This is a genomic window from Stenotrophomonas sp. SORGH_AS_0321, assembly GCF_031453215.1.
Lineage (GTDB): Bacteria > Pseudomonadota > Gammaproteobacteria > Xanthomonadales > Xanthomonadaceae > Stenotrophomonas > Stenotrophomonas chelatiphaga.
This window is the reverse complement of record NZ_JAVIZG010000001.1, coordinates 3,464,834-3,522,504: the sequence shown is the minus strand read 5'-3', so window position 1 is coordinate 3,522,504 and position 57,671 is coordinate 3,464,834. Positions and strand designations below refer to the sequence as shown.

The 57,671-nt window shown below is 67.6% G+C and carries 41 protein-coding genes and 1 pseudogene (2 of these 42 running past the window's edge); 21 read left to right on the top strand and 21 right to left on the bottom strand.

Going from position 1 to position 57,671, the window contains the following annotated elements; translation table 11 throughout:
- Window positions 1–519 carry the 3' portion of a dTDP-4-dehydrorhamnose 3,5-epimerase gene (gene rfbC, locus QE373_RS15865; RefSeq protein ID WP_309688324.1) on the top strand. It extends 39 nt beyond the left edge of the window, so only the last 519 of its 558 coding nucleotides appear in the window; its start codon lies beyond the left edge, outside the window; it ends in the stop codon at window positions 517–519.
- Window positions 516–1,412 (top strand): dTDP-4-dehydrorhamnose reductase, encoded by an 897-nt coding sequence (gene rfbD, locus QE373_RS15860; protein ID WP_309688323.1) that lies wholly within the window; start codon window positions 516–518, stop codon window positions 1,410–1,412. The genes rfbC and rfbD overlap by 4 nt, the downstream gene beginning before the upstream one ends.
- 72 nt (window positions 1,413–1,484) lie before the next feature.
- On the opposite strand, the gene QE373_RS15855 is transcribed toward rfbD, so the two are convergent.
- The 3 genes from QE373_RS15855 to QE373_RS15845 form a co-directional block, all read right to left on the bottom strand.
- Window positions 1,485–2,888: a mannose-1-phosphate guanylyltransferase/mannose-6-phosphate isomerase gene (locus QE373_RS15855; RefSeq protein WP_309688321.1), complete on the bottom strand. Its 1,404-nt coding sequence runs from the start codon at window positions 2,886–2,888 to the stop codon at window positions 1,485–1,487.
- A 19-nt stretch (window positions 2,889–2,907) separates the two neighbouring features.
- Entirely contained in the window at window positions 2,908–4,254 is a 1,347-nt protein-coding gene (locus QE373_RS15850; RefSeq protein ID WP_309688317.1) for a phosphomannomutase, read from the bottom strand.
- A 108-nt stretch (window positions 4,255–4,362) separates the two neighbouring features.
- The gene (locus QE373_RS15845) at window positions 4,363–7,689 is read right to left on the bottom strand and encodes an SNF2-related protein (protein ID WP_309688314.1); all 3,327 of its coding nucleotides are present in this window, start codon (window positions 7,687–7,689) and stop codon (window positions 4,363–4,365) included.
- Window positions 7,690–7,859: 170 nt separating this feature from the next.
- Between QE373_RS15845 and QE373_RS15840 the strand changes: the two genes are divergently transcribed.
- From QE373_RS15840 to QE373_RS15830, 3 genes are read left to right on the top strand one after another with little or no spacing between them, the layout of a single operon-like run.
- Window positions 7,860–8,591 carry a CoA transferase subunit A gene (locus tag QE373_RS15840; RefSeq protein ID WP_309688311.1) on the top strand — a complete coding sequence of 244 codons (732 nt, stop codon included), beginning with the start codon at window positions 7,860–7,862 and terminating at the stop codon, window positions 8,589–8,591.
- Between the two features lies 1 nt (window position 8,592).
- Window positions 8,593–9,225: a CoA transferase subunit B gene (locus QE373_RS15835; protein ID WP_309688309.1), complete on the top strand. Its 633-nt coding sequence runs from the start codon at window positions 8,593–8,595 to the stop codon at window positions 9,223–9,225.
- Window positions 9,225–9,905 carry an alpha-ketoglutarate-dependent dioxygenase AlkB gene (locus QE373_RS15830; RefSeq protein WP_309688306.1) on the top strand — a complete coding sequence of 227 codons (681 nt, stop codon included), beginning with the start codon at window positions 9,225–9,227 and terminating at the stop codon, window positions 9,903–9,905. Before QE373_RS15835 ends, QE373_RS15830 begins: the two co-directional genes overlap by 1 nt.
- Here QE373_RS15830 and QE373_RS15825 read toward each other — a convergent pair.
- The 5 genes from QE373_RS15825 to QE373_RS15805 form a co-directional block, all read right to left on the bottom strand.
- Complete coding sequence (locus tag QE373_RS15825; protein WP_309688303.1) at window positions 9,842–10,804, bottom strand: glycosyltransferase family 2 protein; 963 nt, start codon at window positions 10,802–10,804, stop codon at window positions 9,842–9,844. The two genes, QE373_RS15830 and QE373_RS15825, sit on opposite strands and share 64 nt — an antisense overlap.
- Before the next feature lie 91 nt (window positions 10,805–10,895).
- Window positions 10,896–11,540, bottom strand: a complete 645-nt coding sequence (locus tag QE373_RS15820) for an ABC-type transport auxiliary lipoprotein family protein (protein WP_309688299.1) — start codon at window positions 11,538–11,540, stop codon at window positions 10,896–10,898.
- A gap of 5 nt (window positions 11,541–11,545) precedes the next feature.
- Window positions 11,546–12,472 carry an MlaD family protein gene (locus tag QE373_RS15815; protein WP_309688298.1) on the bottom strand — a complete coding sequence of 309 codons (927 nt, stop codon included), beginning with the start codon at window positions 12,470–12,472 and terminating at the stop codon, window positions 11,546–11,548.
- A gap of 3 nt (window positions 12,473–12,475) precedes the next feature.
- A complete protein-coding gene (locus tag QE373_RS15810) occupies window positions 12,476–13,306 on the bottom strand; it encodes an ABC transporter ATP-binding protein (protein WP_309688295.1) in 831 nt (276 codons plus the stop codon).
- The gene (locus QE373_RS15805) at window positions 13,306–14,418 is read right to left on the bottom strand and encodes an ABC transporter permease (RefSeq protein WP_309688291.1); all 1,113 of its coding nucleotides are present in this window, start codon (window positions 14,416–14,418) and stop codon (window positions 13,306–13,308) included. The genes QE373_RS15810 and QE373_RS15805 overlap by 1 nt, the downstream gene beginning before the upstream one ends.
- A gap of 103 nt (window positions 14,419–14,521) precedes the next feature.
- On the opposite strand from QE373_RS15805, the gene QE373_RS15800 reads away from it, so the two are divergent.
- Complete coding sequence (locus tag QE373_RS15800) at window positions 14,522–15,781, top strand: threonine/serine exporter family protein (protein ID WP_057508404.1); 1,260 nt, start codon at window positions 14,522–14,524, stop codon at window positions 15,779–15,781.
- Between the two features lie 346 nt (window positions 15,782–16,127).
- Here the strand turns inward: QE373_RS15800 and QE373_RS15795 are convergent.
- The 3 genes and pseudogenes from QE373_RS15795 to QE373_RS15785 form a co-directional block, all read right to left on the bottom strand.
- Window positions 16,128–16,496: pseudogene (locus QE373_RS15795) on the bottom strand (H-NS histone family protein); the annotation flags it as partial.
- Between the two features lie 147 nt (window positions 16,497–16,643).
- Window positions 16,644–18,335, bottom strand: coding sequence for a proline--tRNA ligase (locus QE373_RS15790; RefSeq protein WP_309688286.1), 1,692 nt, complete (start codon window positions 18,333–18,335; stop codon window positions 16,644–16,646).
- 71 nt (window positions 18,336–18,406) lie between these two features.
- A complete protein-coding gene (locus QE373_RS15785; RefSeq protein WP_309688283.1) occupies window positions 18,407–18,778 on the bottom strand; it encodes a DUF4124 domain-containing protein in 372 nt (123 codons plus the stop codon).
- A gap of 80 nt (window positions 18,779–18,858) precedes the next feature.
- Here QE373_RS15785 and pssA point away from each other — a divergent pair, with 80 nt between their 5' ends.
- The 3 genes from pssA to rimI are packed head-to-tail and all read left to right on the top strand — an operon-like array spanning window position 18,859 to window position 20,644.
- Window positions 18,859–19,638 carry a CDP-diacylglycerol--serine O-phosphatidyltransferase gene (pssA, locus tag QE373_RS15780; protein WP_057508407.1) on the top strand — a complete coding sequence of 260 codons (780 nt, stop codon included), beginning with the start codon at window positions 18,859–18,861 and terminating at the stop codon, window positions 19,636–19,638.
- Window positions 19,635–20,150: a hypothetical protein gene (locus tag QE373_RS15775; protein WP_309688280.1), complete on the top strand. Its 516-nt coding sequence runs from the start codon at window positions 19,635–19,637 to the stop codon at window positions 20,148–20,150. The genes pssA and QE373_RS15775 overlap by 4 nt, the downstream gene beginning before the upstream one ends.
- The gene (gene rimI, locus QE373_RS15770) at window positions 20,147–20,644 is read left to right on the top strand and encodes a ribosomal protein S18-alanine N-acetyltransferase (protein WP_057508409.1); all 498 of its coding nucleotides are present in this window, start codon (window positions 20,147–20,149) and stop codon (window positions 20,642–20,644) included. The genes QE373_RS15775 and rimI overlap by 4 nt, the downstream gene beginning before the upstream one ends.
- 261 nt (window positions 20,645–20,905) lie before the next feature.
- On the opposite strand, the gene QE373_RS15765 is transcribed toward rimI, so the two are convergent.
- From QE373_RS15765 to QE373_RS15755, 3 genes are all read right to left on the bottom strand, one after another.
- Window positions 20,906–23,746, bottom strand: coding sequence for a valine--tRNA ligase (locus tag QE373_RS15765; RefSeq protein ID WP_309688278.1), 2,841 nt, complete (start codon window positions 23,744–23,746; stop codon window positions 20,906–20,908).
- 80 nt (window positions 23,747–23,826) lie between these two features.
- The gene (locus tag QE373_RS15760; protein ID WP_309688276.1) at window positions 23,827–24,252 is read right to left on the bottom strand and encodes a DNA polymerase III subunit chi; all 426 of its coding nucleotides are present in this window, start codon (window positions 24,250–24,252) and stop codon (window positions 23,827–23,829) included.
- An 87-nt stretch (window positions 24,253–24,339) separates the two neighbouring features.
- Window positions 24,340–25,818 (bottom strand): leucyl aminopeptidase, encoded by a 1,479-nt coding sequence (locus QE373_RS15755; protein WP_309688273.1) that lies wholly within the window; start codon window positions 25,816–25,818, stop codon window positions 24,340–24,342.
- Between the two features lie 103 nt (window positions 25,819–25,921).
- Here QE373_RS15755 and lptF point away from each other — a divergent pair, with 103 nt between their 5' ends.
- Both lptF and lptG read left to right on the top strand, forming a co-directional pair.
- Window positions 25,922–27,004: an LPS export ABC transporter permease LptF gene (gene lptF / locus QE373_RS15750; protein WP_057508413.1), complete on the top strand. Its 1,083-nt coding sequence runs from the start codon at window positions 25,922–25,924 to the stop codon at window positions 27,002–27,004.
- A complete protein-coding gene (gene lptG, locus QE373_RS15745) occupies window positions 27,001–28,107 on the top strand; it encodes an LPS export ABC transporter permease LptG (RefSeq protein ID WP_309688270.1) in 1,107 nt (368 codons plus the stop codon). The genes lptF and lptG overlap by 4 nt, the downstream gene beginning before the upstream one ends.
- A gap of 717 nt (window positions 28,108–28,824) precedes the next feature.
- Here the strand turns inward: lptG and QE373_RS15740 are convergent.
- Both QE373_RS15740 and QE373_RS15735 read right to left on the bottom strand, forming a co-directional pair.
- The gene (locus QE373_RS15740; protein WP_309688268.1) at window positions 28,825–29,952 is read right to left on the bottom strand and encodes an alpha/beta fold hydrolase; all 1,128 of its coding nucleotides are present in this window, start codon (window positions 29,950–29,952) and stop codon (window positions 28,825–28,827) included.
- Between the two features lie 115 nt (window positions 29,953–30,067).
- The gene (locus QE373_RS15735) at window positions 30,068–30,556 is read right to left on the bottom strand and encodes an RDD family protein (protein WP_309688266.1); all 489 of its coding nucleotides are present in this window, start codon (window positions 30,554–30,556) and stop codon (window positions 30,068–30,070) included.
- 57 nt (window positions 30,557–30,613) lie between these two features.
- On the opposite strand from QE373_RS15735, the gene xerD reads away from it, so the two are divergent.
- A complete protein-coding gene (xerD, locus tag QE373_RS15730) occupies window positions 30,614–31,591 on the top strand; it encodes a site-specific tyrosine recombinase XerD (RefSeq protein WP_309688263.1) in 978 nt (325 codons plus the stop codon).
- A gap of 4 nt (window positions 31,592–31,595) precedes the next feature.
- Here the strand turns inward: xerD and QE373_RS15725 are convergent, their stop codons facing one another.
- Window positions 31,596–32,645: a hypothetical protein gene (locus QE373_RS15725; RefSeq protein WP_309688260.1), complete on the bottom strand. Its 1,050-nt coding sequence runs from the start codon at window positions 32,643–32,645 to the stop codon at window positions 31,596–31,598.
- Window positions 32,646–32,801: 156 nt separating this feature from the next.
- On the opposite strand from QE373_RS15725, the gene QE373_RS15720 reads away from it, so the two are divergent.
- Together QE373_RS15720 and QE373_RS15715 are read left to right on the top strand one after the other, a co-directional pair.
- Window positions 32,802–33,569 carry a thioredoxin fold domain-containing protein gene (locus QE373_RS15720; protein WP_309688257.1) on the top strand — a complete coding sequence of 256 codons (768 nt, stop codon included), beginning with the start codon at window positions 32,802–32,804 and terminating at the stop codon, window positions 33,567–33,569.
- A 216-nt stretch (window positions 33,570–33,785) separates the two neighbouring features.
- Entirely contained in the window at window positions 33,786–34,115 is a 330-nt protein-coding gene (locus tag QE373_RS15715) for a hypothetical protein (RefSeq protein ID WP_309688254.1), read from the top strand.
- Between the two features lie 57 nt (window positions 34,116–34,172).
- On the opposite strand, the gene QE373_RS15710 is transcribed toward QE373_RS15715, so the two are convergent.
- From QE373_RS15710 to QE373_RS15695, 4 genes are all read right to left on the bottom strand, one after another.
- Entirely contained in the window at window positions 34,173–36,266 is a 2,094-nt protein-coding gene (locus QE373_RS15710; protein ID WP_309688251.1) for a glycosyl hydrolase family 18 protein, read from the bottom strand.
- A 323-nt stretch (window positions 36,267–36,589) separates the two neighbouring features.
- Window positions 36,590–37,864: a hypothetical protein gene (locus tag QE373_RS15705; protein WP_309688248.1), complete on the bottom strand. Its 1,275-nt coding sequence runs from the start codon at window positions 37,862–37,864 to the stop codon at window positions 36,590–36,592.
- 25 nt (window positions 37,865–37,889) lie between these two features.
- Window positions 37,890–38,591: a hypothetical protein gene (locus tag QE373_RS15700; RefSeq protein WP_309688245.1), complete on the bottom strand. Its 702-nt coding sequence runs from the start codon at window positions 38,589–38,591 to the stop codon at window positions 37,890–37,892.
- 86 nt (window positions 38,592–38,677) lie between these two features.
- Window positions 38,678–39,637: a hypothetical protein gene (locus QE373_RS15695; protein WP_309688242.1), complete on the bottom strand. Its 960-nt coding sequence runs from the start codon at window positions 39,635–39,637 to the stop codon at window positions 38,678–38,680.
- Window positions 39,638–39,773: 136 nt separating this feature from the next.
- Here QE373_RS15695 and purL point away from each other — a divergent pair, with 136 nt between their 5' ends.
- From purL to QE373_RS15660, 7 genes are all read left to right on the top strand, one after another.
- Window positions 39,774–43,655, top strand: a complete 3,882-nt coding sequence (gene purL, locus QE373_RS15690; RefSeq protein ID WP_309688239.1) for a phosphoribosylformylglycinamidine synthase — start codon at window positions 39,774–39,776, stop codon at window positions 43,653–43,655.
- 440 nt (window positions 43,656–44,095) lie between these two features.
- Window positions 44,096–51,697, top strand: a complete 7,602-nt coding sequence (locus QE373_RS15685; RefSeq protein WP_309688237.1) for an ESPR-type extended signal peptide-containing protein — start codon at window positions 44,096–44,098, stop codon at window positions 51,695–51,697.
- Window positions 51,698–51,863: 166 nt separating this feature from the next.
- Window positions 51,864–53,762: a S8 family serine peptidase gene (locus tag QE373_RS15680; protein WP_309688234.1), complete on the top strand. Its 1,899-nt coding sequence runs from the start codon at window positions 51,864–51,866 to the stop codon at window positions 53,760–53,762.
- 138 nt (window positions 53,763–53,900) lie between these two features.
- Window positions 53,901–55,625 carry a type II secretion system ATPase GspE gene (gene gspE, locus QE373_RS15675; RefSeq protein ID WP_309688231.1) on the top strand — a complete coding sequence of 575 codons (1,725 nt, stop codon included), beginning with the start codon at window positions 53,901–53,903 and terminating at the stop codon, window positions 55,623–55,625.
- Window positions 55,626–55,627: 2 nt separating this feature from the next.
- Window positions 55,628–56,848: a type II secretion system F family protein gene (locus QE373_RS15670; protein ID WP_309688228.1), complete on the top strand. Its 1,221-nt coding sequence runs from the start codon at window positions 55,628–55,630 to the stop codon at window positions 56,846–56,848.
- 33 nt (window positions 56,849–56,881) lie between these two features.
- Window positions 56,882–57,316, top strand: a complete 435-nt coding sequence (gene gspG, locus QE373_RS15665; RefSeq protein ID WP_309688225.1) for a type II secretion system major pseudopilin GspG — start codon at window positions 56,882–56,884, stop codon at window positions 57,314–57,316.
- A 19-nt stretch (window positions 57,317–57,335) separates the two neighbouring features.
- Window positions 57,336–57,671, top strand: the 5' portion of a protein-coding gene (locus tag QE373_RS15660) for a GspH/FimT family pseudopilin (RefSeq protein ID WP_057508339.1). 159 nt of this gene lie beyond the right edge of the window; only the first 336 of its 495 coding nucleotides appear in the window; its start codon is at window positions 57,336–57,338; the stop codon falls past the right edge of the window.

Genomic DNA, 57,671 nt, shown 5'->3' with positions numbered 1-57,671 from the left:
CTGGAGCCTCGGGTTTTTGGAGACGCCCGCGGATTCTTTTTCGAGGGCTGGAACAAGGAGCGTTTTGAGGCCGAGGGATTGCAGATGGACTTTGTCCAGAGCAACGTCTCGTCGTCCTCACGCGGCGTGCTGCGTGGCCTTCATTACCAGTGGCCTCGGCCGCAGGGAAAGCTGGTCAGCGTTCTGGAGGGTGAGGTCTACGATGTAGCCGTGGATATCCGTCAAGGCTCTCCGACGTTCGGAAAACACGCGTCAGTGATTCTCAGCGCTGAAAATCGGCGGCAGCTCTGGATCCCGGAGGGCTTCGCTCACGGATTCGCGGTGTTGTCCGAGCGCGCTCTGTTCCACTACATGTGCACCGACGTTTACGTGGCGGAGGCGGATTCGGGACTTCGCTGGAACGACGCCGACGTGGCGGTGGACTGGCCGATTTCCAACCCGACGTTGTCGGCAAAGGATGAGGCTGCCCCGTTCCTGAAGGACATCGCCGAAGAGCGCCTGCCGGTGTTCGTCGCATGACGATGCTGGTATTCGGCGGCAACGGCCAGGTCGGGCAGGAGCTGTTGCGTGCGCTGGCCCCGCTGGGCGAGGTGGTGGCGACCACGCGCAACGGCCTGCTGCCGGATGGCCGCACCTGTGAGATTGCAGACTTCAACCAGCCCGATTCGCTGGTTGCGCTGCTGGATCGCGTCCAGCCCCGGACTGTCGTCAACGCTGCTGCCTATACGGCGGTGGACAAGGCGGAACAGGACGTGGAGGCAGCTTTCCGTGCCAATGCCGAATCGCCTGGGGTGATCGCACGCTGGTGCGCGGGTGCGGGCGTACCGTTCGTGCATTACTCCACCGACTATGTCTTCGACGGTGAAGGCACCGCGCCGTACCGTGAAGACCAGCCGACCGCGCCGCTGGGCGTGTACGGCACCAGCAAGCGCGACGGCGAAGATGCGGTGCGCGCAGCTGGCGGGCGCCACCTGATCTTCCGCACGGCGTGGGTGTACGCCTCGCACGGTGCGAATTTCCTGCGCACCATGCTGCGCGTGGGAGCCGAGCGTGATGCGCTGCGCGTGGTGGCCGACCAGGTCGGTACGCCGACCCCGGCGGCGCTGATCGCCGATGTCACCGCGCAGGCCCTGCAGCACGCTGGCGGGCTGTCCGGCACGTGGCACCTGACCGCTTCCGGGCAGACCAGTTGGCATGGGTTCGCCGAGGCGATCTTCGCCGAAGCGCTCGCGCGCGGCGTGCTGGCCAAGGTACCGAGCGTGGAAGCGATCGCCAGCTCGGAGTACCCGACGCCGGCCAAGCGGCCGTCCTGGTCGGTGCTGGACAACCGCCAGTTGACGCAGGATTTCGGCATCGCGCTGCCAGCCTGGCAGGACGGGTTGAAGCGGGTGATCGGCGAGATCGCAGGCTGAAGCCTGGCAAGGGGTCAGAGTCCTTCCGCCATGCGGAAGGACTCTGACCCCGTCGAGCTGACTTACGGTCGGCTACTGCCGACCGTAGGTATCTTCGAAGCGCACGATATCGTCTTCGCCCAGATAGCTGCCGGACTGTACTTCGATCAGCTCCAGCGGCAGGCGTCCTGGGTTACGCAGGCGGTGGGTGACGCCCAGCGGGATGTAGGTGCTCTGGTTTTCGCTGAGCAGCAGCACTTCCTCACCGCGGGTGACCTCGGCGGTCCCGCTCACCACGATCCAGTGTTCGGCGCGGTGGTGGTGCATCTGCAGGCTCAGTGTGCCACCGGGCTTGACCGTGATGCGCTTGACCTGGAAACGCGCACCGTTGTCGATCGAATCGTAGGCGCCCCATGGCCGGTACACCTTGCGGTGCCAGGTGGCTTCGCTGCGCCCTTCGGCCTTCAGCCGGGCCACCACGGCCTTGACCTCCTGCATGCGGTCGCCCTTGCCGACCAGTACCGCATCGTCGGTTTCCACAACGATCACGTCATCCAACCCGACCATCGCCACCAGGCGCTGGCCGTAGGCATACGTGTTGCGGCAGTCGATCGCGATGACATCGCCCTGGTGCGCGTTGCCGTCGCCATCCTGCTGCGATACGTCGCGTAGTGCGGTCCATGATCCGACGTCGTTCCAGCCGGCATCCAGCGGCACCACCACCGCATCGGCGGTCTTCTCCATCACCGCGTAGTCGATGGAATCGGACGGCACGGCGGTGAACGCGTCCTTGTCCAGGCGGGTGAAGTCGGCATCACGGCGGGCCTTGCTCCAGGCGTCGCGGCTGCCGGCCAACATCGCCGGCTGGAAGCGTTCCAGTTCCTGCAGGTAACGCGAGGCCTTGAACAGGAACATGCCGCTGTTCCAGTAGTACTGCCCGCTGGCCACGTAATCGGTGGCCGTGGCGAGGTTCGGCTTTTCGACGAACCGCTCCACCGCGCGGGCGCCTTCGCCTGCGGCCGCCTTGATGTACCCATAGCCGGTTTCCGGGCCGGCAGGCACGATGCCGAAGGTCACCAGCTTGCCGGCTTCGGCGGCACCTGCAGCCTGCTCGACCGCGCGCAGGAAAGCGGCGTTGTCACTGATCACGTGATCCGACGGAAGCACCAGCAGCAGCGCGTCAGCGCCATCGCGCGTGGCCTCCAGAGCCGCCACCGCAATGGCCGGCGCGGTGTTGCGGCCGACCGGTTCAAGGATGATCGCTGCGGGGGACGCACCCACCTGCTGCAACTGTTCGGCGGCGACGAAGCGATGCTCTTCGTTGGCGATGACCAACGGACCGCGCGCGGCGATGGCTTCGACGCGCTTCCACGTGGCCTGCAGCATCGTCAGCTCACTGGCCAGCGGCAGGAACTGCTTCGGATACGCCTCGCGCGACAAGGGCCACAGGCGCGTTCCGGAGCCACCGGACAGGATGACGGGCTGGATGCTGTTCATGGGTGCGGACATCCTGATGTTACTGCTGCAGCAGCGAAGAGATTTCGTCGGTACGCGACTGCAGCAGCGCCGCATCTCCGCGCGTTTCGACGTTCAACCGCAGCAGCGGTTCGGTGTTGGAGCTGCGCAGGTTGAAGCGCCAGTCGCCGAAATCGGCGCTGATGCCATCGGTGTGGTCCAGCGCCGGCGCATGCGAGGCGAAGTGTTCCATCACGCGTGCCACCGATACCTTGGCGTCGGCGACCTTGAAGTTGATTTCACCGCTGCACGGATAGGCCGCCATGCGGTCTTCGACCCAGTCAGCCAGAGACCGGCCGCTTTCGGAAACCAGTGCGGCAATCAGCAGCCAGGGAATCATCCCCGAGTCGGCGTAGGCAAACTCGCGGAAGTAATGGTGGGCGCTCATTTCGCCGCCGTACACCGCATCTTCGGCGCGCATCTTTTCCTTGATGAAAGCGTGGCCGCTCTTGCACAGCACCGGGATGCCGCCGGCCTGTTCGACCATTTCCACGGTATTCCACACCAGTCGCGGATCATGCACGACCTTGCCACCCGGGTGGCGCTTGAGCGCGGCCTGGGCCAGCAGGCCGACCAGGTAATAACCTTCGATGAAACGACCGGTGTGATCGAAGAAGAAGCAGCGGTCGAAGTCGCCATCCCACGCGATGCCGAAATCGGCGCCATGCTCACGCACCGCTTCGGCGGTGGCGGCGCGGTTTTCCGGCAGCAGCGGGTTGGGGATGCCGTTGGGGAAGTTGCCATCCGGCTCGTGGTTGACGCGGATGAACTGCAGCGGCAGGTGCGGGGCGAGCAGGTCGACGATCGCGCCGGCGCCGCCGTTGCCGGCATTGACCACGACCTTCAGCGGCTTCAGTGCGGCGGCGTCGACGTAGGACAGCAGGTGCGCGATGTACGCGCTCTTGTCGTGCTGCTCGCTCTGGCCTGCCTTGGGCGACAGGGCGGCTGCGGTATCGGCCGCCACCGCATCGGAGATCGCGAACAGGCCGGTATCCGAGCTGATCGGGCGCGCCTTTTCGCGCACCAGCTTCATGCCGTTGTAATCCATCGGGTTATGGCTGGCGGTCACCATCACGCCACCGGCCGCGCCCAGGTGATCGGTCTGGAAATAGACTTCCTCGGTACCGCACAGGCCGATGTCGATGACCTCGCGGCCCGCGCCGCGCAGCCCTACGACCAGCGCATCCTGCAGCGCCGCGCTGGTAAGGCGCACGTCGTGGCCGACGACCACGGTTCCCGGCTCCAGCTGATCCGAGAGTGCCACGCCGATACGCCGGGCGAGGTCTTCGTTCAGTTCGTCCGGCACGCGGCCGCGGATGTCATAGGCCTTGAAGGCGGGCAGGGGCATCGGTCACTCCATTGGGGGGTCCAGCTCCGTAGTTTATACGCCGGCGTGTATGGGAATCGTTGTCAGGGCCGCATGCGCCACCACCGCAGCGGGTCATTCATGACCGCGCTACCGCGTCCCCTTACCCTTCTTCGCCGACACGCCCGGAAGCGGCTCCAGCAACGCCTGCAGGTCATCCTCGCTGAAGCCACTCCCCGCCGCACCGCCGTTCTCCAGGATCGAATCAGCCAGCGCCGCCTTCCGCTGCTGAAGTTCGCTGATCCGCTCTTCGATGCTGCCGGCGGCGATCAGGCGATACACGAATACCGGTTTGTCCTGGCCGATCCGATGGGCGCGGTCGCTGGCCTGGTTCTCGGCGGCGGGGTTCCACCAGGGGTCGAAATGGATGACCGTATCGGCAGCTGTCAGATTCAGGCCGACACCGCCCGCCTTCAGGCTGATCAGGAATATCGGTGCCTCCCCCTGCATGAAGCGGCGCACCGGAGTGGCCCGGTCGCGGGTGTCGCCGGTAAGGGTGACGAAGGCCAGGCCGATCTTCTCCAACGCCTGTGCGATCAGCTCCAGCATGCGGGTGAACTGGGAGAACACCAGGATGCGGCGTCCTTCCTCCACCATCTCCGGCAGCAACGTCATAAGCAGGTCAAGCTTGGCCGACCCCCGCGCCCGGGTGGCAGCATCGCTGCCTGCAAGCAGGCGTGGATCGCAGCAGACCTGGCGCAACTTCAGCAGTGCATCGAGCACGACGATGTGGCTCTTGGCCATTCCTTTGCCGGCGACGGCCTCGCGCACCTTCTCCTGCATCGCCGATCGAACTGTTTCATACAGGTCGCGCTGGCCACCCTCCAATGACACGTGGCGAGTGATCACGGTCTTGGGCGGCAGCTCCGTCGCTACCTGGTCCTTGCGTCGGCGCAGGATGAATGGACGCACGCGCTGGGCCAGCAGCTGCGCGCGTTGGCCGTCACCGCTGCGCTCGATCGCATGGCGCCAATGCAGGTTGAAGGTTTTCTCGCTGCCAAGCAGGGCCGGCAGGACAAAGTCGATATGGGTCCACAGCTCGCCCAGGTGGTTTTCCAGTGGCGTGCCGGTCAGGCACAGCCGGTGCCGGCTCTGCAGCGTGCGCAGGGTGATCGCCGCGCGTGCCTTGGTGTTCTTTACCTGCTGGGCTTCGTCGAGGATCAGCAGATGATAGGCGTGCGCCTGCAGCGCGGCCTCATCCCGCCACACCAGCGGATAGGTGGTCAGCACCAGGTCGTGGGCGGGAATCTGTTCGAACAGCGCCTCTCGGGCAGGGCCATGCAGGACCAGCACGCGCAGACCGGGTGCGAAATGCGCGGCCTCCTCCTGCCAGTTGAACAGCAGGGATGTCGGCATGACCACCAGCGCGGGCCGGTCCAGCCGCCCCCCTTCCTTTTCCAGCAGCACGTGCGCCAGGGTCTGCAGCGTCTTGCCCAGTCCCATGTCATCGGCCAGGATACCGCCCAGCTCCTGTTGGCGCAGGTACTGCAGCCACGCCAGCCCGTCCTGTTGATAAGGCCGCAAGGCGGCAGCCAGCCCGATGGGTGCCGCAACCGGTTGTGGCATAGGCTCCTGCAACAGCCGCTGGACCATCGCGCCAGTATCGGTGGCGCCGCGCAGCTGCAGGCTTCGGGATTGTTGCAGGGCCTGCAGGCGTCCCTTGTCGCGTGCGGAAACACGCAGGGGCCCAGCGCCGTTGCCAAACAGGTCGCCGAGCAGGGTCACGACGGGCTTCAGCCGACCCGCCTGGAATGACAGCGCTCCTGCCGTGGGGGAGGCGATCAGGATGCGCTCCTCGTCGTCGATGGCATCCAGCGCGCCCCGCGTCCAGCGCGGATCGGTCTGCAGCAACTGCGCCAGCAGCGGTGCCAGCGGCACCGTCTGGCCATCGATTTCGATGTCCAGCGCTACGTCCAGCCAGCCAGTGCCTGTGTCATCGGGCTGCACATCCCAGAGCACGCTGTCCACCACGGTGATGCGGTGCCGGAAATCCTCCGGGACGGTGACCACCCACCCCAGTTCCTGCAGTCGGGACAGCTCGCGCAGCATGAAGCTGCCCCAGTCGTAGGAGCGCAGGTGAAAGTGGGGCCCGGCCCCGCTGAGCAGCGCTGGTGACTGCGGATGGCGGTGAAGTCCACTGCTGCGCAACTCGTTTTCCCGCCGGGCCTCTTCGGCCGTATCGCGTGGCAGCAGCTCGATCGTTCCGTCCGCACCCCGCACGAAGCGCGAGGGGTCATCGAGGTGCTTGAAATGGTCGCCGTAGGCGAAGGAGACCGTGGCGAATTCCAGCCGCTGCATCTCACCTCTTCGCGCGCCCCACGTCTGCTGTTGCTCTTCGGTATGCAGCATCAGGTGCGGGACCATGCCATCCACCTGGGCGATGGGCATCGCATCGGCGGTGGCCGGCGGCAGGGGCAGGGCAGGATCCAGCTGCTGGAGCATCTGCGCGGTAAGGGCATGCTCGTCGGGCAGCAACGGCGGCAGCCCAAGGAAGGCATCGGCGTCGGCGCTGGCCACCGCCAGTTGCAGCGGACCCGTCTCGCCGGTTCTCTCGTCCAGATAACAGGCGCACTGACCTTCCACCACCCCGTCGGCGTTCCCGTCCACTTGCAGCACCGGCCGGGAGCATGCGCCCAGCTGGCTGTCGGCCGCCTTCCACTCCAGGTGACCTGCGCGAGCGCGGCCCGCGCGCAGGGGCAGCAACTGCCTGGTGCCGGAGTGCTGTACCCAGCCATGGCCGGAGGCCAGAATCATGTCCAGCAACGGCTGCACGGCTACACGCCGGCCGCCCTTGCGCTGCTGGCGCAACCACAGCTGCCCCAGCACAGCAATATCCTGCTGCGAAACATATCCGGGGGGATCGATGATCAGCTCCGGGGTGATGTCGAGCCGCTTCTCGCGCTGCAGCGCGCCGTCGGCCGTCTTCCGCATCCTGTACGCGTGGATGGCCAAGCGGAACTGGAATACGGAAAGGACGAACGCGATGCTTTTCGGGTTCTGCTTTCCCTTGCTCGACCCCGTGCGTACAGCGTGCTGAGCATGCCATTCGGACAGACGGGTAAGCAGCTCTGCGCGAACCGGTTGTGCGTGCTGCGGTAACGTCGCCTCGATTTCCTCGTCTTCGTTATCCTCATCCGGCCCGTGCACGGCACACATCATGACCGCGGCCACATGCTTGCAGTTGTCACCTACCGGGCAGCTGCAGCGGCCGTGGAGGCGACTGTGGGGGCTGCGAAGGCTGGCCTTGACGTTGATCGTTACCCGATAAGGCTGGGTGGCAGCGCCCTCTACCTTGGCATGCAGGAGGTCCCGTTCCATGCGCAGGTCATACACCCTGTCCAGGTAGCCGGCCGCCTTGTGGATCGTGTGCTCGTCGAGCCAGCGATACAGATCATTTTCATCGAACAGGACGGACATCGGCGATCTTTCCAACAGGGCGGCATCTGGCCGCACATCGGGATGCAGGCGTGACCGGGACAGCCAGTCTACGAGCTGTGCCCACTGCGGCAAATGCTGCGCCGCACCCCAGCCGGGGGTCGGGGTGCCGTTAGAATGCCGTCATCATTACCGTGTGGGACAGCAACGCAATGGATAGTTCCGGTACCGGCAGCAAGCGCGATAAACGACATGCCAGCGCGGCGCTCGCCCTGCAGGGCGTGGTCGCCGATGGCCAGACCCTGGCGGTCGGCGGTTTTGGCCTGTGTGGCATCCCGGAGGCCCTGATCGCCGCGCTGCGCGACAGCGGGGTCGGCGGCCTGACGGTAATCTCCAACAATGCCGGCGTGGACGGCTTCGGCCTGGGCCAACTGCTGGCCACCCGACAGATCCGCAAGATGATTTCGTCCTACGTGGGTGAAAACAAGGAGTTCGAACGGCAGTTCCTGGCTGGCGAACTGGAACTCGAATTCAATCCGCAGGGCACCCTGGCCGAGCGGCTGCGCGCCGGCGGGGCCGGTATTCCGGCCTTCTTCACCGCCACCGGCTACGGCACCGTGGTGGCCGAGGGCAAGGAAACCCGCGAGTTCGATGGACGGCACTACGTGATGGAAACTGCGCTGCGCGCCGATGTGGCGCTGGTCAAGGCGTGGAAGGCCGACGAAGCGGGAAACCTGGTATTCCGCCGCACCGCGCGCAACTTCAACCCGGCCTGCGCGATGGCCGGAAAGGTCTGCATCGCCGAAGTGGAAGAGGTGGTCCCGGTAGGCAGCATCGACCCGGACCAGGTGCATCTGCCCGGTATCTACGTGCACCGGATCGTGCATAACCCGACGCCCGAAAAGCGCATCGAACAACGCACCGTGCGCCAGGAGGCGAACTGAGATGGCCTGGACCCGTGACGAGATGGCGGCCCGTGCCGCACGCGAACTGACCGATGGTGCCTACGTGAACCTGGGCATCGGCCTGCCGACCCTGGTGGCCAACCACATTCCCGACGGCGTGGATGTCTGGCTGCAGTCGGAGAACGGCCTGCTCGGCATCGGCCCGTTCCCCACCGAGGCGGAGATCGACGCGGACCTGATCAACGCGGGCAAACAGACCGTTACTGCGCGTGCTGGCGCCAGCTATTTCGGCAGCGATGACAGCTTCGCGATGATCCGCGGCGGCCACGTCAACCTGGCCATCCTCGGCGCCATGCAGGTCACCGACAGCGGCGACCTGGCCAACTGGATGGTGCCGGGCAAGATGGTCAAGGGCATGGGCGGAGCGATGGATCTGGTGGCAGGCGTGCAGCGGGTGGTGGTGCTGATGGAGCACACCGCCAAGAACGGCGAGCACAAGATACTGAAGGAATGCTCGCTGCCGCTGACCGGTGTCGGCGTGGTGGACCGCATCATCACCGACCTGGCGATGTTTGATGTGGCGGGAGACGGGCTGGTGCTGGTGGAAACCGCGCCGGGCGTCGATGAGGCTGAACTGGTGGAAAAGACCGGCGTAGCGTTCAAACGCAGCTGATGGGCACGCTGTTCCCGCAGGATCTGCCTGATGCTGATGTACGCCACCTTGCGGGGTGGCTGCCTCCGGTACAGGCGGATGCTCTGCACGCGACGTTGCTGGAGGCTATCCCGTGGGAAACCCACCGTATCCGCATGTTCGGACGGTGGGTGGATTCGCCGCGGCTGAGTTGCTGGATGGGCGATCCGGATGCACGTTACCGGTACTCCGGTGCAGACTTTCTGCCGCATCCGTGGGCGGATGTGCTGATGCCCGTTCGTGATCGACTGCAGGAGGAACTGGGTACGCGCTTCAACAGCGTGCTGCTCAACCGCTACCGCAGCGGTGCCGACAGCATGGGCTGGCACAGCGACGACGAGCCGGAGCTGGGGCCGCAGCCGGTGATCGCTTCGCTGAGCCTGGGCGCTGCACGCCGGTTCCTGCTGCGCAGGCGCGACCGGCCAGCGGTCAAGCGTGAATTTCTGCTCGCTGAGGGGGACCTGTTCGTGATGGCCGGTAGCACGCAGACCCATTACCAGCATGCGCTGCCAAGATCGCTGCGAGTTCATGCCGAGCGTATCAACCTCACCTTTCGCTGGATCCTGGCAGCGCGCTCGGCTTCTAACGATCAGCAGGGTCAGCGGGAGGATTTAACGAGGTCCACGGCGGCCGATAACACCCCACGTCCGAAACGCCGATAGTTGCCCGAGAACAGCTCGGCGAGTACTAAAGGAAGCCGCCGGACACGCGATCGGGGCAGACGCGAGCGGATTGCCATGTGACCCTGCTTGCACTGGATCACAGCCTGCAGTGACGCCGGTGCGCCCAGTTCCTGCAGCCTCACCAGCAGATCTCCTGACGAGTCCTGCTCAAGATGTATCTGGCGCCTGGCGGCAGGTGACACCGGATCATTTCCACCCAGGCCCAACTGGTTGCCATCATGCAGGCGATAGTCGATCAACATCTGCTCTATGCTGTCGACATCACCGTTGATCGCAGCCAATGTGGCCAGCCATGCGTCGTGAACCCACGTTTTGGCGGGTAGCGGAAGGGCGACAACCAGCAGACGCCTGCGCAGGGCCATGGTGGCGCCGGTTACGAAGTCGCGCTGCAATAGCAGGCGCAGTCCTTCACCGCCATGCATGAGCCGCAGCTGGCGCGCTCCAATGCCCACCGACCGGAACAAGCTTCGCGGCAGCACCTTGCCCTCCCCATCAATCAGCCGCGCATCGCTATGCAGCGCCAGCAGTCCGGGCCGTGCCTCGAACTCGGCACACATGCGTGACAGCTTGTCCGCATGCCAGACATCATCCTGATCGCAGAGGAAGATGACCTCGCCGGTGCACGCACGCAGCGCGCCATCGAAGTTGCGGCGGTAGCCGACATTGCGTTCATTGACCTGCAGGTCCACCACGATACCCAACGCTTCGGCCTTGGGCACGAAGGCTGCCAGGATTTCACCCGTCCCGTCGCTGGACACGTCATCGCGGATGACGATCTGGTCCGGCAGCGGGCGCTGCGTCAACAGGCTGTCCAGCTGCGCCTGCAGGAAGCGCTCGCCGTTGTAGGTGCACATGGCAATGGACGTGGTGAGCGGCATCGGCGGAGTCACGGGTCAGGCAGTTCCGGATTATGACATTGCCTGCCAAGGGCCGCCGGCCAGCCCCGGGCACTACCCAATCACCAGCCCATCAGCGCAGCGACGCGCCGTCCGCATCCTTCTGCCCACTGGTCAGCGCCCAGCCCACCACGTCGGCGGTCAGTGCATTGAGCCCCTTCTCGAAGGCCGCGGTCACCGCCGGCACCTCGGTCGATCCCACCGGCTGCTCCTGGCGGAAGGTGCGGTCGATCACCACCCGCTGGTCGACCACATGGATCAGCTTGGCGTTGATTTCGATGACCACCGTCGGCGTGCGCTGGCCGCGGTAATCCGATTCAAACCGGCGGATGTCGGTGGCCAGGCGGTAATCGGCGCGGATACCGGCCGCCGCGCGACCGACCCCGGCGATCCGGCCGGAGTCCTCGAAACCGCGCAGCAGGGCGTCTTCGATCATGTCGGTGGCCGGCTGCGCCCAGGTCGCGCCCGCGTAGATTTCCAGCTCCGAAGGACTCGGCCGCACGTTGATGCGCGGGCTGTCGACCATGCGCGTGGCGCTCGGCTTGGACAGCACCAGCTGCCAGGCGACGGTCGGCCAGGACGGATCGACCTTCACCTGGACGGCGGGCGAGTAGATGGTCACCGCCTTGCGGTCACCACTGGAGAGGATCGAACAACCGGTCAGGCTGGCCAACAAGGCAGCCGGCAGCAGCAGGCGCGTCACGGACAGGGAGGGCATGCGCTTCATTCGGGTTCGAACTCCTTCGGTGCGTCGCGGCCCAGCAGGTAGCGCGCGGGATTGTTCTCAAGCCGGTCGCTGACCCGGCGCAGGTCGCGGATCAGGCCGCGCAGTTCGGTCAGGGTCGGGCCGAGCTGGCCCAGGCCATCGCTGGCGAAGCTGTTGATGGCCGCGCGGTTCTCGCCGAGGATCGAATCGGCATTGCCGGCGGCCGAATCCATCTTGGTCATCGTGGCGTCGAGCTTCTCGATGATGCCCGGCAGCTGCTGCACCAGGTTCTGGTCCAGCCGCTGGATGGTGCCGTTGGTGGTCTTCAGGGTGTCGTCCAGGCTGCGTGCGGCATTGCGCGCGCTGAGCAGCAGCGCCTGGGTGCCCTGTTTCTGGTCGGCCAGGCCGCCGCTGATCGACTCGATGTTGGCCAGCGTGGCGTTGATGGCGGCCACGTTGCGGTCGCTGAGCACCTGGTCCATGCGTTCGACGATGCGGTTGGCCACGTCGGTGATGTTCTGCAATGCCGAGGGCGTGGTGGGGATGATCGGTGCCGGATCACGGTTGACCGAGGTCAGCGTCGGCGACTGCGGGGTGCCGCCACTGAGCTGGATGATCGAGGGGCCGGTCAGGCTGGTGATGGCCAGCTTGGCGCGGGTATCGGTCTTCACCGGCGTGGTGGAATTGAGGCGGATCTTGGCCACCACCTGGCGCGGGTCATCCGGCACCAGGTTGAGTTCGGTGATCGACCCCACCGCGATGCCGTTGTACTGCACCGGGCTGCCGACGGTCAGGCCGGTGACCGCCTCGCGGAACACCACGCGGTACTCCTGCCACGTGCGGTCGGAGGAATACTTGGCTGCCCACAGGCCGAAGGCCAGCAGGGCCAGGCCGGTGATCAGGGTGAACGCGCCTATCAGCACGTAGTTGGCTTTGGTTTCCATGACTCAGGCACTCTCGGTCTGTTCGCCGCGCGCAGCACGTGCGCGGGGTCCGTGGAAGTATTCCTGGATCCACGGATGGTCCAGTTTCTCGATGTCGGCCAACGGCGCAGTGGCGACGACCTTGCGGTCGGCCAGCACCGCCACCCGGTCACAAATGGCATACAGGGTGTCCAGATCATGTGTGATCAGGAAGACGGTCAGCCCCAACGCTTCCTGCAGGGTCTTGATCAGGCGGTCGAAGGCCGCCGCGCCGATCGGATCCAGGCCCGCGGTGGGTTCGTCCAGGAACAGCAGCGGCGGGTCCAGTGCCAGCGCACGGGCCAGGCCGGCACGCTTGCGCATGCCACCGGACAACTGCGAAGGCAGCTTGTTGATCGCGTCGGCGGGCAGGCCGGCCAGCTTCACCTTCAGCAGCGCCAACTCGTAATGCCAGCGCTCGGGCAGTTCGCGGTGGTGCTCCTTCAACGGGACCTGCACGTTCTCACCGACGGTCAGCGAAGAGAACAGCGCGCCATCCTGGAACAGCACGCCGGTGTTGCGCTGGATGTGCAGGCGGCTTTCGCTGTCGCCCCCACGCGCATCACGGCCAAGCACTTCGATCTGCCCTTCGTCCGGGCTGCGCAGGCCAAGGATGGAGCGCATCAGCACCGACTTGCCGGTGCCCGAACCGCCGACCACGCCGAGGATCTCGCCGCGCCGTACGTCCAGGTCCAGGCCTTCGTGCACGGTCTGGCTGCCGAAGCGGTTGACCAGCCCGCGCACGCGGATGGCCAGCTTCGCGTCGTCTTCGCCGGAGGCGTCGTGGATGTCGTCGGTGTGTTCGTCGTTCACCATCACCAGCCCACCTGCATGAACCACAGCGCCGCGAAGGCGTCGAGGATGATCACCAGCGAAATGGCCTGGACCACGCTGGAAGTGGTGCGCTCACCGACCGACTGCGCGGTGCCTTCCACCTTCAGGCCTTCCAGGCAGCCGATCAGGCCGATCACCAGTGCGAACACCGGGGCCTTGGACAGGCCGACCAGCATGTTGCGCACTTCCATCGTGTCGTACATGCGCGCGATGTACATCTGCGGGGGAATATCCAGGTCGAAGGCGCCGACCGTGATACCCCCTGCCAGGCCGGCGACCATCGCGATGAAGGTCAGCAGCGGCAGGGTGATCAGCAGGGCGACAATGCGCGGCAGCACCAGCAGGTCCATCGGATCCAGGCCCAGCGTCTTCATCGCGTCGATCTCCTCGCGTGCCTTCATCGCACCGATCTGCGCGGTGAACGCGCTGGCGGTGCGGCCGGCCAGCACGATGGCGGTCAGCAGCACCGCGAATTCGCGCAGGAAGGCGATGCTGACCAGCTCGACCACGTAGATCTCCGCGCCGAAGTCGCGCAGGATGGTCGAACCGAGGAAGGCGATCACCGCGCCGACCAGATAGGAAAGCAGGGCCACCAGCGGCACCGCATCCAGCCCGACCTGCTCCATCTGGTGCACGGTGGCGGTCAGCCGGAAACGGCGTGGCTCCTTCAGCAGCCGCGCGCCCTTGACCAGGCTTTCGCCGAGGAAGCTGGCCAGTGCCACGATGTTCTGGCCGGTCGCGTGCATGCTTCGGCCGAGCCGGTCCAGCGCGGCCAGCACGCCGAAATCACGCTTCGGCTTGGGCCGGTCGTCGGCCACCTCTTCGATCGTGCAGACCAGCGCCTGGTGGTCCTCGCGGAACTGCAGCGCGTCCTGGCCCAGGTCGGCGCGGTGGGCCACGCGCAGCAACTGCAGCACGCCGGCCGAATCCAGCTGGTCGATGCCGGTGGCATCGATGGCGGTCAGGGTTTCGGGAACCTCGCGCAGCACCTCGGCGGCCTGCAGGGCAGTGTGCAGCGTCCAGCGACCGGACAGGCGGATGCGGCCCGGTTCATTGGCATCGCGTTCGATCTTGGGGGTCTGGTCGGAGGTCATGGTCGGCATCAAGGATGCAGCATAGCGTGTGCATGTCGCATGCAGCGTAGGTCCAGTCCGAATGTCCTTCTGCACGGGCCGGGGCTGGGTAATACTACCGCGCATGCCTGTAGACGCCTCCCCGATTGCTTCGCCCCCCGCCACCTACGCGCAGCGCGTGGCGTTCGTCTGTGAGATCGCCGGGCGCCTGCACAGCTACGGCACCACCGCCCAGCGCCTGGAGGCCGCCGTGGTGGCCCTGGCCCAGCAGCTCGGGCTGGATTGCGAACCCTGGTCGAACCCGACCGGGATCATCCTCAGCTTCAGTGATCCGGCCAAGGCGATTGGTTCCAGCGACATCACCCGCGTGATCAGGCTGGCGCCCGGCGAAAACGACCTGCATAAACTCAGCGTCGCCGATCGCATTGCCGAAGATGTCGCAAACGGCCGGATGAGCCTGGCCCAAGGACACACTGCGCTGCGCCAGTTGGACGCTGATCCCGGGCTGCGCGGAAAGGTCAAGGAAGTGCTGTCCTACAGCCTGGGCGCGGCCGGCGTGGCCGGGCTCTGGAAACTGCCGTGGCTGGACATCGCCACCGCTGGCGCGATCGGGCTGCTGATCGGCCTGCTGGGGCGCTGGACCAGCAGACGCGCGGCGACCAAGGAGGCCAGTGAAGCGCTGGCGGCGCTGCTGGCGGGGCTGGTCGCCACGCTGGTGGCCACCTATGTCGGCGCGCTCAACCTCAATACCGTGGTGATCGCCTCGCTGGTGATCCTGCTGCCGGGTATGTCGCTGACCAATGCGGTGAACGAGCTGGCCAGCCAGCACTGGGTATCCGGCACGGCGCGGGTGGCCGGGGCGCTGACCACCATCATGAAGCTGACGGTGGGCGCGATGATCGCGGTGACGCTGGCCGATGTGATCGGGCTGGACCCGGTGGTGCGCGCTTCGCGGCCGCAGGGCGCGTGGGTGGAGTGGTCGGCGCTGCTGATCGCGGCGTTCGCCTTCGCGATGCTGTTCAAGGCCAGCCGTCGCGATTTTCCGTGGGTGCTGGCGGCCTGCGTGGCCGGCTATGCGATTTCCAAATTCGCTGGCCATGCGTGGGGGGCGCCGGCGGGGATCTTCCTTTCGGCGATGCTGCTGACGGCGGCGGGCAACCTGTTTGGCCGGCTGGTGCAGCGGCCGGGGGCGATCATCCGCTTGCCGGGCATCATCATGATGGTGCCAGGCAGTACCAGCCTGCGTGGGGTGCTGACGCTGGTGCAGCAGCAGGATGTCGGGGCGGGGCAGGGGGTGTTCCTGACCGTGTTGAACGTGGTGATGGCGCTGGTGGCCGGGTTGTTGTTCGGAAACCTGCTGATTCCGGCGCGGAAGACGCTGTAGGTTTGTGGTTGGCGAACGTGTGGAACCCCCTCGCGGCTGCCAGCCTTTTTTGTCTACGGATAGGGCGTCGGGCGGGTGGGGTCTGCAGGACACGCCGCAAGTACGTCCTTGTAGGCTGCATCGCCGCATCCATGCGGCTCAGCGTCCTGCAGACCCCACCCGCCCGGCGCCCTGACACATTCCGGCGCTGGCTGCCGCGGATGAAAAGAAAGAAGAGCGGTGGGCTGTGGTGGGTGAACGCCGGCGGTCGTGATGGGTGACGACCGTTGGTCGTCACGCTGTTGCGAGCACAAAAAAACGCCGGCTTCGCAGCCGGCGTTTTTCATGATCGCGAGGGGTTTCAGGCCTTCTTGATCAGGTAATCCTCAACCTTCTTGCCCTTGCTGGTCAGCTCGGCCAGCCAGCGCGGCTGCTTGCCGCGGCCGGTCCAGGTTTCCTTGGTGTTGGCCGGGTTGCGGTACTTCGGGGCAACCTTGCCCAGCTTGCGGCCGGCGGTCTTGGACGGTGCCTTGGTCGCGGCCTTGCGGGCGCGCGGTGCCGGTGCGCCGCCGAACAGTTCTTCGATGCTGTAACCCTCGACCTTGGCCAGCTTTTCCAGCTGGGCGCGGACCTTGGTGATCGGGCGACGCTTGGCGACGATGGTCTGCTGCTTCTTGGCGGTGCGGATCAGTGCACCCAGTTCACGGGCCGACAGACCGGTCAGATCAATACTCATGCAGTGCTCCAGACAATATGGAAAGGGTCTGCCAGTCCTTGGCTCGGGCCCAAGAGTAATGTGCATTTACTGCAAGCACAAACAGGAAATAGCACTTTTGGGGTGAACAGCAAAAGAAAAGCCGGGGTTAACCCGGCTTTTATTCTTTTACCCGAGCAGTTTGCGCATCAGGCTGTCGCGATCCAGGCTCTCGGCCTCGCTCGCGCTACGTGAGCGATATTCGAAAGTACCTGCGGCCAGGCCGCGTTCGGAAACCACCACGCGGTGCGGAATGCCGATCAATTCCATGTCGGCGAACATGGCACCGGGGCGCAGGCCGCGGTCGTCCAGTGCGGCATCCAGCCCGCCGGCACGCAGCGATTCCAGCAGCTCGGCAGCGGCGGCGGACACGGCGGCGTCCCCCTTGGGATTGATCACGCACACCACCGCCTGCCACGGCGCCATCGCCTCGGGCCAGACGATGCCGGCCTCGTCGTGGTTCTGTTCAATGGCGGCGGCGACGATGCGCGAGATACCGATGCCGTAGCAGCCCATGCTCAGCACCGCGGCCTTGCCATTTTCATCGAGCACGGTGGCGTTCAACGCCTTCGCATACTGGCGGCCCAGCTGGAAAACGTGGCCCACTTCGATGCCGCGGGCGATCTTCAGCTCGCCGCCGTCGCGGGCGCGGTCACCGGCCTGCACGTTGCGGATATCGGCGATCTCCGGCTCCGGCAGGTCGCGGCCCCAGTTGACGCCGGCGAGGTGGAAACCGACTTCGTTGGCGCCAACGACAAAATCGGCCAGTGCGGCCACTTCCGGGTCAGCGACGACACGGATCGCCTTGGCCGGACCCAGCGGGCCGAGGAATCCGGGCACGCAGCCGAGGTATTCGCTGATTTCCGCCTCGGTGGCAAACCGGTAGTCGGACAGGCCGGGCACCTTGGCCAGTTTGATTTCGTTGACCTCATGGTCACCGCGCACCAGCGCCAGCACGAAGGTTTCGCCGGCCATCAGCGCGACCGATTTGACCGTGCGCTGCAGTGCCAGCCCCAGCAATGCGGCCACGTCTTCGCAGGTCTTCTGGGTCGGGGTTTCAAGCTTGCGCATCGCCTCGCCCGCGGCGGCGCGGGCGGCGGGCTCGGCGGCCACGGCCGCTTCCATGTTCGCCGCATAATCCGAGCCGGTCGAAAACACCAGCGCGTCTTCGCCGGAATCGGCGATGACATGGAATTCCTGCGAAGCATCGCCGCCGATGGCGCCGGAATCGGCCTGCACCATGCGGAAATCGAGCCCCAGCCGGGTGAAGATACGGCTGTAGGCCGCCTTCATGTTTTCGTATTCGCGGACCAGGTCTTCGTCGTGCAGGTGGAAGGAATAGGCGTCCTTCATCAGGAACTCGCGCGCGCGCATCACCCCGAAGCGCGGGCGGATCTCATCGCGGAACTTGGTCTGGATCTGGAAGAAATTGACCGGCAGCTGCTTGTAGCTGGACAGTTCCTGCCGCGCGAAATCAGTCAGCGCTTCTTCGGCGGTGGGGCTGTAGCAGAACTCCTGATCCTTGCGGTCCTTGATCTTCAGCAGCTGCGGGCCGAATTTCTCCCAGCGCCCGGTGGCTTCCCACAGCTCGCGCGGCTGGATGGTCGGGATCTGCAGTTCGACCGCGCCGGCGTTTTCCATTTCCTCGCGGACGATGCGCTCGACCTTGCGCAGCACGCGCAGGCCCAGCGGCGACCAGATATACAGGCCGGAGGCGAGCTTGCGGATCATCCCCGCGCGCAGCATCAGCCGGTGGCTGGTCAGCTCGGCGTCGCTGGGGGTTTCCTTGGTGGTGTGCAGGTGGAACTGGGACAGGCGCATCGTCGGCATCATCTAACGGCGGAAGCCGTTATTCTGCCAGCCCGGCGCCTGTCGTGGGCAGCGGGCGGGATTCAGGCCTGCGGGCAGTAGGCCTTGGCGGCCGCTTCGGCGAGCGCGCGCTGGTTGGCGCGCTGGGTGTCGTCCAGCGCGGTTTCGGCCGTGCCGTCACCATTGGTGTCCTGCATGACCGGACCGCTGCCATCGAGCAGCGCCAGGTTGGCCCGCGCGGTGACGCACTGCGGGGCGAGCGGCGTGTCGGTCGCCGCCGCTGCCGGCAGATTGCCCGGGTCGCGGGTCTGCTGCCGGGTTTCAAAGGCCTTGCCGGCGGGCGGGCTCTCCGAATACTGGGTCACGCCATTGGCGTCCTTCCACTTGTAGACCGGACCGGCAAACGCCGATGCGCTGGCCAACAGCAGGAAACTCAAGCAGAACAGGGTACGCATGGAGACTCCAGGCCTGACCGGCGGGAAAGCGTGATTGCAGCACCGCAGCCGTCGGCTGGCAAGTCGATTAAACTCGGGGCATGGATCCCATCACACCGCCGCCGCCGCGTTCGCGCACCATTTACCTGCTCCCCAACCTGTTCACCACGGCGGGCCTGTTCGCCGGGTTCTACGCGATCATCGCCGCGGCCAACGGTGATTTCGTCTACGCCAGCATCGCGGTGTTCGTGGCCGCGGTCATGGACGGGCTGGATGGCCGGGTCGCCCGTCTGACCGGCACCAGCAGCGAATTCGGCGTGCAGTACGACTCGCTCGCCGACCTGGTCAGCTTCGGCATGGCGCCGGCGCTGGTGATGTACCACTGGGCCCTGTCTTCGCTGAAGTTCGACGGTGAACTGCTGGGCCGCGTCGGCTGGGCGGTCGCCTTCCTGTACGCGGCCTGCGCCGCGCTGCGCCTGGCCCGCTTCAATACCCAGGTGGCGGTGGTGGACAAGCGCTGGTTCGTCGGCTTGGCCAGCCCGGCCGCGGCCGGCCTGATGATGTCCTTCGTCTGGGCCTTCGCCGACGGCACCCTGGGCTGGACCGGTGAGCAGCTGCGCTACGTGGCGCTGGGGGTGACCCTGGTGTCGGCCCTGCTGATGGTCAGCCGGATCCGTTTCTGGAGCTTCAAGGGCGGCGGGGCGAAAGGCCCGCGTGCCGACCGCGTGCCGTTCCTGGTGTTGGCCCTGCTGCCGATCGGTATCGCCATCGCGGTGATCGACCTGCCGCGTGTGTTGCTGGCAGTGGGCGTGATCTACGCGCTGTCCGGGCTGGTGATGTGGGCCATGCAGCGCCTGCGAAAGCGCCCGGACGCGGCGTGAGTACCGACCTGCCCGTCCTGTGGACTCCGGCCCAGCAGGCCTGGCTGCAGGCGATGGGCTACAGCGTGCTGCATGAAGGCACGTTGGCGGCCGAGCTGGAAGCCGCTGCCGCTGCGGTGGCCATGACGCAGGCGATCGAGCCGCAGTCGGTTGAACTGAGCGTCGCCCCGGTGGCATCACGCCCTGCAGTGACCCGGCAGGCGCCGCCGGCACCGCGCACCGCGCCGGAACCGGTTGCCCCGCGCACGCCGGTCGCCCCGCGCCCTGCTGCCGGGGAACAGAGCGACACCGATGCCGCGCCGCGCGCCAACGCTGCACGGCGCCCGTCGGTACGCCTGCCGGATCGCCTGCAGATCGCTCTGCTGCGTGCGTCAGGCTGCAATCCCAATGATCCACAGACGCAGGCCTTGATGGACAGCTGGCCGCTGGACGCCCTGCGCGCCGATCCGGCCGCCAAGCGCGCGCTGTGGCCAACCCTGCGTGCGTTGCGCCGCAAGGGGCGCCAGGCATGAGTGCGGTGGCCCGTCCGGCGCAGGCCAGCGTGCGTGCGCTGCGCGAAAGTGACCTCAACGCAGTGATGGTGATCGAGGAGCGGGGGTACCCGTACCCCTGGACGCGCGGCATCTTCCTGGACTGCCTGCGGGCGGGCTATCCCGGTCTGGCAATGGAAGAGGACGGCCTGCTGGTGGGCTATGCGCTGTTGAGCATCGCCGCCGACGAAGCCCACCTGTTGAACATCTGCGTGGATCCGCTGAACCAGTCCCACGGACGCGGGCGCCAGTTGCTGCGCGCCATCGTCGGCCTGGCCCGTGACCGCGGCGTGCAGCGCGTGTTCCTGGAAGTGCGGCCGACCAATACGCCGGCGCTGTCGCTGTACCACAGCGAAGGATTCAACGAGATCGGTCGTCGTCCGCGTTACTACCCCGCCGCCGATGGCCGCGAGGATGCGCTGGTGATGGCCATCGAACTGGTGGCCGACGACATCGACAGGATGCCGCCGCTGTAAGCCAGGTAGCGCCGAGCCGTGCTCGGCGAGCGCAGCGGGCTGGCTGAAGCGTGTGACGGCCAGCGGCCGTCACTACCGTGGCAGGCGATCAGGTAGCGCCGAGCCGTGCCCGGCGAGCGCAGCGGGCTGGCTGAAGCGTGTGACGGCCAGCGGCCGTCACTACCGTGGCAGGCGATCAGGTAGCGCCGAGCCGTGCTCGGCGAGCGCAGCGGCCGCCCGAAGCGCGGGACGGCCAGCGGCCGTCACTACCGGTGCCGTGCGTTACAGCTTGGCGCGCTGTTCCTGCAGGCCGGCCAGCTGGGTGGTCCATTCGACGAGGCGCACGCGCTCCTGCTCGACCACCGCCGCCGGCACCTTGTCGGTGAACTTGGCCAGCTTGGCCTCGCTCTTTTCCTTTTCGCCCTGCACGCGGGCCAGTTCCTTGTCCAGGCGCGCGCGTTCGGCATCCAGGTCCACCAGCCCTTCCAGCGGCACCAGCAGCTTCAGCTCGCCGACGATCGCCGGGGCCGCCGGGGGGGCGGATTCGCCTTCGGCCAGCCACTGGATGGTGTCCAGTTTCAGCAGGAACGACAGCGAGGCTGCGAAGCGTTCGATGCGCACGCGGTCCTGTTCCAGCCCGGCCTGCAGGCGCAGCGGCACCAACCGGGACGGGGCCACGTTGAGCTCGCTGCGCACGCGGCGCACGGCGCTGATCACCGCCTTCAGCCATTCGACGTCCGCTTCGGCCTGGGCATAGTCACCGGCGAACTCTTCGGCGCTGGGGTAGGGACGCAGCGACAGCGAATCGCCGCCGATGCCCAGGCGCGGCGCCACCTGCTGCCATAGCTGTTCGGTGATGAACGGCGTCAGCGGATGCAGCAGGCGCAGCAGCGCTTCCAGTACGTACAGCACGGTGTGGCGGGTGCTGTCTGCATCGGCCGCGTCGGCGCCGTTCAGGGCCGGCTTGCTCAGCTCCAGGAACCAGTCGCAGAATTCATTCCAGGCGAACTCGTACAGGCACTGCGCCAGCAGGTCGAAACGGTAGGCGGCGAAGTGGCCCTGCGCTTCGGCAGTGGTGGCCGCCAGCCGCGCGAGGATCCAGCGCTCGGCATCGGTGCGAGGCTTGGGCGCGCCTTCGTATGCAGCGCCTTCGGTGTTCATCAGCGCGAAGCGGCTGGCGTTCCATAGCTTGTTGCAGAAGTTCTTGTAGCCCTCGGCGCGGTTCATGTCGAACTTGATGTCGCGGCCGTGGGTGGCCAGCGCGGCGATGGTGAAGCGCAGCGCATCGGCGCCGTGCGCGGCGATGCCGTCCGGGAACTCCTTGCGGGTCGCCTTTTCGATCTTTTCAGCGGCACGCGGCTGCATCAGTCCGCCGGTACGCTTGGCCACCAGGTCCTCGATGGAAATGCCATCGATGATGTCCAGCGGATCCAGCACGTTGCCCTTGGACTTGGACATCTTCTGGCCCTGCCCATCGCGGATCAGGCCGGTGAAGTAGACATCCTTGAACGGCACTTTGCCGGTCAGGTTGTCGGTGGCCATGATCATCCGGGCGACCCAGAAGAAGATGATGTCAAAGCCGGTGACCAGCACCGAGGACGGCAGGTAACGGTCGAAACCGCGCTCGGCCATCGCCTGTTCGTTCGGCCAGCCCAGCGTGGAGAACGGCCACAGCTGCGAGGAGAACCAGGTCTCGAGCACGTCGCTTTCCTGGGTCAGCGCGATCTCGGCGCCCAGCCCGTTGGCGGCGCGCACTTCGGCCTCGTCGCGGCCGACGTAGCAGGTGCCTGCTGCATCGAACCACGCCGGGATGCGGTGGCCCCACCACAGCTGGCGGCTGATGCACCAATCCTGGATGTTGGTCATCCAGTGGCGGTAGGTGTTGATCCAGTTCGGCGGCACGAAGCCGACCGCACCCGGCTTCCCATCGGTCCCTTCGACCAGCTCCAGGCCACGCCGTGCCAGCTCGTCCATCTTCACGAACCACTGGTCGGTCAGGTAGGGCTCGATCACCTGGCCGGTGCGGTCGCCGCGCGGCACCTGCAGCTTGTGCGGCTTGGTTTCCACCAGCACCGCCAGGTCTTCCAGTTCGGCCAGCACGGCCTTGCGCGCGTCGTAGCGGTCCAGCCCGCGGAAACGCTCCGGGGCGTTGTCATTGATCGCCGCCACCGGGGTGAACAGGTTGATCATCGGCAGGTTGTGGCGCAGGCCCACCTGGTAATCGTTGAAATCATGCGCCGGGGTGACCTTGACGACGCCGGTGCCGAAGGCACGGTCGACGTAGTCATCGGCGATGACCGGCACGCTGCGGCCGGTCAGCGGCAGGGTCACGCTGCGCCCGATCAGGTGCAGGTAACGTTCGTCTTCGGGGTGCACCATCACCGCGGTATCGCCGAGCAGGGTCTCCGGGCGGGTGGTCGCCACGACCAGGTAATCGCGGGTTTCGCGCAGCGTTTCCACGCCGTCGGCATCACGCTCGACGTGCTCGTAGGTCAGCCCGTCGTCCAGCGTGTAGGCGATCGACCAGAGGAAACCGTCTTCCTCGGCGCTCTCCACTTCCAGATCGGAAATCGCGGTCTTCAGCACCGGATCCCAGTTGACCAGCCGCTGGCCGCGGTAGATCAGGCCCTGTTCGTGCCAGCGCACGAAGGCTTCGATCACCGCCTGCGACGGCTGTGGGTCCATGGTGAAGGTGCTGCGCGACCAGTCGGCCGACGTGCCGAGGCGGCGCATCTGCCGCTCGATGGTGTCACCGGACTGCTGCTTCCATTCCCACACCTTGCCGATGAACGCTTCGCGGCCCAGCGTGTCGCGCGTCTCGCCGTTGCCTTCCAGCGCCAGGTTGCGGCCGACCACCATCTCGGTGGCGATGCCCGCGTGGTCGGTACCCACCTGCCACAGCGTGTCGTAGCCACGCATGCGGTGGTAGCGCACCAGTGCGTCCATCAGGGTCTGCTGGAAGGCATGGCCCATGTGCAGCGTGCCGGTCACGTTCGGCGGCGGCAGCAGGATGGTGTACGGCTCGCCCTTGCCCGACGGCTTGAAGTGGCCAGCCTTTTCCCAGGCATCGTAGGTGTCCGTTTCAAAGGACGTCGGGTCGTAGCTGGAGTCGAGTCGGGTCATGCGGGGCAACCAGGAGATGTTCGGGGGGAATTCAGGGCGATCGTTCGGCGCATCAAGGGCAGCGCAGGTCCGGCGCCGGCTTACATGTCGTGCTTGGAAAGAGCGTAACCAGCGTCCTTGTACTGCCGCCAGCGTTCGCGCAGCGGCTCGCGTGCGTCCGGGTCGGCCGGCACCACTTCCAGCACGCGCTCGCATTCGCCCATCCAGGGCGTGTCGCGCAGGTTGATCACCAGCGGGCGCGCCGGTTCGACGCCACCGGGCACGGCGATCAGCACCAGCGCCTCTTCTTCATCCATGTCTTCGCCGGCGATCTGGTGCGGGATGTAGGCCTCCGCATCGAAGGACCACAGCAGCTCGTCCAGTTCTTCGGCCTGGACCTGGTCGCGCGCCAGCACCAGGGTGAACAGCCCGGCATCGTTGGCCTTGCGCGCCAGTTCGCAGACCAGGCGCAGCGGCTCGGTCAGGAAGCGGGGCTTGGCAATCAGGTAGAAATCGGCGCGGGGCATGGCGGGGTCCGGGTTGCAGGCGAAGACCCGGTCGAAACCGGGCCGTGTCATGGCCGGCACGGAGGCCGGCCACAGGGCGACAGTGGATCAGGCGCGGGCGACCTGGTCCAGCAGCCACTGGCTCAGCAGCCCGACCGGGCGACCGGTGGCCATGCCGCGCTTGCCTTCGTCGCTGGCCACGCCGGCGATGTCCAGGTGGGCCCAGCGCTGGCCTTCGGTGAAGCGCGCCAGGAAGCAGCCGGCGGTGATCGCACCAGCCCAGCGTCCGCCGATGTTGTAGACGTCGGCAAAGCTGGAATCCAGCATCGGCTGGTATTCGTCCCACAGCGGCAGTCGCCAGGCGCGGTCGAACACGTGCTCGCCGGCGGCCAGCAGTTCGTTGGCCAGGTCGTCGTGCTTGGTCATCAGGCCGGCGGTCTGGTGGCCCAGGGCCACCATGCAGGCGCCGGTCAGGGTGGCCACGTCGACCAGCGCGGCCGGTTCGAAGCGCTGCGCATAGGTCAGCGCGTCGCACAGGATCAGGCGGCCTTCGGCGTCGGTGTTGCCGACTTCGATGGTCTTGCCGGACATCGAGGTAATGACGTCGGACGGGCGGTAGGCATTGCCGTCGATCGCGTTTTCAACCGCCGGCACCACCACGACCAGGTTCAGCGGCAGCTGCGCCTTGACGGTGGCCACGAAGGTGCCGATGACGTTGGCGCCACCGCACATGTCGTACTTCATCTCCTCGATGCCGCCCTGGGTCTTCAGGTTGACGCCACCGGTATCGAAGGTGATGCCCTTGCCGACCAGCACGTAGGGCTTGGCGTCGCCGCCGTTGCTCCACTTCAGCACCACCAGGCGCGGGCGGTTGGCCGAACCGCGGGCGACGGCCAGCAGCGAGCCCATGCCCAGCGCTTCCATCTGTGTCTCGTCCAGGATCTCCGCTTCGGCACCGTCGTGCTCACCGGCGAACTTCACCGCCACGTCGGCCAAATAGGCCGGGTTGCAGAAGTTCGGCGGCAGGTTGCCGAGCTCGCGGGCGAACTCCACGCCGCTGGCGATGGCCTGGCCCTGCAGCAGGGCCTGTTCGTCGCTGCCGGCGATCGCCAGCTGCTGCAGGCCGGCGTCTTCGGCCTTCTTCTTGCCGAAGGTGGCGGTGTAGCGGTAGCTGGCGTGGTCGGCGGCGATGATCGCCTGGCGGATCGCCCAGGCCGCGTCTCGGTTCTTGACGGGCAGGTCGACCAGGGTGAACAGCGCGCTGCGGCTGGCGCCGGTCTTCAGCGCGCGCACGGCGTCGCCAATGGCCTTCAGGTACTGCGGCACGCCGAAGCGGGCGGCATCACCCAGGCCCACCACCAGCACGCGCGGGGCGCTGACGCCCGGCAGGTCGTGCAGCAGGGTGGTGGCACCGGTCTTGCCGGAGACATCGCCGCGCTGGGCAAGGGCGGCCAGGCGACCGCCGCTGGCGGCGTCCAGCGCCTGCGCGGCGGGCGACAGGGAAAGATCGGCGAAGGCGCCGACGACCACGCAGTCGACCCCGGCAGAGGTCGGCGACGCTTGGTTCAGGGTGAATTGCAGGGCCATTGATCAGATTCCGTTGGCATATCCGTACAATCGCGGACCGTTTACGTCCAGCCAGTAGACTGGGCGGACCCGCGAACGAACCTGAGAGTTTAAACCACGGCCCATGTTGAAGCTCGACCGCTATCTATTGGGCGATTTCGTCCAGAGTTTCCTGGCCACCCTGATCGTCCTGCTGGTTGTCAGCGTGGGCGGCGTGCTGGTGGATATCCTTGGCAACATCGCCGATGGGCGCCTGCCTGCCCGCCTGCTGTTCTCACAGCTGGGCCTGCAGTTCATCGTCTACATGCCGCTGATCCTGCCGCTGGCGCTGATGCTGGGCCTGCTGCTGGCGGTCGCCCGGCTGTACCGCGACTCGGAAATGGCGGTCATCACCGCCATCGGCGTGGGCCCGCGGCGCCTGCTCAAACCCTTGCTGCTGCTGGTGCTGCCGGTGGTCGGGCTGATCGGTGCCTGTTCCCTGTGGCTGGGCCCCTGGGCCGACCGCACCAGCGAGCAGATGATCGACCAGGCCAACCGCAGCGTGCTGATGGCCGGCCTGGAGTCGGGGCGCTTCACCAACCTGTCCAACGGCGGGGTGGTGTATCTGTCCTCCATTTCCCCGGACGGCACCGGGCTTGGCCGGGTGTTCATGAACCGCGCCCGCGAGGGCCGCATCGAGGTCGTATCGGCCGCCAGCGGCAAGCTGTTCTTCGAGGGCAAGGACCGCCGCTACCTGCAGTTGAACGACGGCCACCAGATCGAAGGCCCCGCCGACGGCGGCAAGGGCTACCGGCTGGCGACCTTCGCGCGCAACGACGTGGCGATGCCCGACGGCGCGCAGACCCGCCAGTCCGATGACCCGGAACTGCTGCCGACCAGCCAGCTGATCGGCGACAAGCGCCCGCAGGCCAAGGCGCAGCTGCATTCGCGCATCGCCCCCCCGCTGATCGCGCTGGCCTTCGCCCTGCTGACCGTGCCGCTGGCGCGCAGCTCGCCGCGCCAGCAGCGCTACGGCCGGATGATGCTGGCCTTCCTGGCCTACATGGTGGGCATGAACCTGATGTTCATCGGCACCGGCTGGATCGCCGATGGCAAGGTGCCCGATGGGCTCGGCCTGTGGTGGCTGACCCTGCCGCTGCTGGGGCTGGCGATCTGGATGTACCTGCGTGACGGCCACCTGTCGCGCCCGAAGAGAGTGACCGCATGATTCCGCGTCCGATGCGTTTCGATTACTACCTGGGCCGGGCGGTGTTCGGCACCGTGCTGCTGACCTGGGCGGTGCTGGTGGGGCTGGACGTGGTGATGGCCTTCTCCGGCGAGTTCAAGGATGTCGGCAAGAACGGCTATACCCTGGGCCATGCGGCGGCATGGGTGCTGTACACCGTGCCGCGGCGCGCCTACACCTTCTTCCCCACGGCGGCGGTGATCGGCTCGCTGATGGGCCTGGGCCAGTTGGCGGCGACGTCCGAACTGACCGCGCTGCGCGCACTGGGCCTGTCGCGGCGTCGCCTGAGCCTGTCGGTGGCGGTCGCGCTTTCGCTGCTGACCGGCGCGATGGTGATCAGCGGCGAAACGCTCGCCCCGTGGGGGCAGGAGCGCGCCGACAACATCCGCATGAGCGCCAAGCGCGGCGGCGACATGTCCGTGGCCCGCTACGCCGGTGTCTGGGCCCGCGAGGGCGATACCTTCCTCAACGCGCAGGGCGGTGAGGAGCAACTGATCGAGGGCGGTGGCACGCGCCTGGTGCTGCACGACGTGCGCATGTACCGCATCGGCCCGGAGGGCGAGATCGTGTCGCTGACCCATGCCGTCACCGCCGAGCACGATGCGTCTGGCTGGATGCTGAAGCAGGTGCGCCGGGACATTTTCGGCGACCGTTCACTGACGCGCGAGGAAGTGCCAAGCGAGAAGTGGGATTCGCAGCTGGATGCGGCGGCGCTGGCGACCGGTATTTCGCGGCCGCGCAACCTGCGCGCGGCTGACCTGCGTACCAGCATCGAATACCGCGAGCGCAATGGCCTGGATGCGCGTGACTACGAGGATGTGTACTGGAGTCGTTGGTTCTATCCCGTGAACGTGCTGGCGTTGTGCCTGGCGGCGGTGCCGTTCGCGTTCGGTTCGCTGCGCAGCGGTGGCATGGGCAAGCGCTTGTTCCTGGGCATCCTGTTCGCGCTGGGGTTCTGGCTGCTGCAGCTGTTCTTCGGGCGGATGGCCGGTGCGTTGAAGTTTGATTACCGGGTGGCGTACGCACTGCCGCCGATCCTGATGCTGGGCATTTCGGCGATGCTGTTCCGGCGCAAGTCGGGCTGAGGTTTTGTTTGCCGGGCTGCGCCCGGCACCTGCCGAAGCAACAGCAACGTCAAGAGCGCTGGGCTGCATGTGGGTGGGGCGGGGTGGGTTGGCGGGAATCGCCGTGAATCCGTCCCTGGAGGCTCGCCATCCGCATCCATGCGGATGAGCGTTCCCGCCAACCCACCCCGCCCCACCTTCGACAGGTCCGCGGGGGCCTTGGAATCTTCGGTAGCGCCGACCCATGGTCGGCGGATGGTGGGGGGGCGGAGAGATGGGGTCAGAGTCCTTTCGCGCAGCGAAAGGACTCTGACCCCTGCCTTTATTCTTTTTCTATGCGGGTGGCGGCCACCGGAACCTGTCGGGGGTCGGGCGGTGGGGCCATGCGGGCTTGCGCGTGCCCCGCATGGCCTCCGCCCCCCTTCGACAGGTCCGTCGTGGCTTGGGTAGCGCCGACCCATGGTCGGCGGATTGTGGGGGGACGGAGAGATGGGGTCAGAGTCCTTTCGCGACGCGAAAGGACTCTGACCCCTGCCTTTGCTCTTTTATTTTCATCACGCGGGTAGCGGCCACCGGAACCTGTCGGGGGTCGGGCGGTGGGGCTGGGCGGGGGCATTGAGCGCCATGGATGGCGCGAAACGAGGCCCGCATGGATGCAGTTTTTGCCGTCCCCCGACCAGCCCCACCGCCCGGCCCCACCCCAGAAGCCGCTCATCAACCGAAACCCGCGAGGGGGTCTCACCCGTTCGACCCACCCACGCCGCCGGCAAGCGCCATGAAATTCGCCTCGACCGGCGTCCGCGGCGCAGGGCACAGGCCGTCCGGGGCAGACATATCACGCGACATCCAGTCGTCCACCACGCCGCCCAGCAGATCGATCCGCATCGGCAGGGTGATGTGATCTTCGCCGCGCATTTCGATGTAATGCGCACGCGGACTCGCCTGCGCCAGCCGACGCCCCTGGTCCACGCGGATATGCTGGTCCTGGTCACCGTGCAGCAGCAGCACGCAGGCGCGGCTGGCGGCCACCGCACGGCTGACGTCCACCTGGTCCAGGTCCACCCCCAACCGCCGGTTGGCTGCGGCGATCACCGCGTCCATGTCCTGGTCGGCATACCGCCAGCGGGCATACGCTGCCACCGCCTGCGCCTGCCAGCCATGCGGCTGGCTGGCCAGCAGGTGCGGGATCATGCTGCGGATCGCATCGCCGGCGTTGGCAAAGGACTCCATCGCCACGACGCCCTGTACGGCGCCGCCCAGCTTCTCGGCGGCGAACAGCGCGGTCGCCGCGCCGTAGGACACCCCGAACAGATACAACGGGCCCTGCACCTCACCGCGGGCGCGCAAGGCACGGATCACCTCGATCACCTCGTCCGATTCCACCGTTCCATACCCCGCCGGGCCACCGCCCGAGTGACCATGGTTGCGCAGGTCGATGGTGATGACGCGGTAGCCGGACTGGGCCAGCTGCAGCGACCACGGCAGCATCGCATCGCCACTCATCATCCAGCCGTGCAGCACCACCACGGTGCCGCGCGGCGCCTGCGCATGGAACGGCCGCGGCGGCTCCAGCCGCAGGTCCATGTCCACCGGCTCACCGCCTTCATGGCGCGGGCGCGCATAGCGGTAGCGCAGGCCATAGTCGCCGGCATCGAAAGCGCGCCAGAACAGGCGCACGTGTTCGCGGCTGGTGATGTAGCCACTGCGGTTGGGCAGGGTGGCAATGGTGGCTGCGATATGGGCCTGGTCAAGCAACGGCGAAGCGCCACCGGGCGACACCAGGCGTTCGCTCAGCGAGGTGGAAGCAGTAGGAGAGCAGGCGGCCAGCCACAGGCACGCGCAGGCCAGCAGCAGGCGCATCATCATCACGACATTGAACGGATTGGCCGCACAGGCTACGCAGCGTGCCGCCCTGCGATCTATCGCGGATCGATTGCAGCTTGATGACAGTGAGGCGTTGGTTCAGCCAAGCCGCCGGACCTCAGCGCCTAGGCCGGCGGATCATCCGCGTGCCGCTGGCGCGGTCGTGCCAGGTCAGCCGGTCGCGGTCGACCAAGGCCCACCAGAAGCCCAGTCCGGCCAGGCCCAAGGACACACTGGCAACCGCATAGCGCGCCCACAACGCGCGCAGTGATGGCGCCTGCGCATCATCGCCAGTGACCGCGATCCGCCACGGCCGCATGCCCAGGGTCTGGCCGCCGCGGCGCCAGCTCCAGGTGGCGTACAGGCCGGTCAGCACCCAGCAGCACGCCCACAGCGCCCACTGCCAGCGGCTGAAAGGGGCGATGTTTTCGTGCGTGGCATGGCCGGTGGCGGTGAACGCGATGACGAACAGCGATCCGGCCAGCATCCACAACGCAAGCGCCGGGAACAGGTCGTACAGCAAGGCGAGCAGGCGCCAGCCCAGCAGCGCGGCAGGGCGCACGGCGGTAGCAGCAGGGGCGGCGGGGGCATCATGCGGATCAGCCATGCGAGGAAGCATACGCAATGCTGGTGGGGTGCGCTGCGCGCCGCGTATCCTGCCCGCATGTCCGTTGCTTCCACACCCGCAGAACGCCGCCAGCTGGTCCAGGCGCTACCCGAACTGGATGCCGCCGATTCGGTGGCGATCACCCGGTTCCTGGATGCGGCCTGGGCCGAACATGGCCTGGCACGGGCCAGCGTGGACAGCTACCGGCGCGACCTGGAAGGGCTGGCGCGCTGGCGTAGTGGAAAGGTCGGCGGCCTTGTCGGCGTCGATCGCGCCGGGTTGTTCGACTATCTGGCCTGGCGTACCCGCCACGGCTGGTCCCCGCGCAGCAACGCCCGCCTGCTGTCGGCCCTGCGCGCGTTCTTCGCCGACAGCGTACGCCGGGGTGCCCGCAGCGATGACCCGACCGCGCTGCTGGACCCACCGAAACTGCCACGGCTGCTGCCCAAGGCACTGGCGGAAAGCCAGATCGATGCGCTGCTGGCGGCCCCCGACGTGGATACGGCGCTGGGCCTGCGCGACCGCGCGATGCTGGAACTGATGTACGCCGCCGGCCTGCGCGTCAGCGAACTGGTGGGCCTGCCGGCCACCGCGGTGAATCTGCGCCAGGGCGTGCTGCGCGTAACCGGCAAGGGCAGCAAGGAGCGCCTGGTGCCGCTGGGTGAAGAGTCGCAGCACTGGCTGGAGCGTTACCTGCAGCAAGCCCGGCCGCAGTTGGCGAACAAACGCAGCGTGCCCGCCGACGCCAGCGGCCAGGTGCCGTTATTCATTGAACCGAGCCTGCGCCCGCCCAGCCGGCAGGCGTTCTGGCACCTGGTCAAGCGCTATGCGGTGGTGGCTGGCATCGATATCGCGCGGATCAGTCCCCACGCACTGCGCCACAGCTTCGCGACCCATCTGCTCAACCGCGGGGCCGACCTGCGCGCGCTGCAGATGCTGCTTGGCCACAGCTCGCTGTCCACCACCCAGATCTACACGCTGGTGGCGCGCGAGCACCTGCAGAAGCTGCACGCCAGGCACCATCCGCGCGGCTGATCGGTCAGGCGTCGCTGGAGCCGGAGGATGCGCTGCGCCGGAACGCATGGGCGGCCTTGTCGTTGGCCTTGATGAGGACATCGACCGCTTCACCTTCAAGGCGCTGGGCGTGGCGTTCGAGCAGCGCACGCGCTTCGGCATCGCCAGGCCGCGACGCCGGCGGGGCGTGATGGCGGAGGTACTGAAGGAGTTCGAACGTGCGGCGGCAGCGCTGCTCCGGCAGGGTAGCGTCGGCCAGGCCCGGGGGCAGGGCGTCGTCCACGGCCGCCGCGACGGCTGCGCTGAAGGCCGCGTACGCCGGCGGTGCCGCGCCGGGCCGCCAGAACGCGTCCGTGATTCGTTCCCATGACGGCGGAACCTGGAAGTCGGCAGCGGCTTGCGGCGGCGTTTCGCTGCGTAGTCGCAGCGCGTCGACGGTGGCCTGCAGCAGCTGATGGACGTAGGGCGAGGCCTCGCTTGCAGCGGCATGGCGGTGCGATGCACCGACGAAGGCGAGGATCTGCCGCATGGCATCACGTTCGATATGCGGCAGCTGATCCGGTGCACAGCCGGCGTCCAGTGCTTCGTGGTGGGCCTGCAGGCGGACCTGCGCGGCCAGTTCACCGACAGTCACCAGGTGCCCCTTCCACACCGCGTCGGCCAGCATGGTGCGTGCCCGGGCGCGCACCGTATCCGGTGCCAGCAGCGTAGCCACCTTTTCCCTGGCTGCACCGTCGGATCGGCAGTACGCGCGCAGCAATACGCTGCGGAACGCCGTGGCGGTCTGGACCGGTCGGCGTGCGGGCGATACATCCCTGTCGGCTTCCGGCGTCCGCCGGGCATTGAGGAGGACCTCATGGCTGGCCAGGCGGGCTGCCTGCCGCTGCAGCTTTTCCAGGCTCAGGTGTCCGCGGCTGAAGCGCTCTGCAAGCTGCTGCTCCCGGTTGTTGATGCCGATCAGCGCGGCAGTGAAACGCGAAGGCGAGTAATGGGTTCTGGCCAGCTCCACCTTGGCGCTGAGCTGACGGAGCATGTTCGCCCGGAACATCAATCCGAGCTGGCTGAGGATCTGCATGGAGGCGCCCCGTATTGTTTTGCAAAGAGCATGCGGCAGGCGTTTCATCAAAGCTTCCATCAATCGCTCAGGCGATTGCGACACCGGCAGCCCATCGCACGACGCTCAGCCCTGCTGTGCGAGAATCTGCTTTCCTCATGATCCCGCGGGCCCCCGATGTTCCGAGTTCTTACTGCCGCTCTGTTCGGCATGCTCAGCCTCAGTGCGTGCGCGCAGCCCGCGCCGCCGGCCGCGAAAACGACGACGGCCTCCGCCGCGTCGCCACGCGGTGGTGCGGAACAGAGTGTCCGTGCCGCATTGACCCAGCTGGATCCCAACTTCAAGCCCGACTACATCGGTGCGGCGCCGTTCCCGGGCTTCCGTGAAGTGGTCGTATCCGGCCAGGTGCTGTACGTGTCCGATGATGGCAAGTACCTGATGCAGTCCCAGCCCTATGACATCCAGGCCAAGGCGCTGGTCAACAGCGAAGGCCTGCTGGCGTATCGCCGCGGCCTGCTGGAGAAGGCCAACCACGGTGACCGCATCGTGTTCGCCGCGCCCAATGCCAAGCACACGATCAGTGTGTTCACCGACATCGAGTGCGGTTACTGCCGCAAGCTGCATCAGGATATTGCCGAGCTCAACCGCAACGGCATCACGGTGGAATACCTGGCCTTCCCGCGCATGGGCCTGGGCAGCAAGGATTACACCGACATGATCTCGGTCTGGTGCGCCAGTGACCGTCGCAAGGCGCTCACCGCCGCCAAGCAGGGCAGCCCGGTGCCAGCGAAGAACTGCACCAACCCGGTGGCCATGCAGTACGCACTGGGCCAGCAGCTGGGCGTGAATGGTACGCCGGCGATCTTCGCCGAAGACGGCACCCAGCTGGGTGGCTACCTGCCGCCGGCGCAGCTGAAGGCCGCCTTGGACCGCCGCGCGCGCTGATGCGGACATCGGTCATGGCGCCGGGCCATCCGGCGCCGTGAACGGCGGCGCGGTGCTGCAAAACTGCAAGTCGACGCCGCCGCAGTCGCGCATTGTAAGGGTCCCCTTGCCGGATACCTGCCCATGTTGCCTGCTTCTTCCCCTGTTGCCCTCGTCCAGACGGTGACCAGGCTCGACACGCCGCCCCCGCCTGCAGGCGGTCACCCGATTCCCGTTGTGCCCACTGTCGTAGGCAACCGGCCACCGCCGTCGGTCGTCACGACGGCGGTCAGCAACGACGGAGCCGCCACCCGCGCCGGTGGGCGGGAGCTCATCCGCCAGGTGTCCATCGACAGCAACGACTCGGCGACCTGGCCGCTGGGAGCAGAGGACGACGCCGTATTCCTGAAGGCGCCGTCGGCCAACAACGCCCCATCCGGCAACTGGCCGCTGTCGCCTGCACGCGTTTTCTGTCTGGCACCGGCAACGCCGTATGGACGCCTGGACAGCGCCGCGCTGTCACACTCCGCCAGTGCGCCGCCGTCGGTTCCAACCCGGCAGAACTGAGCTGCCCATCGACCCAACGACGGCTCCCCGCGCTGAGCGCGGAGAGCCGTCCCGGGCTTACTTCAGGCCATCACTGATGCTGCGTGACAGCGTGCCCTGCGCATCATCGCCACTGAACTCCCAGAAGAACGCGCCACCCAGGCCCTGCGCTTTGACGTAGCCCATCTTGCGGGTCACGTTGGCGGGGGTGTCGTAGCTCCACAGGGTGCTGCCGTTGTAGGCCCACGTGGCGCCGGCGGTGGCGTCGGTGTAGGTTGGCCAGCCCAGGTTCTTCAGCACCTTCCAGTCTTCGATGCCGGCTTCATAGGTGCCGGGCGCCGCACCGGAGGCGGTCTGGTACATGCCGTTGTTGCCGCCGCCCACGCCGTTCCAGCCGCGCCCGTAGAAGCCGATGCCGAGGTTCAACTTCGAGGCCGGCACGCCGCGTGCGATGAACGCCTCGATGGCGTCATTGCTGTTGTACAGCAGCTGGTCGCCGGTGGACGGGTCGGCGGCGGTATTGAACAGCGCCGAGTGATGGTTGGTCCGCGGGTCCCACGCGCCGTGGAAGTCGTAGGTCATCACGTTGATGTAATCCAGGTACGGATGATAGGCGGCGGGATTGGTGACCCGGATCTTGTCGATGCCGGCGCCGACCGCCACCGTCAGCAGCAGGCCGGGGCGCACCGCATCCAGCTGGCGGCGGAACTCGGCCAGCAGCGCGGTGAAGTTGGCATTGTCCTCAGGTGCCCCGCAGGCGATGCCGCAGGCAACCGGATACTCCCAGTCGATGTCGATGCCGTCGAACACGCCCAGTGCCGCGCCGGGTCCGCCTGCGCCATCGGTGACCGGCAGGTTGCCGCGGATGTAGGCATCGATGCAGGAGGCCACGAACGCCTGGCGGTTCTCCGGGCGGGCGGCGCTGGAGAAGCCGCGCGACCAGGTCCAGCCACCCAGCGATATCAGCGCCTTCAGGCCGGGATGCTTGGCCTTCAGCTGCTTGAGCTGGTTCCAGTTGCCACGCAGCGGCTGGTCCCAGCTGTCGGCGCTGCCGCTGACACTTTCACCGGCAGCGAAGGACTTGCTGTAATCCGCGTACGCGTCACCGCCGGCGCCGGTGTTGGCATCGGACGGCTGGGTGATGCCGACCTCGCAACGATTGTTGCGCACGTTGCCGAAGGCGTAGTTGATATGGGTCAAGCCGGCCGCAGAGCCGCTGCTGTCGATGTTCTTCACCCGATAATTGCGGCCATAGATGCCCCACTGGGTGAAGTAACCGATGACCCGTTTGCCGGTGCCATCACCGCCGCCGGCCAGCGTGGCAGCACTGACCGTACTGCCTTGGGCGGAGGCGTTGCCGGCGTTGTCCCGCGCACGCACGCGGTAGCTGTAGGTCGTGGACGGTGACAGGCCCGCATCGACATAGGCGGTGGCCGATGGCGAACCCACCAGCGCGCCGTTGCGGTACACGTCGTAGCCGGCCAGGCCACTGCCGCCGGCGTTGTCGCTGGCCGCATTCCAGCTCAGCGCGATACTGTTGGCCGTGCGGGTTCCTATTGCCAGCCCGCCGGGTACGCTGGGCGCGGTGGTATCCCCACCGGCTGCGTTGACGGTGATGGTGATGGTGGCGGTACTGGTGGTGGCATTGTTGTTGTCGGTGGCCACCGCGCGCAGGGTATGCGTGCCGGCGCTGGCATTGGCCCAGCTGGCGCTGTACGGCGCGCTGGTGTCGATGCCGATCGAGCTGCCACCCCGGAAGAATTCGACCTTGCTGATGCTGCCGTCGGCATCGCTGGCGTTGGCGCTGACGGTGACCGTGCTGCCGGCGCTGAAGGTGGCGCCGTTTGACGGCGAGGTCAGGCTGACCACCGGCGGCTGGTTGCTGCCGCTGCCGTCGCAGGCGCCCAGGTTGGTGTAGTACGGAGCGCCGGCGGGATGGTCGGGCTGTGCGTTCCAGATGTCCTGTTTTGCCTGGTAAAGGACGCCGCCTTTCTGCAGGGTATCGCCGGCGCGGTAGATCCTGGCCTGGTCCCACTGGGCCACGCCGCTGCAGTTGGCGGCCTGCGCCAGCGCGGGCAGGGCGCCACTGATGGCCAGGGCCAGCAGCCACGCAGGACGATGACGGGCAAGGCGGACGGAACGAGCGGCACTGCGTGCAATCGGGTCATGCATGATGTGTCTCCGATCGAATCAGGTTGTCGTACGGGCCGCGGTGGCGCCGCACGTGACGCGGGTCCGGTGGCCGCCGAGCCAGGCGACTGAGGGGGCCGGATGCTACCGTCGGCGTGCTGCGCGGCGGTTACGACAACGTTGTCATCTAATCGGATGTGAAACCGTGCGCCAGTGCGCTTTTTGCCCTCGCGCCAGAGACCCCGACGCGGCGGCCTGACTTCGGACTGCAGTAACGTCGCCGTCGGTCTCCGCGCCCGCGGCGTGCTTATTCAATTCCGGACAGCACCCTCTCCCGCAGCCAGTACGTTCTTGATACGTTCCACTTAGGACGAGCGCGCCTGCTTGATCGAACGGGTAATTTTGCGCTGCATCGCCTCCAACGCCTCGCTGTTCTGCTCCCGGAATTCTTCAAACGCCGCGTCCAGTTGCGAACGGACGGCATCCAACTGCGGCAACGGCAGGTCGCTCATGCTGTCACCCAGCATTGTCATGGACCCCTCGACCAGCGCCTCGTGCAACTGCTGAAGCCTGTCCGGTGCAAAGACATCTCCGGCCAGGTACGACGCCATCCCCGCGCGGTAACTGTCCAGGGCAACGGTCGACAGGTCGGCGGTGAGCGCCTGCGGACTGGCGACCGCAGCGGCATCCACCGAGTCGTCAACGGGCGCGGGTTGGAGTGGACGCGCGGGCGCCAGCGCGCCGTCATGCGCACTGGCCACCAGCAGCAGCTCCGGGCTGCTCCAGATCAGGTCGGCCAGCTGCCTGCGCAGGTCCAGGTTCGAGGTGGCCCGGTCCTCGGCCTGCAGGGCCGAGGAAATGCAGCTGAAGAAGCAGTCGCCATCGGCCGGAACGTCCTCGATGACCGCATCCTGGTCGCGGCGGATCAGGCTGAAGTGGTTGCCATGCCGCAGCAGGATGATCTCGTCGTCCTCGGGTGGCGGCAGCTCCGGCCCGTTGCCGCGATGGCATTGTTCGGGCTCGCCGGGGCGATACAGATGGATCGCGTCATGGTCGGTATCCACGATGCGCAGGGCGCGTCCCTGCGGCCATCCGGCCACGTTGACGATGAGCGACTGCAGGTCGCCGCTGCCTTCGTTCCAGGTGCCCGGACGCTGCAACAGCTCAAGGTTCAGTCCGGCGATCAGGCTGGATTTCTCTCCCGCTGTCAGCGTCCGATCAGCATCGGCAGCCGCGAGCAGCGCTTGCCGCAGGTCCTTCAGTGCTTGGCAGGACAGCAGTCTGAGCGAAAGACCGCTTTCACCGATAAGGCGGTCGAACGTGGCCCTGCACAGCCTATCCGGCGGGGACACAAACAGCGGGCCATGCTGCGCATCGGGCACTGCCGCTGCGAGGTGCTGCGGCTGGGCGTGCAGGTTGCCCTCTGCCGGGCGGGGAGTCGCAACGCCGGTGCGGGCGAAGCGGCAGGGAGCCGGTTCCGCGTTGCGCATGTTCGTCAGTGGCATGGGGCGGCGGCCCGCCCCGGTGATACACGGGGTCGCCCTGTGCATGGGCGACGCAGGTGCGTAGAGGACCGGAGAGGCGACTGAAGTTGCTGGCATGGCGCTTTCCTGCAGAACGGGGTAGCCGGCGGCGCGCATGCAGGTGCGCCGCCGGTGGTCCACTTCAAAGGGTGACGTTGCGCGCGGCCTTTATCTCGGCCTGGATCTGCTCCGCTGAAAAGCCCCGCGGCTGGAGCGCGCCGGTGGGCCTGGCGAACATGCCGTCCTGCCACTGCTTCCTGATTGCGGCAATCTGGCTCAGGACCGCGTCGCCGCTGATCTTCGGCTCGACACGCGGCGGCTGCGCTGGGGGGACCGGAGACGCTGCGCCGGCAGTCGTCGGGGCAGCATTCGCCGCATCGCCAACGGCCGATTGTGCGGCACGCGGTGGCTGCGACGCGGTCAGCGGCGATGCAGAGCGGTCAGCCGTCCCGGCCGGGTTCGCCGCGGCGCTGACCACCATCACGGGCGTAGTCACGGAGAGCACCCGGTGAGACGTCTTGCCGAGGTGCGCAGCGACATCTGCCGCATTGAACCTGCCCGAGTTGCCAAGCAGCAATCCGGTGAAGCTGCACAGCCTGCGCTGTCCGGTCGTGGACGCCTGCGGGGTCCCTGCGAACGAGGACACTGCGCGCGGCATCCACGCCTGTGTAGCGGCGCGGTAGTTTTCCATCTGCTGGGGCTGGCGCGGCAGGGTGGTGATGTTGGCGATGCTCGACAGCAACCCACCGCTCGGGTTGCTGGGGACCGCGCGGGGCAAGCTGGCGATGGTGCGCACGATGGGGCGCACGATGGAGCTAGGGGCTGAATACAGGATGCCAATCATGCTGCTGTCTCACGGTGGGAAGGAAGGCGAAGGTGGAACCTGCAGCGTCGCCTCGCCGCCAGAAATCGCGCAGGCCAGCGCCCCCTTCAGCGGCGCAGGCCGATCAGCGCCCGATGAATGCCGTACGGATGCAGCTCGCTCTTCTGCGGTCGGGTGGGGTAGTGGTGCGGTGGATGCGGGCAGTGCGCCGATGGCGTGGGGATCAGTCCCCGCAGCAGGTCCTCCAGGCGGGCCATGTCCGGGTAGTGCTGGCGCCGTGCGGCGATCTGGCGCGCACAGGCGGCGGCCTGTGCGCAGAGCGCTTCGTCGGAGCGCAGTTCCTCATCGCCGGACCCCATCGACAGGCCACTGTCGGGCGAGTCGGGCCTGGTGTCATGCGCGCAGGGGGGCGCCTTCGCCGATCGCCACGGCGAGCCCTCGTTGCCGCGGTCCCGCGCCTGTTTCAAGGCGACTGCCCGTGCAACCGCGCCACGCACGACACTGGTGCTGGTGCGGCTGGGCCACGGACGATCGCCCTGGCAGATGTTGCGCTCCAGCAGTGGCAGGCCATGCGGGCTGATCAGGCCCAACGGATGGCGAGGGTCGCGGTGCGGCGGGACGGGCAGGGAGGCGAGCCAGTCCTCCAGCGCCAGCCCGGGCTCATGTCGCTTCAGGATCGCGCCGACCACCCGGGGTGGGGCAGGCTGCGCAGGGGCACTCCACGGACCCGTCCGCGCCAGCGCGAACACCCGCGAGGGCGGCAGCGGCACGCTTGCATACAGCGGCCGTGCTGGCAAAGGCTTCGGCTTCGGCGCGTTGCCCAGCAGGCTCAGCGGGTTCTCCTGCTGGCGCCAGAAGCGCATCGCGTTTTCACGCACGGCACGCAACCCGCCCGGGTCTGACTGATGCGCGGCGACCCGGCCTGGGCAGGCGTTGGCGATATGCCGGGGCGCAGGGGCGCGGTCCAGCCCGGCCGCGCGGATCTGGCGCAGGCCCTGGCGAACCAGGGCGGTCGAGGACAGGTGCCCTGGCGTAGTGGACAGAAGGGTCGCGGAAGCGGAAAGCATGGCAGCGTGCTCGTCGGGCCGGGGGATCACCTTTGCGCGTGGTCCGCGCAGCGGCCTTCAGTTATCGGCCATCGGGGCCGGCCACCCCGCTTCCGGTACACTATCGGGCCCGTTTCCCAACCACGGTTCCCCGGACATGATGGTCCTCGAGGGCGCGCCCGCCCTGTCGGCGTTCCGCCGCGAACGTCTCGAATCCCGCCTGCAGTCCATTGCCGCCGATCTGCGCATCAGCGGAGCCTGGCAGGTGTACTTCATCCAGCCCGACGGAAAGGGCACGGCCGATGCCGCCACCCTGTGCCGGATCCTGGAAGCGCGCGAACGGGCCGAGCCCGTGGCCGACGGCGCCATCCAGCGCTTCGTGGTCCCGCGCCTGGGTACGCTGTCGCCGTGGTCCAGCAAGGCCACCGAACTGGTGCGCGGTGCGGGCCAGCCGGTCAGCCGGGTCGAACGTGGCCTGCGCATCGATGTGCTGGGTTGGCCGACCGATCCGGCCGCGCAGCAGGCGCTGGTGAAGGTGCTGCATGACCCGATGACGCAATCGGTGCTGGATACCGTGGAGCAGGGCAGCACGCTGTTCTCCACGCCGGCGCGCGGCGCGCTGGAACGCGTGGCGCTGGATGACCTGGAAGGCGCCAACCAGCGCCTCGGCCTGGCCATGGCTCAGGATGAAATCGACTACCTGCGCGAGCGCTTCGGCCAGCTCGGCCGCAAGCCGTCGGACGTGGAGCTGATGATGTTCGCGCAGGCGAACTCCGAACATTGCCGGCACAAGATCTTCAACGCCAGCTGGACCATCGACGGCCAGGAACAGGATCGTTCGCTGTTCCGGATGATCAAGAACACCCACCAGCAGACCCCGCAGCACACGCTCAGCGCGTACAGCGACAACGCCGCGGTGATCGAAGGCCATCCGGCCGCGCGTTACCGCCCGGATCCGGCCAGCGGCGAGTACCGTAGCGAAGCGGTCGTGCCCAGCGCCTTCCAGATCAAGGTGGAAACGCACAACCACCCCACCGCCATTGCACCGTTCCCGGGCGCGGCGACCGGTGCCGGCGGTGAAATCCGCGACGAAGGCGCGACCGGTCGTGGTGGCAAGCCGAAGGCCGGCCTGACCGGTTTCTCGGTGTCGCACCTGCGCATCCCGACCCTGCCGCAGCCGTGGGAAGCACCGCGCGCGCTGAACCCGCGCATGGCCCCGGCGCTGGACATCATGCTCGATGGCCCGCTCGGCGGTGCCGCGTTCAACAACGAATTCGGCCGGCCGAACCTGCTGGGCTATTTCCGTACCTTCGAGCTGGCCGAAGGCGGCATCACCCGCGCCTACGACAAGCCGATCATGCTCGCCGGCGGCCTCGGTGCGATCGACCGCGTGCAGGTCGACAAGATTCCGCTGCAGGCGGGCGATGCGGTGATCGTGCTGGGTGGCCCGGCGATGCTGATCGGCCTGGGCGGTGGCGCGGCGTCGTCGGTGGCCTCCGGTGAAAGTGCCGAAGACCTCGATTTCGCCAGCGTGCAGCGCGACAACCCGGAAATGGAACGTCGCTGCCAGGAAGTGATCGACCGCTGCGTCGGCATGGGCGTGGACAACCCGATCAAATTCTTCCACGACGTTGGTGCCGGTGGCCTGTCCAACGCCATCCCGGAGTTGCTGCACGATTCCGGCGTGGGCGGGGTGATCGACCTGGGCAAGGTGCCCACCGATGATCCGTCGCTGTCGCCGATGCAGCTGTGGTGCAACGAATCACAGGAACGCTACGTGCTGGGCGTGGCCCAGGAACGGCTGGCCGAATTCGCCGCGCTGTGCGCGCGTGAGCGCTGCCCGTTCGCAGCCGTCGGCGTGGCGACCACCGAACAGCACCTGGTGGTGGCCTACGGTGCCACGCCGGGCACGACCCCGGCCGACGCGCCGATCGACCTGCCAATGGACGTGCTGTTCGGCAAGCCGCCGAAGATGCACCGCGATACCAACCACCCGCCGGCGCCGCGCTGGCCGGCGCTGAAGACCAGCGGGCTGGACCTGCATGAAGCCGGCCTGCGCGTGCTGGCGCACCCGACCGTGGCGGCGAAGAACTTCCTGGTCACCATCGGTGACCGCAGTGTCGGTGGCCTGACCGCGCGCGAGCAGATGATCGGCCCCTGGCAGGTGCCGGTAGCGGACGTGGCGATCACCCTGACCGGTTTCGACGGCGTGGTGGGCGAGGCGATGTCGCTCGGTGAACGCACCCCGCTGGCGTTGCTGGATGCCGCCGCCTCGGCACGCATGGCGGTCGGTGAAGCGATCACCAACCTGTGCGCCGCGCCGGTGGATGCGCTGGATGAAGTAAAGCTGTCGGCGAACTGGATGGCCGCTGCCGGCCATGAGGGCGAAGACGCGCTGTTGTACGACGCGGTCAAGGCCGTCGGCATGCAGCTGTGCCCGCAGCTGGATATCAGCATCCCGGTGGGCAAGGATTCGCTGTCGATGCAGGCGCAGTGGCACGACGCCGGCCAGGCGCACAAGAGCGTGTCGCCGGTGTCACTGGTGATCACCGCCTTCGCGCCGGTGCTGGACGTGCGCCAGCAGCTCACGCCGCTGCTGCAGCGCGATGTGGACAGCGAGCTGTGGCTGATCGGCCTGGGTGCCGGCAAGCAGCGCATGGGCGGTTCGATCCTGTCCCAGGTGCACGCCGACCACGGCGGACTGCCGGCCTTCGGTGGCACCGCGCCGGACCTGGATGACCCGCAGCGCCTGCGCGCCTTCTTCGAACTGATCCGCGATGCACGCCGTGATGGCCTGCTGATGGCCTACCACGACCGCAGCGACGGCGGCGCGTTCGCCGCACTGTGCGAGATGGCGTTCGCTTCGCGCATGGGCCTGGACATCCTGCTCGACGCCTGGGGCGATGATCCGTTCCGCAGCCTGTTCAACGAAGAGCTGGGTGCGGTGGTGCAGGTGGCGCGCGAAGACCGCGCGGCGTTTGCCGACCTGGTCGAACGCCACGCGCTGACCGAATGCGCGCAGCGCATCGCACGTCCGACCACCGCCCCCGTGGTGCGGGTGTCGCTGCACGGCGAAAACGTGGTCGAGTGGCGCTGGGAGGCGCTGTTCGACGCCTGGTGGTCGGTCACCCACGCCATGCAGAAACTGCGTGACAACCCGGACACCGCCGACCAGGAACGCGAGGTCGCGCGTGCGTTCAACGCGCCGGGCCTGAAGCCGAAGCTCGGCTTCGATGCCGACGAGGACGTGGCGGCGCCGTTCGTCAACACCGGGGTGCGGCCGAAGATCGCCATCCTCCGCGAGCAGGGCGTCAACGGCCAGGTTGAAATGGCCAACGCCTTCGAACGTGCCGGCTTCAGTGCGTTCGATGTGCACATGAGCGACCTGATCGAAGGCCGCGTGGACCTGGCTGATTTCACCGGCCTGGCCGCCTGCGGTGGCTTCAGCTACGGCGACGTGCTCGGTGCCGGCCGCGGCTGGGCGACCTCGATCCTGGAGCGCAGTGCGCTGCGCGATGCATTCGCGGCCTTCTTCGCGCGCGAAGACAGCTTCTCGCTGGGCGTCTGCAACGGCTGCCAGATGATCAGCCAGCTGAAGGCGATCATCCCCGGTGCCGAGCACTGGCCGCAGTTCCGTCGCAACGCCAGCGAGCAGTTCGAAGCGCGTACCTCGCTGCTGGAAGTGGTGGAATCGCCGTCGATCCTGCTGCGCGGGATGGCCGGTTCGCGGCTGCCGGTGGCGGTGGCCCACGGCGAAGGCCGCGCAGTGTTCGACACCGCCGTGGACCAGGCCGCTGCACGCGTGTCGCTGCGCTACATCGACGGCGACGGCAGCGTGGCCAGCCAGTACCCGTTGAATCCGAACGGATCGCCGGAGGGCATTACCGGCCTGACCAGCACCGATGGCCGGGTGACGATCATGATGCCGCATCCGGAGCGCACCCCGCGCGCGCTCAACCTCAGCTGGGCGCCTGCTGAATGGCAGGGCGACTCGCCGTGGATGCGGATGTTCCGCAACGCACGGGTATGGTGCAGCTGAACGCCATTCAGTGATGCGCAGCGCCAATCCGCAGGCGTACTGAGAACCCGCCGGGCAACCGGCGGGTTTTTTCATGTCCGGTCGAAATGGACGACGTTGGGCGCCGATCGCTGAGTGAACAGGCACACCTCGCGTTCATCACTGGATAACAGCCCGTTCACATGAATGCACGGAACCGAGAAGGCAATCACGTCATTTCTTTTTTCTTCGTCAAGGTATTGACGTCAGGAAAATGTTCACGTTAAACCTCTATCTCGTTCTGGAAACATTCAGTCAGCCGTACCCGCAGGACCGCGCGCACCGCTGTTAGTTCCGCTGCTCGCCGTTCGGCAACTGCAGTAAATCACGCGAAACAAGCGCCCTCAGGGGACGTTGGGCCATTGCGCCCGGCGGTGGCGTTGCTTTGCCCGAAAACCAGTCCAACCAGGAGTCGTACTCAGATGAATCGGATTTATCGCAAGGTCTGGAACAAAGCACTCGGACAGCTGGTCGTGGCCTCGGAACTGGCCTCTTCCGACCAGCCCGGCAACGTCATCGACAAGCGCCGCCGAGGCAGTGGTCCGATCCTGGTGGGCGCCTCGTTGGCGATGGCATTGGGATGGGGAGCGTTCGCGCCGGCGGCCCTTGCCCAGTCCGTTGCGGTGGGCGGCAGCGAAGAATGCATCCTGGCAGACGGCTCGCTGGCGCAGTGCGCGGTGACCGGCACCGCAGTGGTTTCCGGTGCGACCGCCGTGGCCGTGGGTGACAACAGCGTTGCAACCGGCCTGTACGCGGTCGCCATCGGCGCCGACACCATCGCCAGCAAATCCCTTTCGTCCGCCTTCGGTGGCGGCGCGCAGGCCAGCGCGACCAGCAGCACCGCCCTCGGTGCAGGAAGCGTGGCATCGGCCAGCAACAGCGTGGCGCTGGGCGCAGATTCCGTCGCCACCCGCGCCGACAGCGTGTCGGTCGGCAGCGCTGGCAGCGAGCGGCAGATCACCAACGTGAAGGCCGGCACCGCCGACACCGATGCGGTCAACCTGGCCCAGCTCGACGCGGTGGCCGATATCGCCGAAACCACTGCCAGCTATTTCCAGGCCAACGGCACCGGCAGCGCCTCCGCATCCGGGTCGTCGGCCACCGCCGCCGGTGCCGGCAGCGTCGCCTCCGGCGCCAACGCCGTGGCGCTGGGTGATGCCGCGCTGGCCACCGCCGAGGGCACCGTTGCCGTCGGCGGCACGCTCGGCGGCCAGTACGCCACCGAAGCCGCGGGTCGCTATGCGACCGCCATTGGCAGTGGATCGTATGCCCTCGGCAACGGAAGCACGGCGCTGGGCGCCGGCGCCGTGGCAGAAGGTGCGGACAGCGTGGCGCTGGGCAGTGGTTCCTATGCCGACCGCGCCGGCAGCGTGTCGGTCGGCTCGGCCGGGCTTGAACGCCAGGTCACCAACGTCGCCGCCGGTACCGAGGGCACCGACGCGGTGAACCTGGAGCAGCTGGACGAAGTGGCGGCCGTCGCCGACACCACGGCGAAGTATTTCCAGGCCACCGGCGGTGACGACAGCGACGCCGGCGCCTTTGCCGCCGGTGCCAACGCCACCGCCATCGGTGAAGCGTCCAATGCCCTGGCCGATGGCAGCACGGCCCTCGGCAGCGGTGCTACCGCGGTCGCCAGCAATGCCACAGCGGTCGGTTTCAACGCGCTGGCCAGCGGCCAGAACAGCGCCGCCTTCGGCAACAACGCCCAGGCCAACGGCCCGGGCAGCGTGGCGGTCGGTGGTGCGGCGGTGGACGCCGATGGCAACCCGCTGATCACCAACGGCGGCGTGCCGGTGGATACCGGCGCGACCAGCGCCGGGGTGGGCGCCACCGCCGTCGGTGCCAGCGCGGAGGCCAGTGGTTTTGCGTCGTCTTCGTATGGCCTGGGTGCCTACGCCGGCGGCGCGCAGTCGGCCGCCTTCGGTGCGGTGTCCAATGCGATCGGCGATTACTCCACCGCCATCGGTACCGAATCGGTCGCCACCGGCACCAGCAGCGTGGCCATCGGCGGACCGGCGGACCTGATCCCGGGCCTGGGCTACTTCGTGCAGACCCAGGCCAGCGGCGAATCGGCCACGGCCGTGGGCGCCGGTGCCATCGCCAGCGGTGACCTGAGCCTGGCCAGCGGCACGCTGAGCGAAGCGTCCGGCGAGCAGGCCACGGCCATCGGCTACTTCGCCTATGCACCCGGCGACCGCGCCAGCGCGCTCGGCGCGCAGAGCTGGGCCAGTGGCGAAGACAGCACGGCGGTCGGCTTCTACAGCACGGCGCGGGGCGCCAACAGCGTGGCGCTGGGTGCCAATTCCGAAGCGGTGCGCGCCAACTCGGTCGCGGTCGGCAGCGTCGGCAACGAGCGCCAGATCACCGACGTCGCCGCCGGTACCGAGGCCACCGATGCGGTGAACCTCGAACAGCTGGATGCGGTCGCTGCGGTGGCCGACACCACCGCCAAGTACTTCCAGGCCACTGGCAGCGACGACAGCGACGCCGGTGCGTTTGCCGCCGGCGCCAATGCCACCGCCATCGGCGAGGCGTCCAATGCGCTGGCCGACGGCAGCACCGCACTGGGCAGCGGCGCAACCGCCGTGGCCAGCAATGCCACGGCAGTCGGTTTCAACGCGCTGGCCAGCGGCCAGAACAGTGCCGCCTTCGGCAACAACGCCCAGGCCAACGGCCCGGGCAGCGTGGCGGTGGGCGGTGCGGCAGTGGACGCCAATGGCGACCCGCTCATCACCAACGGCGGGGTGCCGGTGGATACCGGCGCGACCAGTGCGGGCGTGGGCGGCACCGCCGTCGGTGCCAGCGCCGAAGCCAGCGGCTTCGCCGCTTCGTCCTACGGCGTGGGCGCCTATGCCAGCGGCGCGCAGGCGTCGGCGTTCGGCGCGGTGTCCAACGCCACCGGTGATTTCTCCACCGCGATGGGTACCGGCAGTGCGGCGACTGGCAACAGTTCGGTGGCGGTGGGCGCCGATTCGGTGGCCAGTGGCGGTTACAGCACCGCGACCGGCCAGGCCAGCATCGCCAGTGGCACCAACAGCGTCGCGGTGGGTGGGGCGCTGTTCGGCCTGCTCGCTACCGAAGCATCCGGCAATTACTCCACCGCCGTCGGCGGAGGTGCCTGGTCACCGGGTGCCAACAGCACCGCGCTCGGCAATGCGGCCGAGTCACGCGGTGAGAACAGCGTGGCGCTGGGTGCCGACTCCATCGCCACCCGCGCGGACAGCGTGTCGGTCGGCAACGCCGACCTGCAGCGCCAGATCACCAACGTGGCGGCCGGCACCGAAGGCAGCGATGCGGTAAACCTGGACCAGCTCAATGCGGTTGCTGCAGGGGCGGAGAACACCAGCAAGTACTTCCAGGCACAGCCGGAGACCGGCACCGACGTCGGCGCATGGGCCGAAGGCGAAGGCGCATTGGCGGCCGGTTCGGCCAGCAATGCCATCGGTGAGGGTGCCGTGGCGCAGGGCGCAGGTGCCTCTGCGGTCGGCAACGACAGCGTGGCGGTGGGCCGCAACACCAGCGCCGGCGGCGAAGGCGCGGTGGCCATCGGTGGCCTCGGCCAGGCGTATGACGAATACAACTCGCCGATCTTCAACGATGACGGCAGCGCCGTGCTGACCGGCACCAGCGCCAGCGCGGGCTCCACGGCGGTGGGCAACGCGGCGCAGGCGACCGGCCTGGTCAGCAATGCCTTCGGCTCCGGCGCACAGGCCACCGGTGACAACAGCTTTGCCGGCGGCAACAAGGCGCGCGCCACCGGCGGCTACAGCGTGGCGATCGGTGACAGCGCGTGGGCCAGCAGCGATGAAAGCACGGCCGTCGGTGGCTACAGCTTCGCCACCGCGGCAGGCGCCACGGCGTTCGGTTCCAGCGCATGGGCGACGGCGACCAATGCCTCGGCGTTTGGTCCGGCGGCATGGGCCAGCGGCAGCGGCGCTACGTCCATCGGTTACAACAGCTGGGCCGACGGCGCCAGCTCCACGGCAGTCGGACGCGGTGCATTCGGCTACGGTGACTACAGCGTCGCACTGGGCTACCAGGCGCTTGGCAATACCATCAACAGCATCTCCATCGGTACCAATTCCGAAGCGCTGGGCGAAAGTGCCATCGCGGTCGGTGCGGGCAGCAGCGCTGCCGGTGACAACAGCGTGGCCCTGGGTGCCGGTTCGGTCGCCGATCGCGAACGCAGCGTAGCGGTGGGCAGTGCCGGCAACGAACGCCACGTCACCCATGTCGCAGCCGGTACCGAAGGCACCGATGCGGTGAACCTGGACCAGCTGGACGCGGTGGCCGCCGCCGGTGAAGCGACCAGCAAGTACTTCCAGGCCAGCGGCAGCGATGACAGCGACGCCGGAGCACTTGCAGCGGGCGCCAACGCAACGGCTATCGGCGAGGCGTCCAACGCATTGGCCGATGGCGCCACTGCGCTCGGCAGCGGGGCTGCCGCGGTGGGCCAGAGTGCCACGGCAGTGGGCTTCAACGCCCTGGCCGCCGGGCAGAACAGCGCCGCGTTCGGTAACAACGCGCAGGCCACCGGCCCGGGCAGCGTCGCCGTCGGCGGCGTGGCCGTGGACGAGGACGGCAATCCGCTGATCACCAATGGCGGGGTGCCGGTGGATACCGGTGCCACCAGTGCCGGACTCGGCGGCACCGCCGTCGGTGCCAGCGCCGTTGCCAGCGGCTTCGGTGCAGCATCTTACGGCCTGGGCGCGTATGCCTCCGGCGCGCAATCCGCGGCTTTCGGTGCGGTGTCCAACGCCATCGGCGACTACTCCACGGCCATCGGTACGCAGACCGTCGCCACCGGCACCAGCAGCACGGCCATCGGTGGTCCGGTCGACCTGCTGCCCGGCCTGGGCTTCTTCATCTCCACCGAGGCCAGCGGCGAAGCGGCCACGGCGGTGGGCGCGGGTGCGCAGGCCAGCGGTGACAACGCCACGGCGGCCGGTACGCTGGCGTTCGCTACCGGCGACCAGAGCACCGCCATCGGTTATTTCTCCACCGCCAGTGCGGTGAACTCGGTCGCGCTGGGTGCCGACTCGGTGGCCAATCGTGCCAACACCGTGTCGGTCGGCAGTGCCGGCAACGAGCGCCAGGTCACCAACGTTGCCGCCGGCACCCAGGGCACCGACGCGGTGAACCTGGACCAGCTGCAAGCCGTGGCGGCAGCAGGGGAAACCACCAGCAAGTACTTCCAGGCCAGCGGCAGCGCAGACAGCGATGCGGGTGCCTTCGTTGAAGGCGAAAACGCACTGGCGGCAGGTGAAGCCAGCAACGCCATCGGCGACGGGGCGGTTGCACTTGGCAGTGGCGCGACCGCGATCGGAACCAACGCTGCAGCCGTCGGCTTCAATGCCTTGGCATCAAGTGAAAATGCCAGCGCCAGCGGCTTCAATGCGCAGGCCACGGCGGCCAACGCCAGCGCCAGCGGTGCCAACGCGGTTGCTTCCGGTGAGTACGCGACCGCCAACGGTGCCGAGAGCCTGGCCTCGGGTGAAATGAGTGCGGCCTTCGGTGCCGGCAGCGTGGCCAGCGGCGCCGGCAGCACCGCCAGCGGCGTGCTGGCCGAAGCCAGCGGCGAAGAGGCCGTGGCCGTGGGTTACTTCAGCACCGCCGACGGCAGCGGCGCGACGGCGGTGGGTTCCGAAGCAGTGGCCATCGGTACCACGGCGGCCAGCTTCGGCTTCGCCGCCGAAGCCACCGGCGGCTACAGCACCGCGGTCGGCGGTTACGCGCAGGCATCGGCGTTCAACACCACCGCGCTGGGCAGCTTCGCCAACGCTTCCGGCTCCAATGCGGTGGCCCTGGGTGGTGATTCGGTGGCCAGCGGTGCGTACAGCACGGCGGCCGGCCAGGGCAGCATCGCCAGCGGCACCAACACGGTCGCCGTCGGTGGCACGCTCGGTGGGCTGTATGCCACCGAAGCATCGGGCAACTACTCCACGGCGGTGGGCGGTGGCGCGTGGTCGTCCGGGGTCAACAGCACCGCGATCGGCAACGCGGCGACTTCCGCTGGGCTCAACAGCGTCGCGCTGGGTGCCGATTCCATCGCCGACCGCGACAACAGCGTGTCGGTCGGTGGCGCTGGTGCCACCCGGCAGATCACCAACGTGGCTGCCGGCAGCCAGGCCACCGATGCGGTCAACCTGGCCCAGCTGGAAGCGGTGGCCGCAGCCGGTGCAACGGCCAGCAGGTACTTCGCCGCCAGCGGCAGCGAAGACAGCGATGCCGGTGCCCTCGTCGACGGTGAAAACGCCTTGGCCGCAGGTGAAGCCAGCAACGCCCTCGGTGATGGCGCGGTTGCGCTGGGCAGTGGCGCGACCTCGGTGGGTGCCAATGCCTCGGCGGTTGGCTTCAATGCCTTGGCGTCAGCCGCCAATGCCACCGCAGGCGGTGCCAATGCGGCTGCATCGGCCGAATATGCCACCGCCAACGGTGCCGAAAGCAGTGCATCGGCGGAGTCCAGTTCGGCCTTCGGCGCGGCCAGCGTGGCCAGTGCCACCGGCAGCACCGCCGCCGGTGCCCTGTCCGAGGCATCGGGCGTGGAATCGGTGGCGGTCGGTTACTTCAGCACGGCTGCCGGCGATGCCGCCACTGCCGTGGGTGCGGAAAGCAGCGCAGGCGGCAGCGTGGCCGCCAGCCTCGGCTTCCGCGCCGACGCCAGCGGTGACTTCAGCACGGCTGTCGGCGGTCTATCGCAGGCCAGCGCGTTCAACGCCACCGCCGTCGGTAATTCGGCCATCGCCTCCGGCTCCGGTTCGTTGGCGCTCGGCGGTGATGCGGTTGCCAGTGGCGCGCGCAGTGTCGCGCTGGGCGCCGGTTCGCAGGCACTGGAAGCCAACGTGGTGTCGGTCGGCGGCGGCAATGGGGCCAGTGCACCGGCTACCCGTCGCATCGTCAACGTGGCCGAAGGCCGCCTGACCGCCGACAGCAGCGATGCGGTGACCGGTTCGCAGCTGACCAGCACCAACCAGCGCGTGGGTGCGGTGGAAACCAAGGTCAGCGATATCGACAGCCGCATCGGCGGCCTGCAGACCACCCAGGCCAACACCCTGGCCTATGACGATTCCGAGCACGGCAAGCTGACCTTCGGCGGCGCGCAGGGCACGGTGGTGGACAACATCGCCGCCGGCAGCATCAGCGGCGACAGCCGCCAGGCCGTCAACGGTGGCCAGTTGTTCCAGTCGCTGGCCAATGCGGCCAGCATGCTGGGCGGTGGCGCCAGCGTCGGCCTGCAGGGCGTGTTCGTCGCACCGAACTACATCATCCAGGGCAACACCTACACCAATGTCGGTGACGCGTTGACCGCACTCGACAGCCGGGTCTCCAACCTGGGCCAGAGCCTGGCTTCAGGCACGCCGGTCAGCACCGCGCCGTCACCGGCCGCCGGTGGCAATGGACCGTCCACCGCCGCCGGCGGCGCGTTGCCGGCCGCTACCCCGAGCGCGCAGGCCAGCGCGCAGGCGGTGGTCGGCCAGGGCGCGGTCGCCAGTGGCGCAGGTGCCACGGCGATCGGGCTGGGCGCGACGGCATCGGCGGACAACTCGGTCGCACTGGGCCAGGGTTCGGTTGCAGACCGTGCCAACTCGGTGTCGGTCGGCAGCGTCGGCAACGAGCGCCAGGTGACCAACGTCGCCGCCGGCACCCAGGCCACCGACGCGGTCAACAAGGGCCAGCTGGACAGCGGCGTGGCCTCGGCCAACAGCTATACCGATTCGCGCATCAAGTCGGTCGCCGACAGCTTCGACGTGTTCAAGGGTGATGTCGACGGCAAGCTGCGCAACATGGATCGCCGCATCGACCAGCAGGGCGCGATGAGCGCGGCGATGCTGAACATGGCCACCAGTGCGGCCGGCGTGCGTACGCAGAACCGGGTTGGCGTCGGCGTCGGTTTCCAGGGCGGCGAATCGGCGTTGTCACTGGGCTACCAGCGTGCGGTCAGCGACCGTGCGACGGTCACCTTCGGTGGCGCCTTCAGCAGTGATGACAGCTCGGTAGGCGTCGGTGCCGGCTTCGGCTGGTAACGCCTGGACGAGCGAAGAAACACGGTGGCGACCGCGCGCGGTCGTCGCCGGCCAGTGAAGCCTGAGGGGGCGGGTCACGGCAACCCTGGCGAGGCCAGCCAGGGGTAGTTGCAAGGAGTAAGGCCGCAGGTTTGGTTCCACCATCGACCCAGAAGAGGATTTCGACGTGATCAACAAGCACAACCTTCGCATCAACGTACTCGCCGCCGCCGTGTTGTCGCTGACGACGGGTGCGGGCATGGCCCAGGCCGCCGACCTGAAGGTCAGCGCCCCCCAGCAGGTCCCCGCCGCGCAGCAGCAGGCGACCAACGGCATCATCGTCAAGTACAAGGCCGGCACCAGCGCGGCGAGCACCAGCGCTGCCAAGGTGGCGGTCGTCAATGGTGCGCTGTCGCGTGCCACGTTGTCCGGCAACCGTTCGACCGCCAGCGCGCGCGCTGCCGCGTTCAGCCCGCAGGTCGTGCGCAGGCTTGGCGTGGGTGCCGACCTGATCCGCCTGAAGACCCGCTTGGGCAGCGCCGACCTGGACAAGGTGCTGGCTGAACTGCGCGCCGACCCGGCCGTGCAGTACGCCGTGCCGGATGCACGCATGTATGCCATCGACGCCGGCACCCCGGCGCGCGCCCGTGCCGTCGTGCAGGCCGATGCAACGCCCGCCCTGGTGCCGAACGATCCGTACTACGCGCAGTACCAGTGGCATCTGAACAGCGCCACTGGTGGCATCAATGCACCGGCGGCGTGGGATGTGGCTGCCGGCGAAGGCGTGGTGGTAGCGGTGCTGGACACCGGCATCCTGCCGCAGCACCCGGACTTCGCCAGCGGTGCACTGCTGCCGGGCTACGATTTCATCAGTGACGCCGAAACCTCGCGCCGCCCGACCGATGAGCGCGTCCCCGGTGCGCTGGACATGGGTGACTGGGTCGAGAACGACAACGAATGCTACGACGGCTCGCTGGCCGACGACAGCTCGTGGCACGGCACGCACGTCGCCGGCACGATTGCCGAAGCAACCAACAACGCGCTCGGCATGGCCGGCGTGGCGCACAAGGCCAGCGTGCTGCCGGTGCGCGTGCTGGGCAAGTGCGGTGGCTACCTGTCCGACATCGCCGACGCGATCACCTGGGCATCGGGTGGCACGGTGGCCGGGGTTCCGGCCAACACCACGCCTGCCGACATCATCAACATGAGCCTGGGTGGCGGCTCGGCCTGTGACCCGCTGTACCAGGAAGCGATCAACGGTGCGGTGTCGCGCGGCACCCTCGTGGTGGTGGCAGCCGGCAACTCGGCCTCCAATGCAGCCAACTTCCGTCCGGCCAGCTGCAGCAACGTGATCGCGGTGGGCGCAAGCCGCATCACCGGCGGCATCGCCTCCTATTCCAACTTCGGTACGGTCGTCGACCTGTCCGGACCGGGCGGCGGTGGCGGTGTCGATGGCAATCCGGGTGGCTACGTGTGGCAGGCCGGCTACAACGGCACCACCACCCCGACCTCCGGTGCCTACAGCTACATGGGCATGGCCGGCACCTCGATGGCATCGCCGCATGTCGCCGGCGTGGCCGCCCTGGTCCAGGGCGCGCTGGCCGATGCCGACCGCGATCCGTTGACCCCGGCGGAAATGGAGACGCTGCTGAAGAAGACCGCCCGCGCGTTCCCGGTCACCATCCCGGCCGGCACGCCGATCGGCACCGGCATCGTCGACGCCAAGGCCGCGCTGGATGAAGCCCTGAAGGAGCCGTGCACCGAAAACTGCGCGCCGCCCGCCACGCCGCTGACCAACAAGGTCGCCGTGGCCGGCATCGCCGGTGCCAGTGGCAGCGAGAAGCTTTACAGCTTCGTAGCGGCGGCCGGCAAGCCGGTCAGCTTCGTCACCTACGGCGGCACCGGCAATGTGTCGCTGCACGTGGGCGCGGACACCGGTACTTCGACCGTGGTGTACACCGCCAAGTCGACCCGTGCAGGCAATGCCGAAACCGTGCGCATCACCGCGCCGGTAGCAGGTACGTACTACGTGAAGCTGGCCGGTGACGCGGCGTTCTCCGGTGTCTCGCTGCTCGCCACGCAGTAAGTCATCGTCTTGACGTGGAAGGCCCGCCAGCACGCCTGGCGGGCCTTTTTATTTGACGCAATCGAGATTTTCCCGTGCTGAACGGCTGTGACTGACGGCGAACTGCTAAAGTCTGGACGATTGCAGGCGAGGCATTTCGTGAACGCAGTAGCCGACCAGGTCAACGTGGACACCATCGAAACGTCGCTGATCGACGCGCTGCTGCTGCGCGGGCGCTTGAAGGATGCCGATCTGGTCCGCGCCCGCACCCTGCACGCCGAATCCGGCGGCAGCCTGCTGTCGCTGCTGGTGCGGCTGGGGCTGGTGTCCGAACGCGACCAGGCACAGGTCAGCGCCGAGGTGCTCGGGGTGCCGTTGCTGGACGCGCGACAGATGCCGGAAACACCGCCGCCGTCGCTGGTCGACGCCTTGCCGGTCACCCTGCGCTTCCTCAAACAGTTCCATGTCTGTCCGGTTTCGCTGGATGAACAGGGCCTGCTGCTGTGGCAGGCCGACGTACATGATCCCTATCCCTGCCAGGCGATCAGCCTGGCCATGGGCGTGGCGGTACATCCGCGGGTTGGCCAGCGTGCGGAGATCGACGACCAGATCGAACGCTGGTTCGGCCAGGGCCGCAGTGCCATGGGGGCGATCGTGGAAACCGCCGATGGCGAAGGCGCCGCGGTGGATGACATCGAGCACCTGCGTGATCTTGCCTCCGAAGCGCCGGTGATCCGGCTGGTCAACCTGGTCATCCAGCGTGCGGTGGAGCTGCGCGCCTCGGACATCCACGTGGAGCCCTTCGAAACGCGCCTGAAGGTGCGCTACCGCGTCGACGGCGTGCTGATCGACGGGGAGAGCCCGCCGTCCAACCTTACGGCCGCGGTGATCAGCCGCATCAAGATCATGGCGCGGCTGAACATCGCAGAACGTCGCCTGCCGCAGGACGGACGCATCATGCTGCGCGTGCAGGGCAAGGAGCTGGACCTGCGCGTCAGCACCGTGCCCACCGCGCATGGCGAAAGCGTGGTGATGCGCCTGCTGGACCGCGAAACGGTGGTGTTCGATTTCCAGCGCCTGGGCTTCACCGATGAATTCCTGCCGGCCTTCCGCAAGGTGCTGGAACAACCGCACGGCATCCTGCTCGTCACCGGCCCCACCGGCTCGGGCAAGACCACCACGCTGTACACCGCGCTGAGCCAGCTCAACACCGCCGACGTCAAGATCATCACCGTCGAAGACCCGGTCGAGTACCAGATCGAAGGCATCAACCAGATCCAGGCCAAGCCGCAGATCGGGCTGGATTTCGCCAATGCGCTGCGCAGCATCGTGCGCCAGGATCCGGACATCATCATGATCGGCGAAATGCGCGACCTGGAAACCGCGCGCATCGCGATCCAGTCCGCGCTGACCGGCCACCTGGTGCTGTCCACGCTGCACACCAACAACGCCGCCGGTGGCATCACCCGCCTGCTCGACATGGGCGTGGAGGACTACCTGCTCACCTCCACCATCAACGGCATCCTGGCCCAGCGCCTGGTGCGCCGGCTGGAGCCCACGCATGCCGAACGCTATCCCGCTTCGCCGGAAGAAATCGAACGCTTCGACCTGCGCCGGCTGCAGCCGGAAGGCACCATCCACCTGTACCGTCCGCGGCCATCGACGTTGGCGCCCACCGGTTACCTGGGGCGCACCACGATCGTGGAATTCCTGGTCATGAACGATGAACTGCGGCGCGCGGTGATGCGCCGCGACGGCATGGGCGAGATCGAACGCATCGCCCGCAGTGGCGGCATGCGCACCATGTACGAAGACGGCCTGCTGAAGGCACTGGCCGGGCAGACCACGCTGGAAGAAGTCCTGCGCACCACCGAGGAAAGCTGAGCATGCCGGTGTTCCGTTACAAGGCACTGGATGCGCAGGGCGAAGTGGTGGACGGCCAGATGGAAGCGGCCAGCCAGGCCGAACTGGTGCTCCGCCTGCAGGAGCAGGGCCACCTGCCGATGGAAACCCGGCTGGCCAGCGAAGGCGGGCTGGAGGCGGGGCGCCTGCGTGGCCTGTTCAAGCAGCGCCCGTTCCAGGGCGCCGCGCTGCTGCAGTTCACCCAGCAGCTGTCCACCCTGCTCGGTGCCGGCCAGCCGCTGGACCGGGCCCTGACCATCCTGCTGAGCCTGCCGGAAGACGAACGCTCGCGTCGCGTGGTCAGCGAAATCCGCGATACCGTGCGCGGCGGCGCATCGCTGTCCAGTGCGCTGGAACGCCAGCACGGACTGTTCTCGCGCCTGTACATCAACATGGTGCGCGCCGGTGAAGCCGGCGGCAGCCTGCACGACACGCTGCAGCGCCTGGCCGACTACCTGGAGCGCAGCCGCGCGCTGCAGGGCAGGGTGGTCAATGCACTGATCTACCCGGCGATCCTGCTGGTGGTGGTGGGGGGGGCGCTGTTGTTCCTGCTCGGCTACGTGGTGCCGCAGTTCGCGCAGATGTACGAAAGCCTGGATGTCGCGCTGCCGTGGTTCACCCAGCTGGTGCTGCAGCTGGGCCTGCTGGTGCGCGATGGCTGGATCTTGTTCATCGTGGTGCCGGCGCTGCTGGCCTGGCTGGGCGAACGCAAGGCGCGGCAGCCCGCGTTCCGGCTGGCGCTGGACGGCTGGTTGCTGCAGCGCAAGGGAATCGGTGGCCTGCTCGGCAAGCTGGAAACCGCGCGGCTGGCCCGCACCCTGGGCACCCTGCTGCGCAATGGCGTGCCGCTGCTGGCCGCGCTGGGCATCGCGCGCAACGTGCTGGGCAACCGCGCGCTGGCCGCCGACATCGACCTGGCGGCCGATGAAGTCAAGAACGGCAACGGCCTTTCGGCCGCGCTGGCGCGTGGCAAGCGCTTCCCCCGCCTGGCGCTGCAGATGATCCAGGTCGGCGAGGAATCCGGCGCACTGGATACCATGCTGCTGAAGACCGCCGACACCTTCGAGCAGGAAACCGCACGCAGCATCGACCGCATGTTGTCGGCGATGGTGCCGGCGATCACCCTGGTGCTGGCATCGGTGGTGGGGCTGGTGATCATCGCCGTGCTGGTACCGATGTACGACCTGACCAATGCAATTGGCTGACCCTGTTTTCCCCGTGGAAAGGAACCCCTGACGATGCGACACCGTCCCCTGAAAGCTTTCACCTCCGCTCGCCGGCAGTCGGGCATGAGCCTGCTGGAAATCATCATCGTCATCGTGCTGATCGGCGCGGTGCTCACCCTGGTGGCCAGCCGCGTGCTGGGTGGCGCCGACCGCGGCAAGGCCAACCTGGCCAAGGCCAAGGTGGAGACCATCGCCAGCAAGATCGAAAACTACCGCCTGGATACCAACCGCCTGCCGGGCAAGCTGGATGAACTGGTAACCGCTCCCAGTGGCGTCAATGGATGGATGGGACCGTATGCCAAGGCGTCGGACCTGGACGATCCGTGGGGCCGGCCGCTGGAATACCGCGCCCCGGGCGAAAGCCAGGATTACGACCTGATCAGCCTGGGCAAGGACGGCAAGCCGGGTGGCACCAGTTTCGATGCGGACATCCGCTACGAGCAGTGATGCAGCAACAGGGCCGTCCATGTCCGGGCTGAACCACCAGCGCAGGTCGCCGCGGCGCACGCGGCAGCTGCGCGTGGGCGGCATGTCACTGTTGGAGATGCTGCTGGTCATCGCGCTGATCGCGCTGGTCGGGCTGGTCACCGGTGGCATGTTCGCGCGTGGCATGGCCGGTGCGCAGCTGCGCAACGCCGGCAAGGAACTGGCCAGCCAGCTGCGCCTTGCGCGGGCCGAAGCGGTCGCGCGGGGATCGGTGCAGCGCTTCGTCATCGAACCGCGTGCGCGCCGCTGGGAAGGCGCGGGCGGACGCAGTGGCACGTTGCCCGAGTCATTGCAGGTGAGCTTCGAAGGGGCCGCG

What these genes read in the sequence shown, in the direction of transcription:
- rfbD (WP_309688323.1), top strand. Translation starts at nt 516, where the DNA reads ATGACGATGCTGGTATTCGGCGGCAACGGCCAGGTCGGGCAGGAGCTG.
- QE373_RS15855 (WP_309688321.1), bottom strand. Translation starts at nt 2,888, where the DNA reads ATGAACAGCATCCAGCCCGTCATCCTGTCCGGTGGCTCCGGAACGCGC.
- QE373_RS15850 (WP_309688317.1), bottom strand. Translation starts at nt 4,254, where the DNA reads ATGCCCCTGCCCGCCTTCAAGGCCTATGACATCCGCGGCCGCGTGCCG.
- QE373_RS15845 (WP_309688314.1), bottom strand. Translation starts at nt 7,689, where the DNA reads ATGTCCGTCCTGTTCGATGAAAATGATCTGTATCGCTGGCTCGACGAG.
- QE373_RS15840 (WP_309688311.1), top strand. Translation starts at nt 7,860, where the DNA reads ATGGATAGTTCCGGTACCGGCAGCAAGCGCGATAAACGACATGCCAGC.
- QE373_RS15835 (WP_309688309.1), top strand. Translation starts at nt 8,593, where the DNA reads ATGGCCTGGACCCGTGACGAGATGGCGGCCCGTGCCGCACGCGAACTG.
- QE373_RS15830 (WP_309688306.1), top strand. Translation starts at nt 9,225, where the DNA reads ATGGGCACGCTGTTCCCGCAGGATCTGCCTGATGCTGATGTACGCCAC.
- QE373_RS15825 (WP_309688303.1), bottom strand. Translation starts at nt 10,804, where the DNA reads ATGCCGCTCACCACGTCCATTGCCATGTGCACCTACAACGGCGAGCGC.
- QE373_RS15820 (WP_309688299.1), bottom strand. Translation starts at nt 11,540, where the DNA reads ATGCCCTCCCTGTCCGTGACGCGCCTGCTGCTGCCGGCTGCCTTGTTG.
- QE373_RS15815 (WP_309688298.1), bottom strand. Translation starts at nt 12,472, where the DNA reads ATGGAAACCAAAGCCAACTACGTGCTGATAGGCGCGTTCACCCTGATC.
- QE373_RS15810 (WP_309688295.1), bottom strand. Translation starts at nt 13,306, where the DNA reads ATGGTGAACGACGAACACACCGACGACATCCACGACGCCTCCGGCGAA.
- QE373_RS15805 (WP_309688291.1), bottom strand. Translation starts at nt 14,418, where the DNA reads ATGACCTCCGACCAGACCCCCAAGATCGAACGCGATGCCAATGAACCG.
- QE373_RS15800 (WP_057508404.1), top strand. Translation starts at nt 14,522, where the DNA reads ATGCCTGTAGACGCCTCCCCGATTGCTTCGCCCCCCGCCACCTACGCG.
- QE373_RS15790 (WP_309688286.1), bottom strand. Translation starts at nt 18,335, where the DNA reads ATGCGCCTGTCCCAGTTCCACCTGCACACCACCAAGGAAACCCCCAGC.
- QE373_RS15785 (WP_309688283.1), bottom strand. Translation starts at nt 18,778, where the DNA reads ATGCGTACCCTGTTCTGCTTGAGTTTCCTGCTGTTGGCCAGCGCATCG.
- pssA (WP_057508407.1), top strand. Translation starts at nt 18,859, where the DNA reads ATGGATCCCATCACACCGCCGCCGCCGCGTTCGCGCACCATTTACCTG.
- rimI (WP_057508409.1), top strand. Translation starts at nt 20,147, where the DNA reads ATGAGTGCGGTGGCCCGTCCGGCGCAGGCCAGCGTGCGTGCGCTGCGC.
- QE373_RS15765 (WP_309688278.1), bottom strand. Translation starts at nt 23,746, where the DNA reads ATGACCCGACTCGACTCCAGCTACGACCCGACGTCCTTTGAAACGGAC.
- QE373_RS15760 (WP_309688276.1), bottom strand. Translation starts at nt 24,252, where the DNA reads ATGCCCCGCGCCGATTTCTACCTGATTGCCAAGCCCCGCTTCCTGACC.
- QE373_RS15755 (WP_309688273.1), bottom strand. Translation starts at nt 25,818, where the DNA reads ATGGCCCTGCAATTCACCCTGAACCAAGCGTCGCCGACCTCTGCCGGG.
- lptF (WP_057508413.1), top strand. Translation starts at nt 25,922, where the DNA reads ATGTTGAAGCTCGACCGCTATCTATTGGGCGATTTCGTCCAGAGTTTC.
- lptG (WP_309688270.1), top strand. Translation starts at nt 27,001, where the DNA reads ATGATTCCGCGTCCGATGCGTTTCGATTACTACCTGGGCCGGGCGGTG.
- QE373_RS15740 (WP_309688268.1), bottom strand. Translation starts at nt 29,952, where the DNA reads ATGATGATGCGCCTGCTGCTGGCCTGCGCGTGCCTGTGGCTGGCCGCC.
- QE373_RS15735 (WP_309688266.1), bottom strand. Translation starts at nt 30,556, where the DNA reads ATGGCTGATCCGCATGATGCCCCCGCCGCCCCTGCTGCTACCGCCGTG.
- xerD (WP_309688263.1), top strand. Translation starts at nt 30,614, where the DNA reads ATGTCCGTTGCTTCCACACCCGCAGAACGCCGCCAGCTGGTCCAGGCG.
- QE373_RS15725 (WP_309688260.1), bottom strand. Translation starts at nt 32,645, where the DNA reads ATGCAGATCCTCAGCCAGCTCGGATTGATGTTCCGGGCGAACATGCTC.
- QE373_RS15720 (WP_309688257.1), top strand. Translation starts at nt 32,802, where the DNA reads ATGTTCCGAGTTCTTACTGCCGCTCTGTTCGGCATGCTCAGCCTCAGT.
- QE373_RS15710 (WP_309688251.1), bottom strand. Translation starts at nt 36,266, where the DNA reads ATGCATGACCCGATTGCACGCAGTGCCGCTCGTTCCGTCCGCCTTGCC.
- QE373_RS15705 (WP_309688248.1), bottom strand. Translation starts at nt 37,864, where the DNA reads ATGCGCGCCGCCGGCTACCCCGTTCTGCAGGAAAGCGCCATGCCAGCA.
- QE373_RS15700 (WP_309688245.1), bottom strand. Translation starts at nt 38,591, where the DNA reads ATGATTGGCATCCTGTATTCAGCCCCTAGCTCCATCGTGCGCCCCATC.
- QE373_RS15695 (WP_309688242.1), bottom strand. Translation starts at nt 39,637, where the DNA reads ATGCTTTCCGCTTCCGCGACCCTTCTGTCCACTACGCCAGGGCACCTG.
- purL (WP_309688239.1), top strand. Translation starts at nt 39,774, where the DNA reads ATGATGGTCCTCGAGGGCGCGCCCGCCCTGTCGGCGTTCCGCCGCGAA.
- QE373_RS15685 (WP_309688237.1), top strand. Translation starts at nt 44,096, where the DNA reads ATGAATCGGATTTATCGCAAGGTCTGGAACAAAGCACTCGGACAGCTG.
- QE373_RS15670 (WP_309688228.1), top strand. Translation starts at nt 55,628, where the DNA reads ATGCCGGTGTTCCGTTACAAGGCACTGGATGCGCAGGGCGAAGTGGTG.
- gspG (WP_309688225.1), top strand. Translation starts at nt 56,882, where the DNA reads ATGCGACACCGTCCCCTGAAAGCTTTCACCTCCGCTCGCCGGCAGTCG.